Below are 54,434 nucleotides of genomic sequence, written 5' to 3'. Positions count from 1 at the left end.
AATTTCAAAGATATTTGTGTGGGGTTAGTAACCGAATTAATGAGAATTAATCGTAATAAACGTAAATATTATCAACAGGGTTTAAGGGCTATGAAGCTTATCGAGTCTATGTTTTAGCTTATTTCGTCGCCCCCTCAGTTCTATATGACCTTTGGGTAAGTCATAACGGTTAGGTTTTAACAGGAGTAAAAAACTCATTTGTGGTTGCGATCGCATGACAAGCACACCACAAGATTTGATTTCACGCATTATCTAATTTAAACAAATAAATGAGTAAATTCATACATCAAATCTACCCTACCTCGACGCAACATCGCAGGATCTAGTCTTTCTGTGGTGTTACAAGTCATCAGTACTACCAACCTTTGCTGCATCTGAATTCCAGAGTCATCAGCAACACTTTGGTACAAAGTACCATCTAGCAAGCTTAAAATATGCTCAGTTTTGTTACTTTGTTGTGCAATTTCACTAGCACGGTCTTGAGCCAAATTGTCTGCCTCATTAATAATAATACAAATTCGCTCTAAGTATGTAGGTGGTACAAAATTTGCGATCGCATCATGATCCAAAATAAAAATTACAAAGCCAAGTGACACCAAAATTTCTTTTGCAAATGCTTGTGTCCATGCAGTTTTACCTGTTCCTGGTTTACCATGTACTAAAACTGCTAATTGATTTTGATTCAAAACCGTCTGCTGAACTATGTCAGTAAAGTTTTGAATATCTTTTGGAAAACTGCGAATCTGAAATTGGCTTTGTACCTTACCTACACGACTTTGATATCCACTCAACATGATTGCTAAATCATAAGTCGCTTTGTTGATTAATGGAGATAAGTTTTTTGACATTAAACTATAGTGTCGTCGTCCCCGATCATAGGGATCAATTTGTAACCAGACATCATCTTTTGACCAGTATGCATAAACAGTATTAATGATATCTAGTCGTTCCCAACTCACAAATTTATTTACAGGAAAATAAAAATTTCTTTCTAAATAATATTGGGTGATAATATCAGGAGTTCCTAATAATTTTAAAACCCGCATCACTGTAATTTCTTGCAGCCGATTGAGAACATAATCAATGGGAATACTGTTACGATTGACAAACTGAGTAATCGGTGTATCTGTATTTAAAACATCCTGGTAACGATAATCAGGTGTTAGTGGATCTGGTGTGATATAGTTCCAGTATTTTTCAACTTCGTAGCGTGTATTTTCGGAAACAATATTTAATAAATTTGCCCACCAAGCATAATTATTGCGTCCCAATGTCTCCGCAATGCTACTCGCCAAATTCAGACTTTTTTGAGTTAACTCCTGTGTATCATGAAACATCAGTTGACCTAAAAACTCCCAATCAAATTCCCGTTGCAAAGGTCGCCAACCACTGGAGAGTAAACTTTGACGGTTGTTATTAACAGGAGAACCTTCATTGTGTCTGAAGTAATCAAATTCCATATTTTCTAAAATGCAATTTTAATGAATTTATATTCAACAGATGCACGTCTTCAAATTATACTTTTTAATAAAATAAACTACTTGCGTGTAAGTCGCCAGAGCAAAGCGTCTATCGCATGGAAAAACTCCACTGGTGAGTTATTACACACTCTTTCAAGGATAGCTACTTTTAAGCCAACCTCCCAGATTCTCAGTAAATTCCTTGCGTCTACGCACCCGCCGCTTATGAGTAACGGTACATTTCCTCTCGTACTATGTATGTAAGCTCTGAACTGTTGGGACACGCAAGCAGTCAATTTGAGATAATTTTTCTACATTACTAAAATAAATATTTGGATTACTGATATTTTGCACCTGTCCAATATCTCGCAGAGAATAAATTCTCTGGCTCATAGTTCAAGCTCTCTGAAACGGACTGAAAGACTTACTCAATCAGCTAATCACATACTTGATAATAAGTTAACTTGTGCTATTTAGACTCGCATCGAAGTTAAGAAAGGATTAATTTAATTAACTTACTTATGTAATATATAATATTACATTAACAATAATCGTGTCAATCCAAAATCCAAAATCGTTTGATGGGCTTTGTCTAAAATCGAAACTTTAGAGTCTGCGATCGCTTTGGCTAAAGCCTGATGTAGAATAACTGAGAAGTCAAATTTAACTTTTAATCATTAATAAACTCGAAATGTCGTCATTTTTACATAAAATCAGGTGTAATAATGAATTTTTCTTGATTTAACACAAGCTCATAAGTAATTACACGTCAGCAATACTTCCTTACAAAGTTTTACAAGTAACATATTTTGCTCCGGTTAGTCTTTAAGTTCTTGGTAGAGATTATAAACAGGGTGCTAGCCCTATGTCCTAAATAGAGCTTTTCTATCATGACTCGCATTATTGTCATTACATCCGGAAAAGGCGGTGTGGGTAAAACCACCATAACAGCCAACTTGGGCATAGCTTTAGCCAAGATGGGTTATCAGGTTGCATTGGTTGATGCTGATTTTGAATTGAGAAATTTGGATTTGCTGCTGGGGCTAGAAAAACGAATAATATACACATTGTTTGATGTTCTGGCTGGTGAATGTCGCTTAGAGCAAGCTTTGGTAAAAGACAAACGCCAACCAGGTTTAACACTTTTACCAGCAGCCAAAAAACGTACCAAAGAATTAGTAACTCCAGAACAGATAAAACCATTATTGAATGAATTAGCACAGAAATATGAATATGTACTAATAGATTGTCCAGCAGGTATTGATGGAGGGTTTCAAACTGCGATCGCAGCTGCAACTGAAGCGTTAGTTATCGCTACACCAGAAATTTCCTCAGTACGTGATGCTAACCGTGTAATTAGCTTACTACAAGCGCAAAAAATTAAACCCATTCAATTAATTGTGAATCGTGTTAGACCTGGAATGGTACGCGATTTAAATATGATGTCTCCAGAAGATGTCCAAGAACTGCTGGGAATTTCGCTTATAGGATCAATTTGTGAAGATGATCGTGTGATCGTTTCTACTAATCATGGTCAGCCTTTAGTATTAGGAAAAAACAAATCGCCTGCTGCAATTGCTATTGATAAGATTGCTCAGAATCTAGGAGGTAAAAAAAATAACAAATCTCTTGATTTTGACTTATCGAATGACAGAATCTTGAATCAAGGTTCTACCATTGATCCAACTACTGAATTTCTAAGTTTATATCCCTATTTTTAGGATCGGGAATTGGGGAAAGGAGAATGGGGAAGGGAGACAAGGGCGAAAAGCTTGTGAGGTTCTGTATTTGCATAAGGAACAAGATTATTGATTTTAACGACTTCAACTTTCAGAATACTGATGTTTATTCTCTGTTGAAAACAATGAAGTCTGCAAATCTTCGCCAAGTTACAGAACCAGACAAGGCGATGGGAAAGCTATCAAAACGCCAAAAACATGCTTTAGCCATAGCTTTGTGGATGGAAAAAAAACCGATCGCACAAATCATATTTTTGCTCGCCGGATAAAGCAGTTGCTATTGCGTGCATTTGTGATTTATAAGCGTCGTCACCAGTTATCGCCAGAGCAATTAAACAAATATCACCTTGATTATAAGAACCGATTAAAGCGGTGTTTAGCTATCATGCCAGAAAGCAAGATTTGTTGGCAAGGAGATAGATTCAATATCAAAATCCCGTTTTACTTGTTTTTATTTTCCGAATTAGTATTTACTGTTTATACTAATCTGGAAAGCGAAAAAACTTTAGAACACCACAAAAGTTTTCAATTAGTTCAGCCGATTGTTAGCAAATCAAATCATCCAATAACTTGGTTTAATTATTATAGCATTTGGGGTAAATTTGTAGAGTGGTTTATTGATATTTCTGGAAAAAACTCCGCGATTGTAGAATTAAAGAAGAGTCTTGGTTATATTAGCTTAATTCCGATTATTATTGATGGTGAAAATATCAAAGTGCGTGGTATTGGTATTGATTACCATGATTTATATCACCTAGAAGTTGCCCAACTAGATAGAATTCAGATGGGTAAAGATTGGGTAAGTGGGATACATGGAATTAATACAGGAGCTTTCCATGATTTCCCAATTGTGGAAGAGTATAATGCTTATTTAGATGAGGCTAGGATTGCAATTCATGAGGGTTTAACTAGACCTACAGCCTTTAGTGTTTTGAAGACATTTTGCTGGTTGATTTTGTTAAGTCTGCATGGTATTAATTCTTTAGCAGTCTTGATCCGTCATTTCAAAAGTTTGAAAAAAAAGCAGGACGATTTGATCAACGCGATCGCACTTTGATGAGATGGTCAAAGAAACCCCGCTTACCCAACCGAGCGATCGCAGCCGCAACTGGTAATCTTGGCATATCTAAAATTTCAGCAGTTTTACTGCGATCTAAATGTCCTATTTGCTGCACAGTTTCCAAGACTTTTTGGTCAAATTCCAAATTAGAGAATTCATTTTGCAATACACCCAGAATTTTCTCAATGACATCTTTGGCATTGCTAACTGCTACACATTGACCACCTGTAATTTGAGCTATTGCCCTAAATGCTTGTTGTGCCAGCATATCACCACTCATACATAATCCATGAATCATAACTTGGTGGTTTTCTGCCGTTGCAGTTACTGACTGGACATCCAACCCGCTAGGACAAGCATCAGGCCAAGCATCACCATTATGATACTTGCGCCTATCAAACATTTTTTCTTGTAGCCATTTGCCAAAACCATGAGGTGGTGCATCACCTACGAGTAAAATGAAACGACAACTGTGCTGACGCCATTTCATTTTTGTACAAGCGTCGTAGACACCGCTATACACTGCTTCTGGCCCATCACCACCACCATCAGCCCTGAGTTGATTGATCACTTTCTGCATTGGCTGCAATTTAGCCGTCAGCGGATAAACACGGGTAACAAAAGAGTTATCTTGTGGCGGATGGTCGCGGTACTCTACCAAACCAATCTGCAAATCAATATTACTATTAGCTGACAGCACCTTGATAGCATTTAGTAATTGTTGCTGTGCTGACTGAATAAAACTACCCATACTGCCAGTTGTATCTACAACAAAGCACAAGTCAACGTAATTAAGAGGTTTCATCGAATTTTAAATATTAATTAATTTGCTTGAATCTTACAAATTTGTGATAAACTATGAACGGAAGTTTAAATTCGGTTGTGCGGTTTGTTTTTATTTGTACTTATATTACAGACTTCTCCGGATCTAAAACTCTACGCCATGTGATTCTGGAGATGTTTTATGTCGATTTACGTTGGTAACCTTTCCTATGAGGTTGAACAAGATGACCTCAAGCAGGTGTTTTCAGAGTATGGAACGGTTAAAAGCGTTCAATTACCTGTAGACCGTGAAACTGGTCGTGTGCGGGGATTCGCCTTTGTAGAAATGGGATCAGAGGCCGAAGAAGCTGCGGCAATTGAAGCGCTTGATACTGCTGAATGGATGGGTCGTAGTCTGAAAGTTAATAAGGCAAGACCAAAATCAGAGGGAGGCTCCTTTGGTGGTGGTGGTGGTAGACGTGGCGGAAACAATGGCGGAGGATACTCCCGTCGTTACTAAGCTTTGAAAACAAAGTTTAACTTTTAAGTCTCTTGGGCAGGCTAGGAGTCTGCCCATTTTTGTTCTCGGTTGACTGGATTGACGAAGCGAAAGTGCATTTGAGTGGCACATTTTCGGTTTTGAGGTAAACAGGAAAACATTGTTGAGTATTCCCTTACTTTTCCCCTCACCAAAAAAGCAAATTAAATGTTTATGGACTGACCGCTATCCAGTACTAATATTTAAGTAGGAGATAGAATGACCCAAATAGTAGTGGGCGAAAACGAAGCACTTGAGTCAGCTTTACGTAGATTTAAACGCCAAGTTTCCAAGGCGGGAATTATGCCTGACTTAAAGAAACATCGTCACTTTGAAACTCCTCTTGAGAAAAACAAGCGGAAAGCTAAAGCGGTTGCTAATTCCCGACGGTATAAGAAACGTTTCCGCTCTTAAATTTAGTATAAACAATACCCAATTAATATCTAGCGGCAATGCCGCTAGACATAAGTTTACTTGTCATCCCGCACAGGTAGTACTGTATCTAAAATCTCCATCAGCAATTCTAGTCGGGATGGACGAGACAACAACGGTACCAAATTTGGCAAAGAGTAGTAGTCTCCCGCGAAAGTGAAGGTGTCCACAGGTATTTGCTTTTCCTTCAAATTGCGTTCAATGTAATCACACCAGCCTCCAACTCTGACAATAATCACATTCGGCATCACTCCCAAATCGCGCTGATAAGCTTGATAAGTAGCAGCAAAGTATGGTTGGGTATTTTCGCCTTCGTCGGTGACGATGATAATTTGTTCTACCACCTGCTTTTTCAGGCGCATGGTTTCTAACCCCGCACCAATACTAGTTCCACCGTTGGGGAAAATATGCTGAAATGCCTTTTCCCAGTCTGATAGTTGACTACCAATAGCTTTAACTGGATAAGCAATGGTGTCGAAAGCATAAACAAACAAGTTTGCTTCAGTAATACCAGAAATCAACGCAGCTATTTGCTTACCGACTTCTAGTGCTACATCCATACTTCCAGACTTATCAACCAACAAAGCTGTCGGTTTGGCAATTTTACCGCGCTTTTTAACTTGTTCGTTGGCGACTTTTTCCAGTCGTGCAGCAGTTTCTGTATCCAGTTGGGTAACATCAGCAGCGACAGTAGCTTTGAACGCAGATATCCTGTCACTCTTAGTCGCTTGTTCTAACTTCCCATCAATCAACGCCTTGACTTCAGAGTGATCCATCGCACCGCGTTGCTTCAGAGATTTGAGGTTGTTAATTACCTCCTGCGGTGACATGGAGTTAATCAACGCCACCAAAACGGTTGGGGTAAGTTGCTTAACTGCACCAATCGCAATAGTGTAAGGAATGTTATGCTCAACAATCAAAGCTGCTTGTGCAGATGTTGTTTCTGCTTTTGCCAACTGTTTGAGAATATAAGCCAAGCTATCTTCTGGCGGTGCATCTTTGAACAGCACCGCATCTGCACGCGTACTTGGTTTAATATGCAAAGTTGCATATAGGTGCTTCATCGCCTTACGTCCCCGTAAAGCAGCGCGATCAAAAAACTGGTGATTGAGTTCTCGCGCGCGTAAATAGCGTTGCACAGCAGTACGTGCAGAACGGGGAACTTTACCACGTTGCTGCTTCATAAAGTCCACTATCCGCGCCACTTGATAAGGTGGAAACTCTTGCAGTAATATAAAACCAGCATCACGATGTGCAGTCACATTGCTTGTCAGCAGATGTCCCAAAAAGACTTCCTTGTGATCGCGGACATCACCGTTGCGTTGATACCATACAGCCAGATGTCCATAAAAAATGGGGTCAAGTTCTATGACTAATTTGTGGAATTCTGCTACCTTCTCCAACTCGCGGTGAGGCGTAGTTAGCAAGCTGTTGAGAAGTTCTAAACGCAAGTCGCGTTCTGCTGTATTCATGGGTACTACCTCCATTAGAAATTTTGGATTTTAGATTTGGGATTTTTTAATTGCAACCAAAATCTAAAACCGTGGAGTGTAGTTGTCACACACTACGAGGTGAATAAAATCACCGCGCAAGTTGAGAAAGCTGTTGGTTTATACACAGGAATTGAACCTGTTACCCATCGGTTAAGATCCGACTGCTCTACCAATTGAGCTAGTATGTAAGCTTTTTCTGTGAGGGCGCGGTGACAACTACTGTTATAATTGCAAGAAATCTAGATGTCAAATTATACATTTAGATTTAGTATTGAAATTGCCGCACAAGTAGAGGAAGCATAAGCCAAATGTGCAATATGATTCCACTGACATCGTGGGAAGGTGCTATTTTGGAATGCAATTACAAGATTTTCGATTTCATGAATTGTCTGATATTTGCCGTTTTCATGACTCATTATTGATGATTTAATTGTTAAATTTATAAGTCACTCCACGCAAGTTGAAAAAGCTGTTTGTTCATACGTAGGATTTGAACCTACATTATCCTGAGCTTCAATCAAGCGCCTGTACCTATTTGGCTAGTATGTAAGCTTTTCCTGTTAGGGCGCAGAGTGAATTATTTGGTTTTCCACACAAGTTAGCAAAGCCATTCACATGTTTTTGCCTATACCTATTCGGCTACACCTCCACTCAATGGAGGTAGTAGGGATCGTAGACGCCTGTAAGGGCGGCTTCCCGTAGGGTACCTACAAACTTCTTGCGAAGTTGATTGTATGTAAGCTTCACTTGTTAGGATGCGGAACAAAAATTTATTTTTTATCCGTAAACTGCTTCTGGTCTTACTATTAAATCTCCACTTGGTCTACGATCAATTACGTAAGATTCAAAGCGGTTTAGTTGTACATCAAAATGTTGGGCCAGTCGCTGCTTAATAGCTGTGTCATTCATGTTAGTTATTAAGCCTAGTTGCGACTCACTCACATCATAGGAACGACCTTCAAAGCGAATATGAACCATATTACAACCTCCTTTGTATATATCTTTGGGAGGTAAACTCTTTAGTGTTTGTTTAACTTGTTTGTTGTTATCTATATACTACTTGTATACTACAAAAACTGTCAAGGGGTAAAAGAAATTTTTTTTACTTTGCAATTTGATGTCCTGTAGTCAGCCCAAAAATCAGTAGAGACGCTATGGTTATCAAGTCTCGACAAAATTTTCTGATATGTTGCGCTAGTTTAATTTTGCATCTGAGCGATCGCCACACAAATAGACATACAAAGTATTTATACTTATAAAATTAGTATTTTTTATATAAGAAAAAGTGTCCTAAATATATTGACAATTCTTATTTTGTAAATCTAATAGGTGAGATATAACTAAGATTTGCCCAATCCATAGTTTTTATATTGGTTCAACCGCAACATTAGAGAAGTTTTATGAAAAAAAACTTAAATATATTAAGTACTTATAATTTATTTGCTAAATATTTTCTTTATTTTGTTTATAATCATAAGGTATAGCTACATTCTTTCAGCTTGATATACTTTTTCCTCTATATAGTTTGTTGCGTAGGGCAAAAAGCATCGACTTGATAAGGTTGATAAACGAGCCAGTCTTGAATGAGCGTTGTTCAACCGCTCTGGGAATGCCTCGTCAGTTCGTTCAGGAGGAACGACGAATGCACATGAGATTGCCTGGAGAAGGAATGAAACTGGCACAAGTGTTTATGGCTGACGAAAATAAACAAATCTTCCAACCCCCATTGATATTGGTGGTGGAAGACAATGATGACAACCTGCTGTTGATGAGCTATGCTTTGGAGTCATTTGGCTGTAGGCTGATTTGTCAAACTGATAGTTCGACAACAGTATTGGTAGCTAAAGAGTATCAACCAGATTTGATACTACTAGATGTTCTGTTACCTACAATTAATGGTATCGATGTAGTACAGAGCTTAAAACAAGAACCGTTAACACATGATATAAATGTTGTTGCGGTGACAGCTTTAGCTAGTCTAGAGGATAGAGAGCGTATTCTCAGGGCTGGCTTTGATGATTACATCAGTAAGCCTTACATGATTGAAGACCTAGAAAATATAGTTTCCCGTCATCTTAGAGGCAAATTAAAACAGAGTTCAGTTATGGACTTGTGTTAATACCAGAATAAGTACAGCTTTGCATTAATTCGTAGCTTTTTTTAACACAGAGGGACGCGAAGTCAACGCAGAGGGGCGCAGAGTCTTTCCAAATTTTATTCGCTACGAATTTGTGAAATTGTGTACTAAGTTGGTTAATTTGTTTCTTAAGAGGCCTTCTTCTTCATTTTGGAGCTAGAAACAGAATTACGAAAATCAGGTACTTCGGATAAAATAACAATAATTCCTGAACGTCCAGTTTCTAGAGTAGCATCACTCAGGATCTCTACTACAGAGACATGCAAAATTTCCTCAATTAATTCTTTTAATTGGGGTTGAATAGCTTCATCTAAATCTGAACGAACTTGTTCAGCTAGTTCTTGTCTACCAGTTTGAGCCAACAACTGTTCTGGTGGTGTAATAGAATCTTCAATTACAACCACTAGATTTTGCTCTGAAAGGCGAGAGGTTACTTTGCTAGGCTGATGTCCGAGTTGTTCACGATATACAGCCTGTATACGTTGTGCTAAAGTGCGTTCTACTTGACCACGAGTTGGAATTGATTCTGTCATATATTTTTGATCAGTAAAGATATAGACCACTAGTAATAAGTCAACAAGTACAGCAATTAATCAAGTGTCAAGAGTCATCAGTCATTTGTTATTTGTGAGTAGTTAAAAACCGAAGAATAACAAGCAACTAACGAGTAAAAATAGACTCTTAGTGATGAATTAATACCTCACTTTTTGAGTTATCACCAGCAGTGTAACCTAAAAAAATCATTGATGTAGATTGACTTATAGATAATTCATGAGCTTGCTGTATTAAAGAATAAGGGCAAAGTTTTTTTAGATCACCATCCTAATGAAGTATTTTCGCTAAAAAAAAGTTAGCAGTAAATTGTCTGAAAGGAATATATATTAGGACTCCGGTTTGATTTGTGAAAATCTAAATATCCAGAACCTCAACTTCTTGTAGAAGTCGGGGTTCTTGTTGTTTACGAATGATTTAGGAATGCTATGTCTATTTATTTTCTTGGTAAATGTACTGTAAAAACACTACCTTTACCCAATTTGGAAGCGGCTTCGATTGTTCCTCCGTGAAACTCAACAATGCGACGTGATAGATGTAATCCCAAACCACTACCAGCGCGTTTGTTTTTACCTTGGCGAAATCGTTCAAATAGTGTGGGTAAATCATCGGCAGAAATTCCATATCCGGTGTCTTCTACTTCGATGTTGATTTGTCCTTTGTCCATAGAAGATGGAGGAGTGGTGGAAATCCGAACGTTTATACTCCCTGTATCTGTAAATTTAATCGCATTTCCCACTAAATTACTGATTACTCGTCGTAGTTCTAGCCGATCGCCTAAAACAATACAATCATTTTGACTTTGTTGATCTAATTGGCTCACATCTACTTTGAGGAGTATTTCTTTTTCATCTGCGAGTGGATTTAATTCTTGAACCACTTCTGCTGCAATTTCACAAACATCACAGCTTTCAAATTGCATTGTCTTTTTACCTGCTTCCAGGCGATGGACTTCTAGCAATGTGTTAACCATGTCCAACAAGTTTTGGTTACTGCGAATCATTGCTGTAATTGCTTGTTTCATGTCTGGCGAAATTTTGCAGAATCTTTCCTGCTCAAACAAATTCAGCATTCTGTCAGCAGCAACTAAAGGAGTCCGTAAGTCATGAGTTAAACGTGAAACAAAGTCTTCCTGCTGGCTAAATAATTTTTTTTGTTCATCAAGACTATGCTTAAGTCGTAGTAGCGATCGCACTCTCGCCAATAGTTCATCTTGATCAAATGGTTTGCGGATAAAGTCGTCTGCACCTGCATCCAAACCTTCCACAACACTGACATCATGAAAGGCTGTTAGTAACAGGATTGGTATATAATCTAGAAAAGGGTGATTACGGATACGTCGTGTGACTTCATAGCCATCTAATCCTGGCATCATCACATCTAGTAAAATCAAATCTGGCGGAGATTCTTCAACTTGCTTTAAGGCAGTTACACCATCTGACACTAAATCAACTTCATACCCCTCAATTTCTAAGATTGTCTGTAGTAAAAATAGATTGTCAGGAGTATCATCAACAGCAAGAATTTTTTCTACTTTCTTATCTATATTTGAATACATATTATATTTATAAATAATATATTCTTGTAGTCATTTGTCATTTGTTGTTTGTTGTTTGAAGCAACCAAATATATACCAACTACTGACTACTAACTACTAACTACTAATCTATGACCAATGACCAATAATCAAGACTAAAATTACATTCCTCTTTCTCTTGGTACTGGTTGCCCTTGCTCCTGTGGCAAATGGAATATATCTGAGTGTTTACTTAAAGTCTTTTTTGACGGTAATACCTGAGAAATTTTTGATGCTCCATCTTGATTTTGTTGCTTAGATAATGAAACTTGACGTGGTATTGTGACCCGAAACACGGAACCTTGATTCAATTGGCTTTCGATACTGATTTTGCCCCCCATCATTTGGACTAGTGCATCTACAATTGGCAAACCGAGACCTGTACCAGGATATTTACGAGTTAGACTCTGGTCAAGTTGTCGGAAAGCTTCAAAAATATATTTTAAATCTGAGGGAGCAATACCAATACCTGTATCCCAAACTGCAATTTCTATTTGATGATCTGGCAGTTCTTTTACATCTACGCCGATACTACCTGATTCTGTAAATTTAATCGCATTCGAGAGCAGATTCATTAAAATTTGTCGCAAACGAACAGGGTCATTAAATACCATACTATTTTGTAAGTTATTTTGAACCTGTACAGCAAGTTTTTTTGCCTCTGCTAAAGAAAATGTTTCAGCGACAGTTGCTTTAACTACCTGTGATAAATCGAATATTTCTGCTTTGAGGCTTAATCGACCAGTTTCCAGTTTGGAAAAATCAAGAACTTCATTTAATAACATTAACAAATGCTTGCCATTATTGAGGATGCGTTCCACCATATCTCTTTGTTGAGGTGACAAGTCGCCGCATTTGGGGCGTAGTAATAGTTGTGAGAAGCCAATAATAGCATTCATCGGTGTCCGCAGTTCATGAGACATGGTCGCTAAAAACTGGGATTTGAGCAGTGATGCTTCTCTTAACTTGATGTTTTGTAGTTCTATTTGTTGTTGTTGGACTTTCAATTCTTGATTTTTACGAATTAGCAATTCATTACTTTCTCGAAGTTGCTGGTTAACCAAAGCTACTTGCATTTCTGCTCGGTAGACTCGAATAGCATTGCGTAAAACTTGCGTTAATGTTACTGGTGAGACTCTTGACTTGGAGAGATAGTCTACAGCACCAGCTTTCATCAACTCGACGGCTATTTGTTCGTCCCCTTGGGCGGTAAGGACTACCAAAGGCACTTTTATGTTACGAGAACGTATATCGTTGATCAAGGTCAAACCATCTTGATCTGGCAAGCGATAATCGAGAAAAACGCAGTCAAAAGAATTATCCTGCAAATGAGCGATCGCACTTTTAGCATCATCGGCTTCAAGTAGTTGTATACTTATCCCAGCTGCTTTCAAAGCCCGCCGGACTGCCATGCGGTCTACTTCATCATCATCTACAACTAATACTTTCAGCGTTTCTTCCATCGCTTTTCATTATTGCTCTTATATACAGCTTCTCGTATAACATTGAAGTTTTCTAGCCATGCCATTTAGATACTTTTTTTAGTTAATGGTTAGTGGTTAGTGGTTAGTTATGAGGTACTAACTATTTTCAATTGACATTTGACACTTGACACTTGACTAAATTAAGGCATTTCACATATAGTCCAATACCTATTGAGTGTTGTCATGAGTTCAATAAAATTATTAAATGTCACAGGCTTAACCAGATAACCAGCAACATTCAAATTATATGCCTCTACTCTGTCCTTATCTTGATTAGAAGTTGTCATTACCACCACGGGAGTGAGTCTGAGTTGTGGATCAGAGCGTAATTCTTGGAGAAATTCGATCCCTCCCATTTTAGGCATATTCAAATCTAGCAATATCAAACGTCGATCATTAGGAACTTTAGGAGGTTCGCCATTACTACTACGTAGCATTGCTAGGGCTTCTATACCATTAGTGGCAATGTGTAATGGATTAGTAATATTGACTTTTTTGAATGCCCGTTTGACATTCATGACATCAACCTCATCATCCTCCACTAGCAGTATGTTAATCACTCTTGGCGCCATCACTTGGTAAAATTGAATTATTTGTATCCTAAATTCACTCTTGTGACTAGAGTAACAGAGTAGGACTGATGGCTAATTATTAAAAATGTTAATACTTCTTAAAATTTAGCAATCAGCAAAAATTTAAATTCCCAAATACATCTCTACCCATAGAAAAGTAAGCTGTTACGCTTTAATTTTTCACACCATTACTAGCCATAATGCTTACTGTAATTAGATTTATGAATTTTGAATTGCTTACCTGCCTTTCCCTCCAGTTATCACTTAGAAGTAGAACAAATCTAAATCAAAACTATTAGTAAAAAAATACTCCGCAGACCATTTCAACCCAATTGTAGATTGACTGGTTGAATAACGTCTTCAGCCATTGGTCAGAGTTGCAATAAAGTTTTGCTATGAAACGAAAAGCTTAACATCGTTATTCTTTCGCTTGCTTGGGCTAAGTAAAGTAGAAGGTAGTAGCTGCACCAAGCTGATAGTCTAAGGCAAAGCGGTGTTTCTTGTGTTTGAAATATCACATAAACACAGCTTCGGTTGCTGCCAAAGCGTGGCTGGGGTGTTCAGAATCGCCATCCGCATCCTTGGGACATAGGCAAAAATCGTTCTTTCCAATGCCCAATTCCCGTAAAACTCCCAGACTTTAGTCGGGGATGAGCTTAAAAGTTGTGCGATCGCATTCTGTTACAACTATCGACTTGGGTTAATACTATAAATTTATTTAGAATAATTTCTCATCACTACAGCACATATTAAGTGCTTGTAAATTTATAATAAATTTATTGCTTAACATTCTTGTCTAACATAATTCTTGCTTGCTACTTTTACACCGACAAATTGATTAGTTAGCAATCCACAGTAGCGCTCAAATATAGCTTAGGTCAATATTCCACAGTCATTTCTGATTTAGCCATATATCTTTGGCTATATTTTAATCTAGCACGTGAGTAACAAACGTGGAAATGACTATCTCTATTGGTGGATGCAAATTTCTTAAAAAATCATCTATCTTAGGTTTTGGAAAATACAAAAAACAAATCACTAAATGTCGGCCTACGACAGATGGAATTAGTAGAGAGTATAAGTAGCAATGAGCGAAATTAGTATTGTTTTAATTGAAGACCATGACCTGACAAGAATGGGACTAAAAGCAGCATTACAGAGCGACAGTACAGTTAGAGTAATCGGTGAAGCTGCAAATGCTACTAAGGGTCTGAAACTTTTGGAAAGTGCCAAGCCGGATGTCGCTGTGGTAGATATAGGCTTGCCAGATATGGATGGTGTTGAACTCACTCGCAGATTTAGACAGTGGCAAACTGAGACAGGAGATTTGACAACTAAAATCCTCATCCTGACAATGGAACACTCAGAGGATACAGTACTTGCTGCTTTTGCTGCTGGTGCTGATTCTTACTATATGAAAGATACAAGCATCGAGAGATTAACAGAAGCAATCCAAGCAACATACGAAGGTAATTCCTGGATTGATCCGGCGATCGCCAACGTCGTATTACAACAAATGCGACAAGTTTTTCCTGAAAATCAGTCCGTTGATAAGCCTAAGACTGTAAAAATAGATGCTCTAGCACCAGAATACGAACAAGTATTAGAAACTTATCCTTTAACTCAGCGAGAATTAGAAATTCTTGAGTTAATTGTCGCCGGATGTAGTAATGGGCAAATCGCTGAAAAACTTTATATTACAGTTGGGACTGTTAAAACCCACGTTCGCAATATCTTAAACAAACTCTGTGCTGATGACCGTACCCAAGCTGCTGTTCGCGCCCTGCGTTCAGGGTTAGTAGTGTGAATGAAACCGCGCTATACCTTCAAGGTTTAGCGCAGTCCTCCTATTATATCTGTTCATCTTTTTTTTGAAGCAAATAAATTTGCTAAGTGATCTCTTTATTGAATTATTTAGTCAAATTTATTTTTATTTATAAAAATTCAAAATATAACGAGTTTAAAACAAAAGTTACAATACATGACACTACTCAATGTGATGCATGACCTTTAACATTTTGAAATTATTACATTGAACTCAAGAGTAGCTCAAAATTTTATATCACTGTTACTTAGGCTAAATTTAACGCTTTTACTCAATTTTAAGACTATGTAGACACACTTTTGCTCGCATTTATACCGATAAGCTCTTAGCAAAAAATACTAATATTTTATTCGTAGGTTTATCTTACTAATTGATTTATATGAATTATTATGTATAGTTTATCTCTTGCGATAGAGTTTCAACTGAACTTGAGATAGAAAAGTTGAGAGTTAATAATCGTTATACTAGAAATAAATACTTGAGGAATAGTGGTTATGATCAATCTTATTGCTTGGATAATTTTAGGTCTTATAGCGGGAGCCATTGCCAAAGCAATCTACCCTGGACGTCAAGGTGGTGGAATAATTGCAACAATGCTGTTAGGTATCATAGGTTCATTAATTGGAGGAAGCTTATTTAATTTATTAAATACGGGTAATTTGGCACTTACAACAGCAACTTTCAGTATTCCAGGTTTAATTGTTGCCATCATTGGTGCAATAGTTGCTATTTTTATCTGGAGTTTGATTACACGGAGAAGTGCTGTTTAGGATAGTCTTGCGTATGTGTATATTAACTATGGTTAGAGCCAACTTAATTAGGTGCTAACCTTTTTTCATAACTGAATTTATTTAAACTTTATCGAAAAATTTAAATGCTATCAGAACCCCGACTTATTAAAGAAGTTGGGGTTCTTGTTGCTATAGAGCATTCAGAGATTTAATCTCTTACGAATCTAAAGACTTTTTTACATCATCTTTGATATTTTCAACAGTATGGCGCAGATTTGCTTCTGCTTGCTTTGCTTGACCTTCAGCTTTATCCTGGGGGTTTCCAGTTACTTCACCTACTAATTCTTGAACTTTTCCTTCAATGTTTTTAGCAGTTGCTTCTACTCTGTTTTCGATACTCATAATTTATTTTGAATTTGATGATTTATTTACATAAAAATGGTATTATTAATTTTCTTGGCAAACATCGATCTGGAGATATATATTTGTATATACAAATAACCAAAAGATAGATTTTTGATAATAAAATTAAGACTAAATTATAAACCTGAAAGCTAATATATTACCTAATACCAATTTAATATGAAGACGCATACAAAGACCCCTCCCCGCAAGCGGGGAGGGGTTAGGGGAGGGGTAAAATTCTATGCAGCTTCACGAAGAATTGATATAAGACAGATGAGCAGACACAAAAGACTATGAACAAGCCTTACAGATAAAAAATAATGGGTGTAAGAAATAAACATAAAAAAAATATATGGACACATGAAATCAACGATATTGTTAGAGGAATGTGTGGTGGCTTTTTATTTGGCACTCCGTTACTTTATACGATGGAAGTTTGGTGGATTGGATCTATTGCTAAACCGTCGATGGTGATGTTAGCGATCGCACTGACTTTTATAGTGGTTTTCTTACTCAACCGTACAGAAGGCTTTCGCAAACGTAGACATGGTACTCGACCTTACGAAGCACTCACAGATACTGTAGAAGCAATAGCGATTGGAATTGCCTGTTCTGCATTGATACTGCTGTTATTACAAGAACTGACATCAGAAACTTCCCTCAGAGAAATTCTCGGCAAAATTGTATTTGAAAGCGTACCATTTACTCTTGGCGTGGCACTAGCCAATCAATTTTTAGGAGACACTCGCGGCGAAATTAATTCAGACAGACAAACAAAATCTCAGGAAAACAAACTTACTGGGAATTATATATCTGATGAATTATATGCCACCTTTGCAGATATTGGTGCCACTATAATTGGTGCGATCGTCATCGCATTTAACATCGCCCCTACAGATGAAATTCCCATGTTAGCGGCGGCGGTTTCACCACCGCGACTGATAGCAATTATTGCTGTATCCTTGCTAATTTCCTATGCAATTGTATTTGAAGCTGGCTTTTCGGATCAGCGAAAACGCAAACAGCAACGAGGTCTTTTCCAAAGACCAATCAGTGAAACAATCATGTCTTATTTAGTATCACTAATAGCAGCAGCTTTTATGCTGTGGTTTTTTCAAAAATTGACTATTAATGATCCGTGGAGAATGTGGTTGGAATACACATTACTATTAGGATTACCTGGAACAATTGGTGGCGCTGCTGGTAGATTGGCTATATGAACACAGAACAAGAACAACCAAAGCGTTCTGCTGCGGAATGGGTTACTTTAAGTATTTCTTTATTAATCCTGGCTGTGATTGTAAGCTTAGTCGCTTACATATGGATAAACGAAAAAGATCAACCCCCCGTTCTTTCTGTCAGTAACAAACAGAAAATTTGGGAAGCTGATGGACAATTTTATGTTCCGTTTGAAATTGTCAATACAGGTGGAGAGACAGCCGAGTCAGTACAACTGATAGCTGAGTTAGAAATCCAAGGGAAAGTCACCCAAAGCGGAGAACAACAAATAGACTTTTTATCTCGTGGTGAAAAAGAAGAAGGAGCATTTGTCTTTAACGAAGACCCCCGCAAAGGTCAGTTAACTATTCGAGTTGGTAGTTATAAATCACCTTAACAACTCGTTGTGCTTTATATTTTTTTAGTCATTGGTCATTTGTCATTTGTCATTAGTCATTAGTTGTTAATTCTATCTACCTTGAGTTACACACCTACGGGTGTTTTTCGTGTTTCCGGTTGAGAACCATCAGGTTGCAATTCTTCTCCCTCAATAAAGGAACGTAGCATCCAAGCTGCTTCTTCGTGACCTTCCATCAATCCTGTGAGGAAATCAGCTGTTCCTTGATCGTGAAATTCTTCAGCACAACGATCAATATGTTCACGAAGATTGCGAATAATTTGCTCATGGTTATCTACCAGCAAAGCTACCATATCGGTTGCTGTAGGAATATTACCAGCTTGCTCCTTGATAGAACCTGCCTTCAAAAATCCCTCCATTGTACCAATGGGATAACCACCTAAAGCACGAATTCGTTCAGCAATAGCATCAATATTTTCAGTCAGTTGTTCGTACTGTTCTTCCCAAATTTGATGCAGACTGCGGAACTGAGGCCCAACCACATCCCAGTGGAATTTTTTGGTTTTCACTACCAGTAGATAGGAATCTGACAAATCTTGATTTAGTAGTTCAATCACACCTTGGCGTTGTTCATCTGTCAAACCAATATTTAATGGACGCATTGTTTCAAATCCTTAAGCTAACTCCTCTTATAACTTCAGCAATTCATTAACTACACAACATCAACCCAAAGAATGATTGTGATTTATTTGGTAAACAGAGCATGATTTAATCTCAAAAATATTTTGATCTTCAAATATATAAAATATATGTCTATATATAGATTTAATTTAAAAATAAATCCCCAGTTGAATATACTGGGGTGAAAGAAATTTGATGCTTATTATTTATTGCCAGTGACTTTTTTCAGGAAGTTGCTTACTTCTTCTTCTACTGAAACTGCATCTTGAGAATTTTCAGGACGATTCATGTTTTCAATGTCAGCAGTACCTTGAACTTCGTTCAGTCCTCCGCCACTGGTACGCTTTTGAGTTTCTTTCAATCCCAGGGGAGCAGATTTAGCTACCTTGTCAGTTTCACGCTGAGTATCAAGCAATTGATCGGTAGCTTCTGTTGGGTTGCTTTGATAGCTTTCAATTGCAGCAGCAGGAAAAGCATTAGAGAATAGCAGCAAAGCACATGTAAAAGCTACAACTAGAAAACGTACGGGACGCAAAATAGAACCTAAAAAAGAAATAGTTTTTTGCATTTTAATTTCTCCACGACTCAGAAAATAATATAAAATCAAGAGAGTATTGTGCAGTCATAAATCCTAAATGCCGCTATTTAATGAGCATCTATTTTTATTAGCCTGCCTCAATAAAATTTTCTTGATTGCATTTCGCATTGATGTTTTTCAATGCGTGCATAGTAACTTTATAATCGGAAATCTAGGAATCTCGAATCGACCTGTAGGCTGAAAATCTGAATATAAATTTTTACAAAATACTCTCTCTAGAGATAGATATTTATATATATTTTGTCAGGCTAGATAATTTATTTATGAGTTATTAATAAAACTAATAATTGTTCTTTTGAATTACCAAATAAAATAATGAAGAGGACAAGAATAGTAGACACCTACATAGCAGCTTCCCATCTCCATTTGTAATTATTATTTTTGGTTTAGATGACGTCTAAAAAATAAACCAGATCGCGATCGCACATCCAATGAAAGAGAACTCTTAACAGAATCGTATTGCTTTTACCTCCCGCGATCGCGTTCCAAATCATCAATCACTTTTTCTATATACCATTCTTCTGACATCCCAGGATAGTATCTTTTTGTTTGATCAATTAACCGTTGGGCTATTTCCCAGTATCCCCCGACCAGTCTCAACAAACGTTGTCGTAGCAGGTTATACTTACCTTGCTTTGATTCAATGCTTGGAGACTGGATTTTTTTGAGGTTTTCCAGGACTTGTTCGTAATTTCTCCAGTCTTCTTTTTCACAAAATATACTTGCTGCTTGCTGATAATCTGCTATGGCGCGTTGCATTTCTTCCATGTGAGCATAGGCAAGACCTCGATTGTAGTAAGCTTGAGGGTCATCAGGATGAATACTTAGGGCTTTAGTATAGTCAGTTACCGCACCGAGATAATTACCCATTGCCCGATAGACATTACCTCTGGCAATATAAAGCAGTGCATCCTCTGGTTGTAGTTGCAGTGCTTGGTTAAAATCTGCGATCGCTCCTTGATGATCTCCTAACTGCGAACGCGCCCTTCCCCGGTTGCGATACACTATCGCATCTTGAAAATTGAGTTGTAGCGCTTGGTTAAAATCTGCGATCGCCTCACGATAGTTTCCCTGTTTATAACGCACCACTCCCCGACAGCAATAAGCTTGGGCGTCTTGCGGATCTACTTGTAACGCCCAGTTTAAATCTTCCAAGGCTTGACGAGTATCTCCTTTTTCAGCCTTTTCCAACAATTGGGTGAAATATTCCTCTGGCGATATAATCCGTGTAGTGGGGGTAGTTGATTCGTGAACCACAGCAGAAGTTCGTTTTGGTTGCAGTTGTTGAATTTTTTCTAAACACAGACGACAATTTTCTTTATCTTTTTGTTGTAAATATAAATCTGCGGCTAATTTAAAATTGGCGATCGCATCTTGAATCTGACCCAATTTCCGGTATACCATTCCTCGTAAATGATAAGCCGCAGCATAATTGCGATTCAGACGAATCGCTTGATCTGCATCTGCGATCGCTCCCGGTAAATTTTTCAGCGCCACCCTAGCCAAAGCGCGACAATAATAAGCTTCTACACTTTCAGGATTTAGTTGCAGAGCTGCCGTATAATCAGAAACAGCTAAGAGAATTTCACCACAATCATAGTACGCTAAACCCCGTTGACAGAAAGCATCAGCAAAGTAGGGGTTAATCTCAATAGCACGAGTAAATTCTGCGATCGCTCCAGCATAATCTTTTTGGTTTGCTCTCGCTAATCCCTGATTGTAAAAATCATTATTCATAGGGCTTTTTAATTTTCCATTTAAGCACTGATGTACAAAAATGGTTAGTGATTGATGGTTATTTTTTGATTGCTGGTTAGTTTTTCTCCCTTTACGAAGCAGTTCTCAAAAAGGGCAAAATCATCTCTGTTACTGCTTCTGGATATTCTTCATGCATTCCCAAAGAACCAGGAAGAATTGCTGTTTGAACTCCGCTTAATCCAGCCAAAGCATCCATGTCAGCACGGGATTTGCTGGGAGAGGATTCTCCAATTACCACCAGTAAAGGCACAGATAAATCTTGAACCAATGCCAAAAAATCAGCTTGGTTGTGTACAGCGTCGAGATTTCCAGTTACGAAAGCAGCAGGTGCAAATCTAGCTCCTGGTTGTTGGGTATTTTGCCACTTATGCTTAATAAAGCTAGGAGTAAGTTTAGCAGCATCTACGTAGACATGGCGACGGTACATAAAACTTAAAAAAGATGGCACAGTGTTGAGCTTGTAGAGTACTTGTCCTACGATAGGCGATCGCACTATTTCTCTAAATACCCCTGCTAGCTGTCGATCTACACCCATTGTTGGTAGGGGACCACGCCAAGTAGGTGCTACGATAACCAATCGTGAAAATACTGAGGAATTCTTACGAGCTAATTTCAGAACATAAGCTGCACTATGACCAGCAGCAACTACTGCTACAGGACTATTAAATACAGAGGTAACAAAATATTCGAGAAAATCCTCATAGATTGCAGGTTCGTAATTTACAGGTAAACGGGAAGAATCTCCAAATCCTGGCCAATCTACAGCGACAATTTGAAAATAGGGAGCAAGTAACCTAGCTATCCCGCTCATTTCTTCTCGTGTAGAGACAGTACTAAAAGCAGGAAGTAGCAATAGCGGTGATCCATTACCAATCGTTTCATAAACAATCCGCAATTGCTGATTTTCCCAGTTCCAGCTGAGTTCTTTGACTACTCCACCGATCCCAAAATTAGTAGGAGATGATAATAAATGAGTTGACATTAGACAAATTTGTATTGTGATTGATTATTAATAGCTTTTATAATTAATTAAATTGTAAACAAAAGATTTCCCCTTTCCCTTTTCCCCTAACTTTGATATTCCAAAGCCTTCTTTTGCATGGTTTTGAAGATATTATAGAAACCATTAGCACGAGAAGGTGTCAGGCTAACATTTAAGCCAGTTTCTTGAATAAAATCGGGAGTGAGTTGAACAATTTCAGCAGCTGTAAGTCCATTCAAACCTTCAATTAAAAGACCGACTAACCCTTTAGTTAATTGAGAATCTGAATCGCCTTGAAATATGACTTTATCGTCTGCCAAAGCAGCCGTAATATAAACTTGGGAAACACACCCAGGTACTTTGTTTTCTGAGATTTTATCAGCTTCTGGAAACTCCTTCAGCTTCTGACCATACCAAATTAGCTGTTCGTAGCGTCGTTTCGGATCTGTAGCACGTTGAAAGCGCTGGACAATTTTGGCAAGGTTTGGTGGTAAAGAGTTTATGATAGAGGACATAACACAGTTGAGCAAACGAGCATACACCTTGAGTTTAGATGATTTTGCAGGTAATTGTGCAGTTCGTAGTAAGCAGACAAAACCAAGCTAAAGTTATAAAAATTAGATTATGTATTAATTTTGCAAACTATTGCGTAAATTAGTTTTAGGACTGAATTCGGTCTAGTATATATTTAGTAGCTCTTGACATAGGAGAATTACTATGTTCTTGATGCATAAACCCTCAGGAACTCTAGTCGAGATTTTGACTCTAGACCGACTCTTCAACCCCTGTATTCAAGAAGTAATGGGGGTGACACACGCAGGGGAAGAATTACAAGAACCTGATTCATACACAAAATTGGAGATGAGTTTTCCCTCTGGTGAGTCTTTACCGCGTTGTTGGCTAGATTCACACTATCGTGATCCAGAACACTCAATTAATCATCAGGAGTTTAGTCTCACCACTAGTTAAAATTTAAGCGATCGCTATTTTTTATATCCGATGCGATCGCTTTTTTAGCACTAATCGTATTATCTATAATCCAATACGGTTCAGTTAAGGCTAAAAACTAAAACTAGCGTAGTACTCTGTCAAGGTGATTTTGATAGATAAACCAATTTTTTATTTTCTTCTTTTTCTCTTTACTTCGCGTTCTTTGCGCCCTACCCTGCGGGAAGCCGCTGACGCGTCTATGTGGTTCGTTTCTTTATCCCTCAATTCAAACTTGACAGAGTAGTAGGTTGGGTTGAGGAACGAAACCCAACATTATCAAGGCTTTGTTGGGTTTCGCTTGCGCTCAACCCAACCTACATTTCTTCTTAACTGAACCGTATTATCTATAATCGACTTTGACTTGGCACCAAAATCATCGAAAAATAAGGTACTTGAACGGGATCTACTTCATCAAGAGAGATAATTTTTTGATTTACCATCGTACCTCTTTCAATGTAACGCGCCCGTGATCCCATTCCTAAGTGATCCAACACATCGCGCACTTTCGCAAAATGTCGCCGCAGTTTAATAATTGCTGCTGCATCAGCGTTTAACAATTGTGCTTTCAAGGTTTCGGCTGGTAAGGTGGCTGGTAAGACGCTAAAAACATCGTTGCGATAACTCAGGGGTACTGTCAATGCAGAAGCACACCCCATTGGTGAGGAAACTCCTGGTACAACTTCTGTTTCAAACTGATCAGATAATCGTGTAAATACATACATAAATGAGCCGTAAAATAACGGATCACCTTCACACAAAACTACAACATCCCGTCCAGCCGCGAGATGTTCGGCAATAGGAATAACAACTTGGTCGTAAATTGGTTGTGCTTCGTAGGGATCGAGGGCGCGGGGAAGATGATACTCCACCTCAATTTGGTTCCCTGGGAGATATTCAGCCACAATACCCCTAGCAATACTTTCTCTATCTTCTGCTGATTGATAGGCAACCACTGGACAAGATTTTAGTAGGCGCAATGCCTTGAGAGTCAATAGTTCTGGATCTCCAGGCCCAACACCGACACCATAAAGACGACCTTTCATTATTCCTTCTCCGTTGCTAAGGCATTAACTGCGGCAGCTGCGATCGCACTTCCTCCCCGGCGTCCATTTAATGTCATAAATGGCACACCACGGCTATCGGCTGCAAGTGCTGCTTTTGACTCTGCGGCCCCCACAAATCCAACCGGAAAACCCAAAATCAACGCGGGTTTGGGTGCGCCTTCATCCAGCATTTCCAGTAGTCGAAATAAAACAGTAGGTGCATTACCAATCGTTACCACAGATCCTTCTAAGTGCGATCGCCACAACTCTAAAGCCGCAGCAGAACGAGTATTTTCCAGTTTTTGGGCAAGTTCTGGTACATCGGGATGATTCAGAGTGCAAATCACCGGATTATCTGCTGGTAGGCGCTTACGGGTAATTCCTTCAGCCACCATGCGACAATCACACAAAATCGGTGCGCCTGCTGCTATTGCTGTACGTCCAGATAAGACAGCAGTAGGCGAAGCTACTAAATCATCTACAATATCAGTCATCCCGCAAGCATGAATCAGACGCACTGCTACCTTCGCTACATCCGGCGCCAGCATAGATAAATTTGCCTCCGACCGAATCATGGCAAAGGATTTGCGATATATTTCATTCCCATCTCGAATATAGTCAATAGTCATTCGATTTTAGATTTTGGATTTTAGATTGTTTTGTCCCCTTGTCCTCCTTGTCCACGCCACGTGCTACAACGCTCTTAACCCGTAAGGGCGCAGTGGCTCCCCGTGTCCCCCTTGTCTCCCGTGTCCCCCCTCTCCTCCTCAACCATATCTTGCAACTCTGTAATACTATATCGGTTGGCGAATTCTCCCAATGATTCGTGGCGAGTTAGACGTTTTGCAGTGTAAACTTGAAGAATTTTTTCTAATAATGAGGGTAATTCTGCAAAAGCTACAGACTGATAAAGTTCTTGCCCAAATTTGCTTTCATTGTCACTATCTCCAGCATATACGTGATACTTTTCTTCACTGATACCCAAGAGAGTGATATCGGCGTTGTTGTGTTGGGCGCAAGACTTTGGACATCCTGTAAAGTGAATATTGACAGGTTGATTTAGGGTGATGCGTTGATCTAAATACTCAGCTACCTTTAAGGCATGATTTTTGGTATCTGTTGCTGAGGATGCACATCCTGTACTACCAGCACACGCAACAAAAGCACTGTGTATTTTGGTTGGCGACCAATGCAAATCTAAGTGTTCTATTTTGCTCTTGACTTCGTGAATATATTGATCAGGAATATCTGTTAACAGAAGATTCTGCCAGGGTGTGAGCCTAAGTGTACCAATACCGTAACCTTGGGCGATGTCTGCTAAACCGTGCATTTGCCATGTTTCTAATTTACCGAGTGGTAGTACAACACCAATGTAGGAAAGTTCTTGTTGTCTTTGGGGGTGAACACCAAGATGGAGATAGCGAGTTAGGTATGGTTGTATGACTTGAGAAGTGCGGATATTGGGAAGTTGTTGCAAGGAGTGGGGAAGATGACTTTCTACTTCTTGGAGAAATCTTTCTCTACCCAAGTTGTGTAGAACTTCAAATAAACGAAGTTTACGGGATTTACGATAGCCCGTAACCTTTTCTGGCTCTAGTGCAGAATACTGCAAATAGACTTTGGCGATCGCACCTACTACGTCTACACATGCTTGGGGTTGCAGTAATATACCTGTATTTAGAAATGATTCACCTAAATTCAGTTTGAGATGAAAGTATATCTGTGTACTGATTTCAACAGCACTGAAGACAATATCATTGGGGCGATCGCACACTTTTAGCGCACTTCCACCGTCAACTGCAATGCTGAATTTTGGTGACAAAGGCGCAAGTTCAGCATGGGTGGTGATGTAATTATCTAATGCGCGAATGAGCGATCGCGTATCAATCAATTCTTCTGCATCAATCCCGGCTGTTGGGCTACCCATAATATTACGTAGATGATCAACACCCGGAATCGGCGAAGCTAAACCAGCTTCTCGCAGTTGGTGCAAAACTTCAGGATTTATTTGTGTGTGAACTTCACGAATTTGGAAGTTAGCACGATTAGTAATATTGACATAACTCGCAGCAAATTTCTCAGCTAAATCAGCGACAATCCGAAATTGTCCAATAGTAACAATCCCTCCAGGGATACGGATGCGTGATAGAGTACCGTCTCGCGCGGACGTGCTGTAAAAAATACCAGGACAAGGGACAGAAATTGACGATAAATACACCTCTAAGGCTCCTTCCCTGTGCAGCGCAGGGAGCAGAGAAACAATGCGTCTTGGCGACACCCTTAGAAATTGGCGTTCTGACTAACCGAATTAGTTGTTGTTTGCTGGTTATTTGACTAACTACTAACAATTTCCAATCGGATTACAGCTGCGGCACAGTACCGGGATCTCACCGAACTTTCCCAACTCTAAGTTTGAGTAGTCTAGCATGAGTTTGTACCTCAAAAAATAAAATCAAAACTTAGATTAATATTCTTTAAATTCCTTCCTGACTTGAAAGAATGCAGATTTTAATGCCTAGTGGTGAAATTTTTATAGTTTTTTAAGCTTTTCTCCGTTTTGGGAAGGGATTTGGAGAGGGATTAAAGTAAATTCATCAAACTTACGTTAAATTAAATCACAATCTCTATGCCTAAATCCACGTCACCAAATTTAGATATGACAAATTTGGAGGACTTGAATCAAGTTCTCTATCATCCACCATTATTGACTAGCCAAAAAGCAAACTGGAACAACATTTTTCTCGCTCATTATCAACATCCTGGTTCAGAAACTTGTGAACATACGATGCAACAGTTGACGCTAGAAATTATGGATGTCAATTCGTGGACGCATCATGAACGTCGTATGGGTGGGAATCATTTGTCATATCGAATGGGTGCTGGTGAAATTACTTTGTGTCCTGCTCACACCAGTCATTGGACATCTTGGAAAGAAACAATATCTTTTACTATTCTGACATTTAAATCTCCGTTTTTTGAAAAAATTGCTGATGAAATATTAGATAGCCGACAAATTGAATTTGTACCTAAATGGAATATTTTTGATCCACTAATTCAAAATGTCGTGAATGCTCTGAAAGCTGATTTAAAATCTGGATGTCCAGCAGGAAGATTATATGGTGAGTCTTTTGGTACAGCTTTAGCAGTACATTTAATTAAAAACTTCTCGGTATCAAAATATTGTTTTCCTGAATATTCTGATGGATTACCAAAATATAAACTCAAGCAAGTTATAGATTACATCGAAGCAAATTTAAGTGAAGATATTAAATTAGCAGACTTGGCAAATACAGTCGGAATTAGTTGTTATTATTTTTGTCGCCTGTTCAAACAGTCGTTACAAATGACGCCGCATCAGTATGTAATTTATAGGCGAGTAGAACTTGCAAAGCAGTTGCTTCAACAATCGGATTTTAGTATTGCAGATGTAGCAATTATCTGTGGTTTTGCTCATCAAAGTCATCTCAGTCGTCATTTTCAGCGTTTAGTTGGAATGTCTCCTAAAAAATTTCGGAACTATTAGCAAAAATATGCTCCCAATAGCAAGAATGTGAACGACTATAGACTCTGATTCTAGGTAATGTTGAGGGTGTTTGACGTGGAATATTCAACATCAAAACTCATGTACGAGACTCTGAGAACAAAAACTATAGAAATAAAAGGCGATCGCTACTCTTTACAAGATTTAGGTTCGGGTCAAGAATGTGTATTATTACTGCACGGTTGGCCTGATGACAGTAATTTATGGCGAAATCAAGTTTCTGCTTTGGTGAATGCTGGTTATCGCGTTATCTGTCCAGACTTGCTTGGTTATGGACTCAGTGATCAACCCCAACATCTTCAACGGTATACGATTTCTGCTCTAGCCAATGATATTATTTCCCTACTCGATAATCTTAATTTAAACAAAGTTCATTTAGTTGCCCATGATTATGGTGCTGTGATCGGCTGGGAGATTGCAACAGTCTACTCAACTCGTTTAAAGACTTTTGTAACTATGTCCGTTGGTCACTTGGCTTGTTTAGTAGATTTATCTTTTGATATTCTGCGCTATGAATGGATTTACTTTTTGAATATTCATAAGATTGCACCTCAGCTTTATCGTGCTAGCAATGGTCGTTTGTTGCGTGAAGTCCTGCGTACTCACCCAGACAGGGAAAAAATTGTAGAATTTGCTTTAAAACCTGGCGTACTCGAAGCCATGCAAAAATTAGAACAAGCAAATCCACTTCCAGAAATTTTGCTTGCTTTTCTACAGGATAAATTACCAGAACCACAACAGGTGTCTGTTCCGACTTTTGCTATCTGGAGTGATCAAGATGATTTTCTCTGGGAAGCGCAAATCAAAGAATCAAGCAAATATGTAGCAGGAGAATGGCGATATGAAAGAGTCGAAGAAGCAGGACACTGGTTTATGCTTGAACAACCTGAAAAGACGAATCACCTTTTACTAGATTGGCTACATAAACATTAATTTACGGTAATTACTCAACCCTGCACCAGTGAAAAAATAGTCCTGACTGTGGAGAAGATTGTCCTTGCTGTCAGTAAAGACTAGATTTTACCCGAATCATTCGGGATATACGCAAATAATACCCGAAATTTTAATTTTCACGTGTAGTTTTGCGTAATATTATTCCTAATAATTTTGAGAAAATTCCATCAAGCTTTCTTAATCTATTTAGCATAAAACTCAGTAAAATTACTGTGTTTTTTTTATGTGTATGCGTATACAAATAAAGAGAGATATACAGTAAGAGCGTTAGCCTGAAAACCAAGGAGAGTTTATATAACAAAGTCTTTAAACTTAGTTTATGCCTCTCCTTGTTTCTATTTTGTATGTAAAAAATAATGTAACACATATTTGAAAGGGTGCATAGCTATGCGCCCTTTAACTTTATTTCACCCGTCCCCGAAAGCGAATGAAACCATAGGAATCAGTGGGTGTACCGATAGCGGTAGCATTAGGTAAATCCCCTAAGTTCACAACTATTGCACCATTGGTATTAGCACCACCACAGTCAACAGTAGGATAAACATCTGTTGGATCTTCGCCAGGAGGGAAGTATTGCGCGACATCTCCATCTTTGATATTGCTAAGAGATTCGGTATTACCGTTATACTGCCAGAGAATCCCCCGATCAGCCTTTTCTAAGCCAGTGCTGTTTTTGGTAGGGAAACTATTAAAGGTGGTGGGGATGAAGCTGACATTATTAGGGACGCGATCGCACATCAAAACTTTGGGTGCAGTTGCATCACCTGCGGAGAGGAAGTAAATAGTGTATTCTATTTCATCGTTAGGACGAACTGTGCCACCGTTAATTCGACCTTGTAAGTAATTATTCTGCCAATTGGAGTTGTTATCATCGGTATCACGAGGTGTTGGTACATAGTTAGGAGAATTGCTGTTATTTACACCGTCGATGAAATCGGTAAAAGATAACTCGTTAATGGCGGTGATGCGTTTCACCAACAGTACATTCGGGTTACTAGCAGCAGATGAAATAATCGTAGTTGTATCACTACCCGTATTATTACCATTATTGGCAACAGGTTCACCACCACCAGATACGGATGCAGTATTGGTAACAGAACTTGGTGCATTACTCGCAACATTGACGTTGAAGTTGAAGCTACTACTACCACTTGCTGCAATAACTGTGTTGCTGGTACAAGTAATCGTGTTATTAGAAGCACTACAAGTCCAGTTGGCTGCATTTGTACCAGTTAAACTTACAGCACCGTTGGGTACACTCAATCCTGTGGGTAAGGTGTCGGTGAAGGTTATCGTTCCAGAGGTCGCTGCTGTACCTGTGTTGTTAACTGTAATGTTGTAACTTCCTGTGCTTCCTTGAACAAAATTATTATTGTTGTCAGATTTAATAATCGTCAGGTCAGGGAAAGATGGAACAGTAATCGTAGTTGTATCACTACCCGTATTATTACCATTATTGGCAACAGGTTCACCACCACCAGATACGGATGCAGTATTGGTAACAGAACTTGGTGCATTACTCGCAACATTGACGTTAAAGTTGAAGCTACTACTACCACTTGCTGCAATAACTGTGTTGCTGGTACAAGTAATCGTGTTATTAGAAGCACTACAAGTCCAGTTGGCTGCATTTGTACCAGTTAAACTTACAGCACCGTTGGATACACTCAATCCTGTGGGTAAGGTGTCGGTGAAGGTTATCGTTCCAGAGGTCGCTGCTGTACCTGTGTTGTTGACCGTGATGCTGTAATTTCCTGTGCTTCCTGCGGTGAAGTTGTTACCGCCATCTGATTTAATAATCGTCAGGTCAGGAAATGATGCTACGGTGACATCTTCGCCTGTGCTGGAAGCGGAGTTATAATTTGCAGTGCCACTACTACCAGAGGGATCAGTATAGGTTGCAGTAGCAGGGTTTTGATAAGTTCCTGCGCTTACACTTGAGCCGATGTTAACAGTGAAGGGAATTGTCACGCTTCCCCCAGCAGGGATAGAGAATGTCCCCCAACTGGGGTTTGTAGCTCCAGGCGTAGGATTAGTGACTGTAGTTTGGGTTGCACCTCCATTGAGGGTTACTGAACCCGTAGACGCATAAGTAAATCCACTAGGGAGTGCATCAGAGATATTGACATTGGTGGCTGTACCTGCGCCAGCGGCGTTAGTGATAGTGATGGTATAATTTCCAGTTCCTCCAGCAGTGACATTGGGGGTGTTGGTGGTTTTAGTAACAGTAAGGTTAGCAGCTAAAACACCCACACTAACCGTTGCTTGTGCTGCTGGGGTTGTTGATTGTCCTGTAGTAGTAGTTACCGAGTTTTTATAATTTCCCTGAATATTGGGTACATTGGCAGTATAAATCAGCTTGATGGAACTATTTGCAGGAATAGTATAGTAATTCGGTGGTTGTCCTACCCATTGAATAGAACCTGTTGCTCCAGTTGCAGGTATAATGCTGGAGTTCGCTGCTGTGATATTACTGCCTCCTGCAATGCCACCAAAGGTAACGCCCCCTGGTAGAATGTCAGTGATTTTATCAACTCGTGCATCAAAGTTGCTCGTGTTGGAAATCGTAACGGTGTAGGTGACATTACCGCCATTGGGCAGATTTGTCGATGAAGCTGTTTTAGTAACGCTAAAGGCGCTAGTACCTGCTGGGAAAGAAGTTGCTAATTGGCTCTCGTAGTTTCCAGTGTACTTTTTGTTATTAGCACCACTAGTTTGAGCAGCGTATGGTCTTGCTGTTGTGCTAACTCCACCACACAGATAACGTATTTGGTAGCGGACTTTCACTAAGTACCCAGAACCCGGTTGTCTCGCACTGGCTGTAAAAAAGAGCTGATCGACTGCTCCCACAGGAACAGCTGTAGCAGTAGAAGATAATATTTCCGAACGTTCCAGTTGAAAACAGGAAGCATCATAGGTTAAATTCCCGGTAGGTTGGAGATTATAACGATCGCCTGCGTTTGCACCTCCGAATTCGTACTCTACATCATAGGGAATTAGCTGACCAGCAACATACCCAGGCCCCAAAACCGAAGACATTACCTGACCACCAGCATTAGCACTAATGTAAGATTCTGTTTTGATTGTTCCTGTACCAGTGACCGTCCCAGGATTAGCATCCTTAACCGTTACAGTTAAAACGCTGGTTTGGGGAGAAAACGAACAAGGAATTGCATATTGCGTATACCAATATACAGTCCTGCTAGCACCAGGGGCTAAGGTACCAATATATTGACCTACTGTTTGTCCACCTGCCAAGCTGAAACCATTGGTTAAACCTGAAAGGTCTGTCTGAAGGGCATTAAGTGTACTCCCGGAATTATTGGTAATCTTAAAGCCGACATACCCAGCTCGTGGACCTTGATTTGTAGAGCAATAGTTACTGTCAACTACCAACTGGTCATCTGTTACCATTTGGATGGAAACCGACCCCGAATTCAGAGCATGAGCAGCGTCGGGAATTAAAACACCCACTGGAATTGTGCCGAGAGCAATCAGAAGGTTGCGTAGCCAATGACGTTGATTTCGCTTCAGATTGAAAATAGATAGCTTGGGCATATTATTAACAGTTTGAATAGTTGATGATTTTGTGTAGAGTCGTTAAATAATCTTAGTGATATGTATAAAATTATTGATTTTGTAGTTTTTGTGTAAAGTGAATTTACTGCATAGCATAGATATAATTCCCATCCATAGGGGTTTTATTTATACGTAAAATTACGGTTTTATATCACATTGATGTAGAGACGCGAAATTTCGCGTCTCTACATTTGGGGGTTTGGGTATTACATCCATAAATTTGCAGGGTTATTTTTGTCTTCTTCCCATTTGGTGGGGTTGTTGATGATGTATTCCCGAATGCGGTCTAAAGAACCATCAGCGCGAATGATGTGGTCGTAGAATCGTGATTGCCAAGCAAAATGGTTATGACCGTTTTCCCGACACCTACGGGTGACAGCAGATTTGTACGAGCGCGCGATCGCACCTAACGAACCTGGTTTAGGGGATATGTCAGACATGAATTGACGTTGGATAATGTCGCATGGTGCATCATTTTGTGTAGAGACGTTGCAGTGCAACGTCTCTACATTTTTGGGATGGTCGATAACAACAATGCCGTGTACGTGATTGGGCATAATGACGTAGGTATCAATGTAGGTGTCATCAAAATGCTTGGGAATGTCTATCCAAAAACGTTGTGCAATTTCGCCAATTGGAGAAAATTGCACCTCACCTGCAATAACATCGCCAAAGAAATGGATGCGATCGCGTGTACAAATGGTAATGAAATACGAGCCGTTGGCGGCATAATTGCGATTTGATAAACGGGTCGATTCGATTCTGTATTTACCCTGAAATTTTGGTTGCGTCATGGTTCAAATTCCAAATCCGTTACCCCGATGTGTAGAGACGTAGCATTGCTACGTCTCTACATTTGATGGGAAATTTCATATCTCGGTTTTTTGTACCCCCGTTGTCGCCCTCTTCAATTTCTGCACCAAGGTCTTAGTAGATTCTTGCTGCTGGCGTGGCGGGACTTTTTGCAATCCAAAACCATCAAATAATTCGTTCAACTTCACCGTCAAACCCAGATACAGCCCACCTGCGGAACGGGTTCCTGAAAAATCACGGTCATCAACTTTACCAAAAGAATAACCAGCAGACAGGCGTAAATTAGGTGTGAAATAGTAACCTGCTTCAACAACAAAGCCTGTTTCCGTGTAATCACTTTGACTAATTAACCGCGCTTCACCCACCAAATCCATGCTGTATCCCAAGCGATAGGTAGCCCGTAATTGCCCTAAGTTAACTGTGCTAGTTCCAACTAAATCATCTGCTAAATAAGAAGTACTATTACGTAGAGCATACTTACCATAAAATTCCCATTGCCAATTCGGAGCGTAGATAGCTTCCACAGCAAAGGTATGGTCTTCGGAACCTGTACCACTTCCCAACAGAACAGTGTCAGGAATCACGGCGGGATTTTTGCGATATTCATAACGCAGCAAGGCGTTAAACTTATCGTTTTTAGGGTCACGATAGGCTAAACCTAATTTCAGGCTGGCTGTATCCCCCAATCCTGTTAGTTTTTGATTGCTAGAGTTGGCTTGTTGATAACGCACCAAGGCAGTAAGTTCAGGTGATATTTTCCCTGTTGCACCTGCGGTAATTACGGTATTGGAACCACTCGAAGAACTGCGATGCTCAAAACGGGCGCTGGCTTGGAAATTTGGGTTATTGGTGTATTCCAGTCCAATGCTGTAACTATCACCGCTACCTAATCCCACCGAGTAACCGCTTTGACCGACAGCGAAGGGTTGGGAAAATTGTTGTCCTGTTCCAGTGCGTCCGAAAAAGTTGCCAAATATGTGTTCGTAAGCAAGATTGAGTTTTAAGCCAGGGGCGATCGTCCAACGGTTATTTAATCCAATTGCTCCTTGGGTAGTCAGTTCATTAGCTCCACCCAAAATTGTGTAGCGACCGGTGAGAGTCGTATCTGTACCAAGTTTATGTTGACCGTTAACGCTCAAACTAGTAATAGAGTTATCGTCATATTGACCACGAGTAAAAAACTGTTGCGCCAAGTTGACATTCACACCAGGTAAGACAGCCCAATTTAAGCCAAAACCTGTCCGGTCTGGATAAACAGTATCGGTTTCTGAAGATAAAGTCAGTTCATTGAGTGCTTGGAAAGTAAGCTTATTGGTAATCGGGATTTGCAGTTGCGATCGCAATTGATCGGATGTTGTAGAGACGTTGCATTGCAACGTCTCTACACACAAGCGGTCTTCTCTGTCGCGATGTATCCAGTCTACATCCACAGTTGCTTTACCAAATCGCTGTTGAATACCCGCAGAAATTGTTGTCAGAGAATTATCAACTTTGCTCCCAGGAACAGCTTGTGTGCGCGGTGCAAATAACTCCTCAAAAGTATCTAGTGGTTGGGGTGCAGTCCCAAAATTATCTTCGTGGTCGTATTGGAACCGTAAATTAGTTGTAGGCGAAATTTTTCCTGTAAATTGCGCCCCGTAGCGAGTTTGACCAGGAACAAAGCTAGTTGTAGCATCGTTAGCAAAACCTGCATCTGTGGAACGGTAGTAGCTGCGCCCTCGTAAACCGGGGAAAATTTCTCCTTCGGCTTCAATCCGGTAAGCCGAACCGCTCACCTTTCCTGAAAGATCAGAACTATTTGTGGAACGCGCGTATTCTGCAATCAATTTTCCTCTTGAACCCAAAGCAATCTGTGCATCTGCACCGTAGAGTTCAAAGTCACGCATCCCCTGATCTTGTTGGAAGTAAGTCGTTCCGATCCAACTTTCTTTGTTGAGGGTGTGGTCAAAGTTGTATTGCAGGCGACCAGCGTAAATATTACTATCGGAACCACTACCTTTATATTGGTAAGTAACGACAATACGCCGGACTAAAACCTGTCCATTCTCATCTAAGTCAGTACGTTGAATCGGTTCCCGGAATAAGATAGTACCGCGATCATAGTCAATTTCGTAATCAAGACCGCGATTGAGTTGTTTACGTTCTAACACAGTACCAGGACGGTTCAGTTCTTCCGACTCAATCGCAATATTTTCACTACCTGGAACTAATAATCTGCGCGAGAGGAAATAGTAACCACTCGTACCATCAGGAGCAATAGTATCGCGTTGAAAGGCTTCAACGTTATTGGCATATAAACCAGTGAATTGTAGATTTCCCAGACTATAGTTAGCTTTGAAGCCATGCAATTGACGTGTGACTGAGGTAAATTGCTGAGATGAACGGGCAAATTCCTGAGTAGTGTAGTCGCCCCACATGAAATAATCGGGTTCAGCACCAGGTATTTTGGGCGATCGCTCTAACCGTGCATAGACGCTATCAGTAGAAGGAGTGATTACTTCTGTCTTAGAACTGTCACCGTAGACGGGATAGTTTTGGTCGTTGAATTGAAAACTACGAAACACTCTGTTATCACAGTTGCAATCTTCATTCAAGTTACGGAAACTGTTGTAAGCACCAGTGAATAACCATTCTCCAATCGCCCCAGTCGCAAAGACTGACGAACGCACATTTAATTGAGTACTATTGTCTTTATTCGGTGGGAGAAAATCACGAAAACTGCTGTAGTAATCTGTACCCCTCGCACCCAAACGTACATCTACTACCCCAGTTACCAAGCTCGGACGTAAAGCTGTTTCAAATTGCAGTTGCGTATAGGCTTCTAAATCATTGGCGATCGCTCGAATTCTGACAGTTTGAGCATTCAAACTTGATTTGAGAGTAGCGCTAAATTGTCCTTTCTTTGCCTCTACTTGGAATCCGGGTTCATCAGGTTTAAAATCTTTACCAACAAACTCACCAGCAGTGGGTATCAGAGTCACAACTCCATCGCGGTTGGAGCGATTCCCATTTTCATCCCGGAGTTCCCCTTTCACTGTCGCTGTGGAACGTCCATCCGCCGGAATCCTAGCCTCGACGGTTTCCAACTTCAATTCTATGGGTGCGCCTCTTACCACTACCTGCACACTAACAGGCGCTTCACTAGAACCTACCACTTGGGTAGTGATAGTATTAGCTCCATCTTTTAAGGAAACACCATACCATGTCTGCGTTACCAAGTTAGTATTGGCGTCACTTTCTGTCCGTCCCACCAAGGATGGATCTACCAAATCCCCATTCACACGTAATTCCACTTTTGCATCCACGGGAAATTGCAATATGACCGTGGTTGCTGGTATATCGACTACAGTATCAGGGCTGGGGGTGAGGACTTTTACAGAGGTAAAGGGAGTCGGTGAAGAAGATGTGTTTTGTGCTACTTTTTGCAGACTTTTGGGTAACTTGATATTGGCTGCTGGTTGGAATGGCTGTATTGCTGATGATGTTGTAGTTGGGTTATCTGGTAGGACGGATAACTTGTCCTCCAAAGATAAATCAATAGCATCCTCAGATAAAGTTGGTTTGAGTTCAAAAAACTTCCCCGTGTCACCGCGTCTTCCCTTCTCCGCGTCTTCTTGCTGAGGTGCATCTTGGATGACGTTGGTGTGTTCTGCCTTGGCTACGATGGGATACAATGCTAGACTTACAGCCCCTGCGATCGCCCCCAATAGTCTCAAAGTATTTGCGTTCAAATGTTGAGACTGAAGTAACTCCCTTCTACCTAGATTCATTTCTTGACCTCCTCACCAGATGTGGGGGTGACTGCGAAGTTCATACGTGCCATACCACTGGGTTCTAAACGTACTAGGCGGGATTGGCTGTTACGTTCTTTAAATTTGAGATTGGGTGCTAAGGTGTAACCAGAGAGGCTGCTGAGGTCGAGAACACCTGTATGGTTGCCTGGTAAAACATTTACTACAGAGAATACCCCGTTAGGGTCAGTAGTAATACGGTTGCCATCTTCCATGAAAATCACTGCATTGGGAACTCCGGGTTCACCTGGCTGCTGTTCGCCATCAAAGTTTTTATCTACAAACACTCGACCAATAATTGTGCCGCAGTCTGATACAATTCCTGGTCTAATTTGTAACTGGTGGCTGGCTGGCCCGTCTTTAGTAATGAAACGGTTATCTGCTCTTTGAGCCGTGACACTGGCTAAATTGCGTCCCGAACCCCGTACTGAATCTGGAGTGAGTTGGGCAGCATAGGCAATATTTAATACTTTATCCGATGGAACTACAGTATTTGTCCGGAAAATCACGTTGGAGCCATTGCGGTCTGCTGTGACGGTGACAGATTGACCATCGATTTCACCCCGAACGGATTTAGGTAAAAATTTGAAACCCAAGGGTAAAGTATCAGTGACAACCACACTATCCAAAGCAGCATCAGCGGAATTTCTGACTGAGAGGCGATAGATAACTGTATCTCCTGGTTCAGCCGTAGCGCGATCGCCTGTTTTGACAATCTGCACCTGTTGTGGCTGACACATATTCGTAGTAAATTCAAAAGCTAATAAATCTAGTCCTTGGAGTTCCGCATTAGCAACTAAGGCAACCGTTGATTCAGTTTGGGTTTGACCTGTAAGTGTAATCGGTTGACCATCCAGGGATGTAGCAACATACCGAACAACATCATTGTTCTCTGTACCAGTGCTTTGGAGGATTTGAATCTTGATCCGGCGCTGTTTATAAATCGAATTAGGTGGTGGATTGATTACAAAAATATAGGTTCTACCAGGATCTGTTTGACCCAAATTCGGATCGAGCAGGAAGTTATAAGCACCTAATGGTTCTGTATTAGTTAGGAAATAGGGGTTATTATTCTCAATATTTGGTTTTAATCCACCAGGAATATTATTGTTAGGAGCATCAGGTAACTCTGTGCGAGTTAGGGGTAACAATCTTCCTAATTCTGTTCCTGTGGGGTCACTAGGGTCAGATTCATAAACAGCAACAGAAAAGCCCGTGTAATCAGGTAAAATATTGCCACCACATCCTAAAATTCGTCCCAGTGGGTCAACTAATGGAGTGGGAGCAGCCTGAATCTGACGGGAAGTTCCTTGATATTTAAGATTATTACTAGAATCTGTATAAGTATAAGTAGCTTGATTTATAAAGTTGGTCAACGGCTTGCTATTCTCAACTTGAGCGATCGCAGACATCGAACTCTGCAATACACTTGTCACCACAAACGTTGCCGCTATCCGCCTAAACCAGCTACTCGTGGCATAATTCTGGCATCGCGAACTTTGACGGCGCACTAAATTTTCTCCTGTGAAACTTTTAGAAACTAGAGAGACAAGGGAAAAGGACAAGGGGGACAAGGAAGCTCTTAGCAGGGAGACGCACTAGACGCGGAGAAAAAAACCAATGTCCGATCCCCGATCCCCAATCCCCAATCCCCGTTGCCCCTTATCCCCAGAGGGGGCCCCACCTGCCCCTTATCCCCAAAGGGGACCCCTACCTTCCCCAATCCCCGATCCCCAACTCACCGCACCTGCACTTGATAAGTTCCTTTGATTTGGGCCTTGGCTGCAACGGATGTGCCAAAATTCCAACGAATGTGGGTGTAAGCTATTGCAGGTGCAGGACGAGTTTCGACTTTGCCATTGGGAAGCTTGACTTGTACCGTTGGCTTTTCTACAAAGCTGCGTCCGTTGTCAATGCTGTAAGTAATCTTGGCACCAGTGTTAGCATTCACAGTGGCAGAATTCAGCACATAGATCATTCCTTTAGGAATCGGCTGATTGATCACGAGATTTTTTAATGCTTTATTGGCATTATTGACACCAGTGACTGTGTAGCGCAGTACATCTCCTGGTTGCACTACCGCTTTACCTTGCAATGCTTGCCAGCTTTCTTTTTGCTTACCCTGCACTTGCTGTCCTAATATCTTCTTTTCTGCTTCTAGGCGCAACTGTACTTGGCTTTTAGCTTGGGTATTTTGAGCAAAAGCAGCATCAGAATGCCAGATATTTGTGAGTACGGGAATTTGATTAACAAATGGAAGTGTAACAATCAGTGCTACTGCTCCCATACTCGCCATTGCAAAACGCTTCATATTGATAAACCTGTTCAAAAATTTGCTTTCTTGTTTGTAGTGAGCGCTTTAGCGCTTAATTGAGCGCTGAAGCGCTCACTACGAACGGACTAATTCACCTTGCGTCGGAATGTGAATGTTCTAGACTCACCCGGTGCAACATTACCTGTGACGGTATTCACGTACTTGGTAACGTCGGTGTCTACTGTTGTGCCAGTTTGATCAATACCAGAGTTGGTTGCTGGATTACCGTTGTAGAAATTGATGGTTGCAGCGCCAGAATCTTTAGCTGATCCGACAATGTTACTAGTATCGATTTGACCGCTAATATCATTGTCTAACGCCCAGTTGTTACCACCAGCTGTGCCATCTTCAGTAATTACAACTTTGTCAGCTCTCAAGAGTATGTTACCTGTGCCAGCTTGAGCTTCCGAAATATTTCTGTAGGTAATTTGGTACTCAATTATGTTTCCTGGTGCAGGTTTTTTCGGGTCGCTGCTGAAAGTACCATCGTTACCTTGAACAGCTGGACCAGTTCCTGGTAGTACACGTGATTCTTTGACTAGTTTCAAGAAACCAGTGTAGACGCGATCGATAGTGGTATTCTGTGGTTCAGAACCTAAACCAGCAGTAGCATCATCAACGAAGGCGGTGACAGGAACAGGGAAACCTTTATTAATATCGGTAGAAAGAGCAGTTCCTGGAGGTAGATTAACCTCAACACCGTAGTTCACATTTGTACCTGGTGCAACGTTAGGAATAGTGATGTACTTAGAGGTTGCATCGATTGATGATTGGTCGCCGGTTGTGGTGGGGTTGCGGTCTGTATCAAACAAAAATTGCGTACCATCCCACACATAGGATTTTGACTCAGATCCGTAAGTAATCGTTACTAGCGTATTGGCAGGTAAATCACCAGGATTAGTTGGCGATGTGGGAACTAGAGAGATACTATTTGGATTAGTACCACTATTTTGAACTGTGTTAGTAAAGGCTACAGCTGATGGATCAAGGGTTGAACCTGGAGCTTGAGTTGGAGGTACAAAGGAAGATTTGTTGCTGAAGTCATCGTTATTGCTAGTCGGACCAATAGCATCTGGAACACGTTCTGGCCCATTGAGTACATCAGAAGCAAGAGGCGTTTGTACTGTGAAGGTGTTTGCTTCACCACCAAGGCCACTACCACTGTTGTTATTACCAGGATCAGTACCAGTGTTGTTCTGATCAGTGAGGTCATTAATATAACCGTCAGCCACTGTCGGATTTGTATCAGGAACACCATCATTATTGGTATCTGTTGAACCTGGAGGAATTGTCCGACCGTCGTAGTTGCTGGGATTTTGGTCCCCGGATTCGTCGTAAACTAGGGTTGTACCGCCAGAGGTTTGACCAAACAACTGAGCAATGTTGTTGACTGTTAATGGTGAAGTTGCAGTTGATTTAACTTTTACGTCTATCGAGAATCCGCTAACTGTTTGACCGGGAGCAATAGAAGTAACTACAGCAGGGTTGTTGACAAAACCGACGCGGGTAACTGTAGAAAGGTTAGTACCGACTGTCAAGGGTTGCCAAGTCGCGTCGTTAGCATTAATACTGACTGGAGCTATTGTATAAACTACTTGCCAACCAGGTGGTGGAGTCGGTATAGCTGCTAGTTCTGTACCATTAGGAATTGCATCGGAAACTAAAATGCGCGGGCCAGTCAAACCATTAATTGCTGTACCAACAAGTGGTGCAGGAGTAATATTATTACCGGTTGGGTCGTTTAACTCTACCCTCAAACTCATGTCGTAGCTAAGTGTGTCATCGGTAATGACTGGAGTACCAGCATTGTCATAGTCGCTACGGGTTTTGAGAATTGTAGCCAAGGCGTAGTTCTTCAGAGAAGAGTTTACGGTTGCTTTTTGAGTAACACTGGCTTCACGTACACCGTTCACAGGTGCGCCAGCAACTTCCCCTGTAACTGATCCGTCGGCGTTATCTATGGTGTAAACGTCACCACCATTGGGATCTCGCAGTTGGTTCTGAGCATCACCAGGGGTATCACCAAGGGTCACGTTAATCACATCATTGGTTTGAGCGCCAGGTTGTACAGTGACCGGCACACGTACCAAGATTGAACCGCCGACAGGGATGGAATCTGTAACGTATTCACCACCACTAATTGATGTCCAGTCTGTACCGCCATCAATGCTGTATTCCAAGTTACCCGCAGTTGCAGGGCCTGTGACACGTGCCAAGTTGGGAACACGGAATTTGGTGGGGTCGTTACCAACGTTAGTTACTGTGTAGTTGTAGTACAGAATATCATTGACTGATACAGGCGTTGCTGATGTACTATCTGTAATACCAGAGGCTGTAACAGTTATACCAGCGACCTCTGCTACGGTGACAACAACCGTATTAGAAGTACTGTTGATGGTCGTACCTGGATTATTAGGATCTTCGTAGGTTGCAGTTGCCGTGTTGCTAATTGATTGACCCGCTGTTGTGCCTTCTGCTAATACAGGGGCAATAAATTGGAAAATGCCATTGGCAAGCAATGCGGTTACTACCAAGGAACGATAGACTCTTGGTGCTTTCTTGACAAAATGATTAATCTGTGACATATTTTATGCTGCTTAATTTACATTCAAAATTAATCCTGTGTAAAAACACAGGATTTTTTCCAAATTTTCCTATCGTTGGTAAGATACCCGCAGATTAACTTGGTAATTCAGCTTCAACCCGACAAAAAAGTCTATTAACTACCTAGCTTTTAAGTGTTAAGTTGTATAAATAAATACAAAATAGATTGTGTCGGAACTCAGAAACCAAACGTCGGTTGCTAAAAAAAAATACCAACACATTCCTGCTTTTGAGTGTTCATACTTTGTCTTATATACACCTCATAATTTAGCTTTTGCTTGAGTAGAGACTTTTTATGACCAAATTCTTATCCAGCTAATCTATCTCAAGATAGATTGTTGGCAGGTTGAAGTCATGTTAACTACAGTAACTTTTGACACAAAATTACATCATCAGTAAAAACAATGAATTTTATTGGGAAGAATATGTAAACGGTTTGAAAATATACAAAATAAACCGCGATTTTGAAAAGATAGACAACATTAAAGGTATGCAATTTTTGCAATATTTTTAGATTTATTAATCCCGACAAAAAATATCGGGTATGTTTGACTGGTATTTTTACTCGTGATAGCATCAAACGACAGTTGAGGGACATCCAGGGAGAAGCTAGTTTATGACTCAGGCAATTGACACCCAAAAATCAGCCACCGCTTTCAAAGCTTTGAAATGTAAAGAATGTGGTGCGGAATATGAACTCAAAGCCAATCATGTGTGTGAGTTCTGTTTTGGGCCTTTAGAAGTCGGTTACGACTACAGCACCCTTCGTCAAACTGTCACCCGTGAATCAATTCAAGCGGGGCCAAATTCGATGTGGCGCTATCGCAAGTTTTTGCCTGTGGCTAGTGAGAATCCGATTGATGTCGGTACTGGTATGACTCCCTTGGTGCGTTCCCAACGCTTGGCACGTCGCTTGGGTTTGAATAAGCTTTACATTAAAAATGATGCTGTGAATATGCCTACCCTCAGTTTCAAAGATAGGGTAGTATCAGTTGCCTTGACACGGGCGCGAGAGTTGGGTTTTACGACGGTTTCTTGTGCTAGCACTGGTAATTTAGCAAATTCTACAGCTGCGATCGCAGCTCATGCTGGTTTAGATTGTTGTGTCTTCATCCCCTCTGACTTAGAAGCCGGTAAGGTTTTGGGTAGCCTCATCTACAGCCCTACCTTAATGGCTGTTAAAGGTAATTATGATCAGGTCAACCGTCTCTGCTCGGAAGTTGCTAATACACACGGTTGGGGTTTTGTCAATATTAATTTGCGTCCTTACTACTCCGAAGGCTCCAAAACTCTGGGCTTTGAAGTTGCAGAACAACTAGGATGGGAACTACCTGATCACATCGTTGCACCTTTGGCTTCAGGTTCGCTATTTACAAAAATCTATAAAGGCTTCAACGAATTTGTAGAAGTTGGTTTAGTAGAAGGTAAGCCAGTTAAATTCAGTGGCGCTCAAGCCGAAGGTTGTTCACCGATTGCTCAAGCCTTTAGAGAAGACCGCGATTTTATTCAGCCAGTGAAACCAAATACAATTGCTAAATCGATCGCGATCGGCAATCCAGCAGATGGTATTTACGCTGTCGAAATTGCTAAGAAAACAGGTGGTAGCATTGAATCTGTAACTGATGCTGAAATTATCGAAGGCATCAAGTTACTAGCGGAAACTGAAGGTATTTTTACCGAAACCGCCGGTGGTACAACCGTTGCTGTACTCAAAAAATTAGTAGAAGCTGGCAAAATTGATCCAGATGAAACCACCGTGGTCTACATCACTGGAAATGGCTTAAAAACCCAAGAAGCAGTGCAGGGCTACATTGGTGAACCTCTGACAATAGAAGCGAAGCTCGATAGTTTTGAACAAGCTCTTGAGCGTTCTCGTACACTTGAACGCCTAGAATGGCAACAAGTTCTAGTTTAAGAAAAAGTTAGTGGTTAGTGGGTAGTGAATAGTGCTTAAGAACTAACAACTAACAACTAACAACTAACAACTAACAACTAACAATCAACAATTCAAGATGTCTGTAAAAGTATTAGTTCCTACTGCTCTACAAAAATTTACCGAAAATCAAGCTACTTTAGATTGCAACGCTAATACAGTAGCGGAACTTTTTGAATCTCTAGAGCAAGCTTTTCCTGGTATTAAATCACGCTTATGTGATGAGGGAGGAGAACCGCGACGGTTTTTGAATTTATACGTCAACAGCGAAGATATTCGCTTTTTAGAAGGAACAAAAACATCTTTAAAAGATGGCGATGAAGTGAGTATTGTTCCGGCTGTAGCTGGTGGCTGAGAGTCGAAACTTTATCGCTATTTGGTAGGTAGTAATGGTGAAATAAATGGCTGATATAGTTGATATTGCTGTTGGTGCAGGTTCTTTTACAACTTTGGTAACTGCTGTGCAAGCCGCAGGTTTAGTCGATGTATTGAAAAGTCCTGGCCCATTTACTGTTTTTGCGCCTAATGATGATGCTTTTGCTAAATTACCGCCAGGAACTATACAAACCCTCGTGCAGAATATCCCCCAGCTAACACGGATCTTAAAGTATCATGTTGTACCGGGAAAGCTCAAGCAAGCAGATTTAGCTCAAGTTGGGACTGTGACTTCTGTAGAAGGTTCAACAATTAAAATTGATTGTTCTGAAGCGTTTGAAGTCAAAAATGCTACTGTTTTAGCCGCAGATATTGAAGCTGATAATGGTGTCATTCACGTTATTGATACAGTCATTTTGATGGGTTAAGTAGGTCGGTAGAGACGCGATAAATCGCGTCTGTACAATAGTCCGATAAATCGCGTCTGTACAATAGTCATTGGTCATTTGTCATTGGTGCGACCTCTTGATTATCCGCATTGAGGGAAGTAAGTTATAGGTCATTCAAAAAATGATATCTATGCGCCTAACTTCTCTTGATGTTTTTCGTGGGATAACGATCGCTGGTATGATCCTTGTGAACATGGCCAGTATTGCTGAACCCAATGTCTACTCACCGTTACTCCACGCTGAATGGAATGGTTGTACACCAACTGATTTAGTATTTCCCTTTTTTCTGTTTATTGTCGGTGTAGCAATGAGTTTTTCTTTTGCGAAGTACACCGATAGCAAATTAGATTCACAGAGTACTTCTGCAACTCTATCTTCGCTTTACTGGCGTATCATTCGCCGTGCATTTATCCTCTTTGCTTTAGGATTATTTCTCAATGGTTTTTGGAATCAGGGTGTTTGGACTTTTGACTTCAATAACATCCGCATCATGGGGGTATTGCAACGCATCAGCTTAACTTACTTATTAGCTAGTCTGGTAATTCTCAATCTACCGCGTAAAGCTCAATGGATCTTAGCGGGAGTATTACTTGTTAGTTACTGGTTAGGAATGATGTATGTACCTGTACCTGGTTATGGTGCTGGTGTGTTGACGCGAGACGGTAATTTAGGCGCTTACATTGATCGCTTGATTATTCCCCAAGTGCATCTTTATAAAGGCGATAATTACAACTTTTTGGGAGATCCAGAAGGACTTTTCAGCACTATTCCCGCCATTGTCAGTGTTCTGGCTGGTTATTTTGCTGGACAGTGGATACGTAGAAAAAAAGAGATTGATTCGCAAACCAGCATGGATTTAGTTCTGTTTGGTTTGAGTTGCTTGGTTATCGGTGGGATTTGGGATTTAGCATTTCCGATTAATAAAAAATTGTGGACAAGTTCTTACGTAGTTTTCTCTACAGGCTGGGCATTATTGTTACTTAGCTTTTGTTATGAATTAATCGATGTCAGGCGGATGCGACGTTGGGGAAAACCTTTGGCAATGATGGGACTGAACCCCATATCTATTTTCGTGGCTTCCGTGTTGTTAATTAAGATATTAGTAAAAACTACTGTTGGTACAGGAAAAAATCCTCCTAGCACCTACGATTGGATTTATCAAAATTTGTTTGGATCTTGGGCTGGTGCATACAATGGTTCACTATTTTTTGCGATCGCAACTGTTTTATTCTGGTTGGCAGTTGCCTATGTCATGTATCGACAACGGTGGTTTATTAAAGTTTAATGGTGGTTACTGTAATAAATCTTGAAAGCGGCTATTGCTACGCACCTTGTTAAAATCAGAGTCGGTTTTTGCTAATTTTTCATACTTACCAGGAACAAGCTTCATAGCTTTTTGTAAGTTTTCAGCTGCTAGTTCCACATTGTTCTGTAAAGCATAAGCACATGCCTTATTGTAGTAAGCTAAATCTTTGTCAGGTTTGATGATGATCGCTCGATCATAAGATGCTATTGCTTCTTGGTAGCGATGCAATTTTGTGAGGGCGATTCCTCTATTTATCCAAGCTTCATATTTATTCGATTTAATTGCGATCGCTCGATCATAGGATATTACTGCTTCTTGATAGCGTTGCAGTATATTTAGGGTGTTACCTTTGTTGTACCATGCCTCATCTCTATCAGGTTGGATGGCGATCGCTTGATTATAAGATTCTAATGCTTCTTCATGACGCTGTAATTTTGTTAAGGCATTTCCTCGATTAATCCAAGCTTCAGCAAATCGAGGTTTTATGGTAATGGCTTGATCAAAAACTGCGATCGCATCCTTGTAGCGCCGGGAGTTTAAGAAAGTATTACCTTGCTGAAAAAAAACTTCTGCTTTTTGATTTGTTTTTGCTTCAGAAAGCAACTGAGCTACATTAGTTTCTTGGACAATTTGTTTACTATTTTTTCCTGCTGAATTTGCCAAATCGCCACAGCCTAATATGGATAAAGTTATGAAACCAGAGGCTACAAAGCAACGCCAACAAACCATCTTTTACAAATCTCACTACTTAATAGATCAACAGTTTTTTGTTTACAAGATCGCAAAGGCATGTCTACACCCTATTACTTGAGTTTGATAAAAATAGCCAAAAGTTGGTTTTTATGGCCTATATTTACCGATTTTAAAACGACTATATACCATAACATACCATAAATTTTTTCTGATTTTTCGAGACATAATTAAATACAAAATATGATTTTTGGATTGACGCGATGTCAATAAATCGTAACGTTTTAAGGCCTTTCCAATTAATAAAATATCCAGCCCTCGCGTTCCGCCTGAAGGGCGGAACGCTCACCAATTCTTGGGTTGAGCCAAAATATATTTGATAGGGCTGGATATTTTATTTTTTGGAGATCCCTAAACGCAGAGGGGCGCGGAGGAAAGCGCGGAGGAACACAGAGGTTTGCTCAATTTATTCGCTACAAACTTATGCAAAGATGTACTTAGTTTTCAAGGCTTCTAGTTAGACCTACACTTGTAGGCTACTTTTTTACACCGACTTACGTTGATACACAAGATAGTTAATCTGTACAGTATGTAAGTCCTAATTTTATACAATCTTGTCTATTTTTTAATGATAGAGAAAGCAAAGATTTAAGTATGGCATTAGTTGAATAAATAATTTAGTTACCTAAGTTTTTATTTAAAATAACTTCAAATTAATTTGAAGTTATTTTAAAAAGCAACAAGTTTATTTATTTTTTTTCAGGTAAAACTACTGATTTTTCAGTTGAATGTATTTCATTTATTAACTCTGAACAACTCAGTAATTTTTCTAATGTTTTTAGTTAAAAAAATGGCACATAATCGGCTGAATACTACACATGAATTGAAGTTAAATTTATGCTGTTTTCCAAAAAGAGTTTTTTGATTGCTGCTTTGTCTACTCTTGCTACAGTTGGTTATGCAGGTTCAGCACACGCGATCAATTTCAAAGTCACAACGGGTACAACAGGTTTGAATGGAGAAACTAATCAAGGAGCATTTTCTGAATTCTCTTCACTTCCAGATACAGTGACGGTTGACTTCAACTCTGGTCAAATTCCAATCAATGGCTTTGCTGAGTACTCATTTGTTGGTGATGGGGGTAGCAGTGTTCGAGCAGATATGTGGGCGCCAGTTGGTTCCAATGGAGAGAAAAATGACTCCAATTATCTAGCTGTTTTTGATGGTAAAGATGTGGTCATTCAACTGGATGATTATCTAAACTATTTTGGGATTAACTGGGGTGCTGCTCATACAGGTAACATTTACTCTTTCTATAATGGCGACTCCCTTGTGTCTTCCTTCTCAACTGCTGATATTGATGCGGGTGGTGGATTTGCTCTCTACTCTTCTTTACATCCTGGTGGTAATGAATACGGTGCAAAACTTGTTAACGGTAATTATTATCAAGGTAACGGCTACGTCCACTTTTACTCAACAAATAGCAATGATATCTTCAACAAAATTGTAATATCTCAAGAAGGAGGTGGTGGATTTGAAACTGATAACCACTCTTTCCATAAAGGAACTACTGCATTTACAGGCTTTGATTCCAAATCTGTACCTGAGCCTAGTGCTGCTTTAGGTATGCTAGCCATTGGTGGTGTGTTCTTACGCAAGCGCAAACATCAGAAGTCTGTACAGATAGGATGATCGCAACTTAGGGAATTTATTTCTACTTATTAGGGTGTAATCACAACTTGAATTGGAAACGAATCAAATGGCAATATAAGGGACAGTGTTGTTGATCTGTCCCTTACTCATTTATGCTTCTGAGACAGCTGTTGAACTGAGAATGCTGGTGCCAAAATATAATCATGTCGATTGATTCCAACTCATCCCAACCCCCAAATCCAGAACAAAACTTACAACCAGATGATTTTGACAACTCATCTAATACTGATTTAATTCCAAATGATCTGGCCACCCAGCAGGCCTTAGCTGCTATTTCCTCACTACAGTCTCCTCAAAATACAGCAGTCTTACTAAAAGCACGTTCCACAGTCAAACCACTTGCTAGTCAGACTATTAGCGTTAAACCAAGAGCTTTACTGTTAATTGTAGTGGCGATCGCTACTACTGTTGTCGGAATTGCCATCAATCACTGGATTGTTGGTATTTTGGGAACCGTCATCACTTTATTATTATCTTTAGCTGTAATTTGGCCTTGGTTGCAAGAACTACAAAAAGAGTGGTTTTCAGCCCAAGAACAAGCTTTAGTAGTTGGCTTATTGGGAATAATAGTTGCGATCGCTGGACTGGTCAAATATAGTGGTTTGAGCAATTACCTAGTTACTGTCGGACGTAAAATCAACTGGGAAGCATCCGGAACACTGGCGGAATGGTTTGGTGCATTGGGACAAATTCTGATTGCGATCATCGCTGTTTACATTGCTTGGCGACAGTACATTATTTCTAAAGACCTAACTATTCAGCAAAACTTGCTTACCGTCCAACAAAATATCATTACTCAGCAGCAGACCATAGATTCCTATTTTCAGGGTATTTCCGATTTAGTATTAGATGAAGAAGGATTATTAGAAGATTGGCCTCAAGAAAGATTGCTAGCAGAAGGACGCACTGCGGCTATTCTTAGTAGTGTGGACGGCAGTGGTAAAGCGAAAATTCTGCGATTTTTGTCTCGTTCTAAGTTACTCACACCTCTAAAACGCGATCGCTTGCTTGGTCGAGCTATTCTTGATGGTACAGGCGGTTACTGTGAAGATCGGCTTCACGGTGTACGTGTGATTGATTTAGGAGTAATGCTAGCAGGTGCAGATTTGTCTGGTACTGATCTGCGCTGGACTGACTTAAGCGAAGCGAATCTAGTCCGTGCTAATCTCCGTGAGTGTGATTTGGTTAAAGCTAACCTCTCTCGCTGCATTTTATATGAAGCCGACCTCAGTAAAGCAGACCTCAACAGTACTTGTTTATTTTATGGTTCCGTAGAAACCGCATCACCTCGTAGCCGTAACAACCCACCAAACTACAAAACTGGTGAATACACAGGTGCTGTAGTGGAAAATACAGACTTGAGTGGAGTCCAGCGCCTATCTGAAGCTAACCGATACTACTGCTGTGCTTGGGGTGGCGAAAACACCAGAAGTACAATTCCTGGTGGTTGCGAAGGGATTCCTAATAAATTAGGGAGGTAGCAACTATCCCTTATGAGCTTTCTGCTTTTATGGCTGTAAACACAGCACGATATACAGGTTCGCCCTTTTTCTGGGTTGCTATTTCTCTTTCTGTAGAGACTGGGAGGGGATTTTCTGTTAACCACTCTCCTAAACCTTGTCTTTGAAAACTAGGATGAGCAGCAAAGCGATCGCACATTTCTATGGCGACAAATTCTACATCTGATTGTAAAAATACCATTCCCCCTGGGATCAGATAATCTGATAGTTCTGCAACTAGTTCCGGTTGTACTACCCGCCGTTTCGCATGACGATTTTTAAACCAAGGATCAGGAAATTGAATACTGACACGCTGCAAGCTTCCTGTGGGAAGAGTCGATAAAAGCGATCGCAAAGAATTATTGACGTTACAAAATAAATAGTACAAATTTTGTAATTCTAACTCATCCCGCATCCTATTTGCTTGATTTACTAAAGGTTCACGAATTTCTAAACCCAAAAAATTCCAACTTGGTTCTATCTGCGCTAATTGTAATAAAAATTGTCCCCTGGCACAGCCAATATCTAAATGCAGTGGTTGATTTGGCTGGAAATAGACTTTTCCCCAGTCTAAAGGATTAGCTGGTGCTTGATACTTGTTTGCTAGGGGATTGACATGCTGACGGACTCGAACGCGTACCAAAAAAATCTCCTTAATTATTTATTGCTTGTTGGTATTTGTTAGTTTTTAATAAGATTTTTTGTTCTTTTTCTTGGTTTTTGGTTTGTATCAAGATCATGTATTTTAACCATAATCAATTCTTATTTTGACATAAATTCTCTTTTTGAATGATGTATGAGCTTGAAATTATCCTAATAATGCAGGCTTTTATAAATAATTTGCTTTCTTAAGTTAATCTTCATTATCTTTTCCAAACAACAAATTTTAAATATGTACAAATATTAAGTGGGATCATTGCTACGCAAGTCTAGGAGGCAGAGGTTATACTTTATTTTAAAAGGATTTTTAAACGTTGTTTTTAAAATAGTCTTTACTTCAATGATTCCCAATTTTCGCTTTGCTATAGTCAGCGACTTACATATTGCTCTTCCTCACACAATCTGGAATCATCCCAGTCGTTTTCATTTGGTGGAAGTCAGTGTTTCAGGGTTTGAAAGTGTATTAGAACATCTAACCCAGTTAGATTTAGACTTTATTTTACTACCTGGAGATTTAACTCAGCACGGTGAACCAGAGAACCATGCTTGGTTAGCACAACGCTTGGCAAAGTTACCTTTTCCTGCCTACGTTGTTCCTGGTAATCACGATGTTCCTGTTTTGAAGGCTAATGAGCAATCAATTGCATTTGCGGATTTCCCTGCTTACTATCGTAAATTTGGTTACACAGATTCTAAACAACCTTACTATACCTGTGAGGTCTTGCCAGGAGTCAGACTCATTGGCCTAAATTCTAACTTGTTCAATGACCAGGAAAAACAAATAGGACGTTTGGATATTGAACAACTGCGATGGTTAGAAGAAGTGCTAGCTGCAAGTGGTGATGAATTAGTGCTGGTGATGATACACCACAATGTTGTGGAACACTTACCTAATCAATCACGCCACCCCATGGCAAATCGCTATATGTTAGAGAATGCTGGGGACTTATTATCCCTGTTGCGACGCTACGGAGTTAGGTTAGTATTTACAGGACATTTGCATGTTCAGGACGTAGCGTACTCTCAGGGTATATATGACATTACCACTGGTTCTTTAGTCAGCTATCCTCATCCTTACAGGGTATTAGAGTTTCGTCATGATCGCTACGGTAGGCAATGGTTGCAGATGTTGTCGTATCGGGTCGAGTCAGTCCCCGATTTCCCAAATTTGCAACACAGTTCACGCAAATGGATGGGCGATCGCAGTTTTCCCTTTTTAATGAAATTTTTGACCTTGCCTCCTTTGAGCCTACCATTAGAGCAAGCTCAAGAACTAGCTCCCACCCTGCGAGACTTTTGGGCTAATGTTGCCAATGGAGACGCATTATTTGACGGTTCCCACTTTCCACCAGAGGTAGGCCATTATTTTGAAAAATACGGCGCGATCGCCACTTGTGGTACACCTACACTCATTGATAATCACAGTACTTTGTTAGTTAGGAGTTAGTCATTGGGCATTGGGCATGAATCAGTTAACAGTTAACAGTTAACAGTGAGCAGTTTAATTTGATAACTGATAACTGATAACTGATAAGTATCCCTTGTCTCCCTTCCCAATTTTTAATTTTTAATTTTTAATTTTTAATTGATAAGTCCCCGATCACCCATTCTCTAAAGATCGACAAATCCCAAAGACAGAAGTATAACCATGTAAAAACGTTGTATCACCAACAGGGCCGATTTCGCCAGCGCAGAAAAAGCCCCCCAAGGGAATATTATTCAGGTAACGCTGAAATAGCTGGGAATCAAAATTGGGTTTGCCATATAACCCTTCGCCTCGCCCTAGACAGGAAAACATTAATGCACCAGCAGCAGGCTGAGATTGTTGTTCTTTTTGATAACGTTCGAGGAGAAATTCCAAGTCCTCCGCCGAAGCTTCGGCGTCTCGGAGGTGGAATTGTAGACGCTGGCCAGGACGAACGTAATCACCAATGGCGATCGCTCCTCCTGAAGGGTCTACCCCCAAAATCTCGCGAATTAAAAAGTCTCCTTGTTGCAAACAAGGCTTAAATTCATCCATTGCTAGACCGACAAATAAAGAATTTTGCGCCAGTGTTCGGTCTTCTTCGCTTAAACTCGCAATTAAATCTCGCAGTATCGAAAGTGGTGCTTGTTCGTCTAATTCTAAAATGATGTTGCGATCGCCTTTGGTAACTTGGTATGGCTGGCCAATAGGCCGACATCCTTGAGCTACTATTGTTTCTAAAACAATATTGCCACTTAACGCTACCCCAACCGTTCCTTCTTGATACAAACGACCATTACAAAAAAGCGCAATTCGACCACCCATTACGCCACTACTTGCTTGACCTCCAACTTTCCTAGAGCCTGGATACGCATAATCCAATCCCTGTAATAAATCGTTGATCCCAGACGAGAAGGAAGCAGACAGCAAAATAAAATGAGATGTTGGTGAAGATGGTACACCAATCAAATCGATCCAAGAGTTTGGTGGTCCATCCAAGTCGGGCAATTGTTCGGCAACAATATGAAAAGCTTTGACATCCACTCCAGGCAGATGAGCTAAACTCAGGCTTAAGGCTGGTTCTGCTTCCAATTCTTGGGTGTGTCCAGCCAAACTAGTACCAATGACACCACCACCACTACAGCCAATCAACACAGGGACTGAAAGTTGTTCTGCTAAAAGAGGTAACAGTCGGGAATACTCACTTGTAAAAGCAGACGAAATGAATACCAGCCCTAAATCCGCAGGTGCTGATAAGGAAGAAGTTGCGCGTTGTACCACATCTGCAACAGCTGCTTCTAAAGAGGGACGGGTTGACAGGGCGTTTGCCCACTGCATTTGGTCTGCCATGAATTTTACGCTTTTCTACAATCCGGCTAGTAGTTTTTTATTTTTTATCTTGGAAAACATGAAATTGCATCCCAAAATCAGGTGAAATTAGCTCTTTATTAAATTCTATAAACTTAGAATTGCTATTACCATTACATCTATCTAAAGATAATTGTATGATCTTCTAGGTGTATGCTTGGTAAAATATTAAGAGAAATAGATTATAAGACAATATGTCCTGTTAATTGCTGTACTTTGTTATAAAGTAACAATCAAGAGTACTAAAAGTGGTAGCTATATGGCTAGAATAGTGTGGAATAGTGCAAAAAAAGCCCTTTCCGTACTTTTTCTATACTGGTATTAATAACACACAGCAAATTAGAACTATGACAGACATCCACAACAGAATCGAAGAAGAAGTTAAAGAAGCTCGCGCTGTCTGTGATCTTTCAGGTAGCGATTCCGCAGAATGTGCTGCTGCTTGGGATGCAGTCGAAGAATTACAAGCAGAAGCTTCTCACCAAAAGCAATCCAAGCCAAAAACTCCTTTTGAGAAGTACTGTGATGATAACCCCGAAGCTGATGAGTGTCGTATTTATGAGGAATAATAATCAATTCGGTGACTTGATCTAAAAATATTGACCAACAAGTAACAAAGATCTATTTGCTAATATTTTCCACTTTCAGTTTGTTGCTCGCACAATCTTATACTTTCGTTGTGTCCCACCTTCAGGAATAGGTAGGTACACATTAAGTGTAAGTTATATTTTCTTCTTGTCAGGAGAAAATATTAAATATTTATGTATTTGTTGCGAAAAAACTGAAATTATCAAGCATATAGTCAACCAAGGTGGGTTTACCACTTTATTTCTGGCTATTAATGTTTGTTGGCAAATATTTAGTTTTGGATCTTCTGGTTACTTGTTTTTTATTATGGATGAGGATATTTTTCTCTAAATTTACTTTTTATGGATAATTCTTAAAGTAAGACAAAATGACAGAATTACACAACTAACACCTGTAAA

General features: G+C 40.1%; 48 protein-coding genes, 1 tRNA gene, 1 pseudogene and 1 riboswitch. Of the genes and pseudogenes, 21 read left to right on the top strand and 29 right to left on the bottom strand.

Annotation, left to right across the window (positions count from 1 at the left end):
• Positions 1-138: 138 nt before the first annotated feature.
• The 3 genes and pseudogenes from ACE1AT_RS29905 to ACE1AT_RS29895 form a co-directional block, all read right to left on the bottom strand.
• A pseudogene (locus tag ACE1AT_RS29905) lies at positions 139-249 on the bottom strand (DNA mismatch repair protein MutT); the annotation flags it as partial.
• A gap of 8 nt (positions 250-257) precedes the next feature.
• The gene (locus ACE1AT_RS29900; protein ID WP_374874767.1) at positions 258-1,460 is read right to left on the bottom strand and encodes an AAA family ATPase; all 1,203 of its coding nucleotides are present in this window, start codon (positions 1,458-1,460) and stop codon (positions 258-260) included.
• Positions 1,461-1,712: 252 nt separating this feature from the next.
• Positions 1,713-1,853 carry a hypothetical protein gene (locus ACE1AT_RS29895; RefSeq protein WP_374874766.1) on the bottom strand — a complete coding sequence of 47 codons (141 nt, stop codon included), beginning with the start codon at positions 1,851-1,853 and terminating at the stop codon, positions 1,713-1,715.
• Positions 1,854-2,350: 497 nt separating this feature from the next.
• On the opposite strand from ACE1AT_RS29895, the gene minD reads away from it, so the two are divergent.
• From minD to ACE1AT_RS29880, 3 genes are all read left to right on the top strand, one after another.
• A complete protein-coding gene (gene minD / locus ACE1AT_RS29890) occupies positions 2,351-3,181 on the top strand; it encodes a septum site-determining protein MinD (RefSeq protein WP_374874765.1) in 831 nt (276 codons plus the stop codon).
• 143 nt (positions 3,182-3,324) lie between these two features.
• Positions 3,325-3,468, top strand: coding sequence for a hypothetical protein (locus ACE1AT_RS29885; RefSeq protein WP_374874764.1), 144 nt, complete (start codon positions 3,325-3,327; stop codon positions 3,466-3,468).
• Positions 3,417-4,256: a hypothetical protein gene (locus ACE1AT_RS29880; protein WP_374874763.1), complete on the top strand. Its 840-nt coding sequence runs from the start codon at positions 3,417-3,419 to the stop codon at positions 4,254-4,256. The genes ACE1AT_RS29885 and ACE1AT_RS29880 overlap by 52 nt, the downstream gene beginning before the upstream one ends.
• Here ACE1AT_RS29880 and ACE1AT_RS29875 read toward each other — a convergent pair.
• Complete coding sequence (locus ACE1AT_RS29875) at positions 4,237-5,064, bottom strand: VWA domain-containing protein (RefSeq protein ID WP_374874762.1); 828 nt, start codon at positions 5,062-5,064, stop codon at positions 4,237-4,239. The genes ACE1AT_RS29880 and ACE1AT_RS29875 overlap by 20 nt on opposite strands.
• 159 nt (positions 5,065-5,223) lie before the next feature.
• Here ACE1AT_RS29875 and ACE1AT_RS29870 point away from each other — a divergent pair, with 159 nt between their 5' ends.
• Both ACE1AT_RS29870 and rpsU read left to right on the top strand, forming a co-directional pair.
• A complete protein-coding gene (locus tag ACE1AT_RS29870) occupies positions 5,224-5,541 on the top strand; it encodes an RNA-binding protein (protein ID WP_016859921.1) in 318 nt (105 codons plus the stop codon).
• A 237-nt stretch (positions 5,542-5,778) separates the two neighbouring features.
• Entirely contained in the window at positions 5,779-5,973 is a 195-nt protein-coding gene (rpsU, locus tag ACE1AT_RS29865) for a 30S ribosomal protein S21 (protein WP_016859922.1), read from the top strand.
• A gap of 56 nt (positions 5,974-6,029) precedes the next feature.
• Here rpsU and ACE1AT_RS29860 read toward each other — a convergent pair whose 3' ends face one another.
• The 3 genes from ACE1AT_RS29860 to ACE1AT_RS29850 form a co-directional block, all read right to left on the bottom strand.
• A complete protein-coding gene (locus ACE1AT_RS29860) occupies positions 6,030-7,463 on the bottom strand; it encodes a hypothetical protein (protein WP_374874761.1) in 1,434 nt (477 codons plus the stop codon).
• Positions 7,464-7,601: 138 nt separating this feature from the next.
• A tRNA-Lys gene (locus ACE1AT_RS29855) sits at positions 7,602-7,670 on the bottom strand.
• A gap of 591 nt (positions 7,671-8,261) precedes the next feature.
• Positions 8,262-8,462: a hypothetical protein gene (locus ACE1AT_RS29850; RefSeq protein WP_374874760.1), complete on the bottom strand. Its 201-nt coding sequence runs from the start codon at positions 8,460-8,462 to the stop codon at positions 8,262-8,264.
• A 664-nt stretch (positions 8,463-9,126) separates the two neighbouring features.
• On the opposite strand from ACE1AT_RS29850, the gene ACE1AT_RS29845 reads away from it, so the two are divergent.
• Positions 9,127-9,603, top strand: a complete 477-nt coding sequence (locus ACE1AT_RS29845; RefSeq protein WP_374874771.1) for a response regulator — start codon at positions 9,127-9,129, stop codon at positions 9,601-9,603.
• A gap of 146 nt (positions 9,604-9,749) precedes the next feature.
• Here ACE1AT_RS29845 and ACE1AT_RS29840 read toward each other — a convergent pair whose 3' ends face one another.
• The 4 genes from ACE1AT_RS29840 to ACE1AT_RS29825 form a co-directional block, all read right to left on the bottom strand.
• Entirely contained in the window at positions 9,750-10,154 is a 405-nt protein-coding gene (locus ACE1AT_RS29840; RefSeq protein WP_374874759.1) for a DUF2294 domain-containing protein, read from the bottom strand.
• 455 nt (positions 10,155-10,609) lie between these two features.
• The gene (locus ACE1AT_RS29835) at positions 10,610-11,731 is read right to left on the bottom strand and encodes a hybrid sensor histidine kinase/response regulator (RefSeq protein WP_374874758.1); all 1,122 of its coding nucleotides are present in this window, start codon (positions 11,729-11,731) and stop codon (positions 10,610-10,612) included.
• A 140-nt stretch (positions 11,732-11,871) separates the two neighbouring features.
• Positions 11,872-13,212 (bottom strand): hybrid sensor histidine kinase/response regulator, encoded by a 1,341-nt coding sequence (locus tag ACE1AT_RS29830; protein WP_374874757.1) that lies wholly within the window; start codon positions 13,210-13,212, stop codon positions 11,872-11,874.
• Between the two features lie 161 nt (positions 13,213-13,373).
• Positions 13,374-13,805 carry a response regulator gene (locus ACE1AT_RS29825; RefSeq protein ID WP_374874770.1) on the bottom strand — a complete coding sequence of 144 codons (432 nt, stop codon included), beginning with the start codon at positions 13,803-13,805 and terminating at the stop codon, positions 13,374-13,376.
• 1,087 nt (positions 13,806-14,892) lie between these two features.
• Here ACE1AT_RS29825 and ACE1AT_RS29820 point away from each other — a divergent pair.
• Positions 14,893-15,612: a response regulator gene (locus ACE1AT_RS29820; RefSeq protein ID WP_374874756.1), complete on the top strand. Its 720-nt coding sequence runs from the start codon at positions 14,893-14,895 to the stop codon at positions 15,610-15,612.
• A 512-nt stretch (positions 15,613-16,124) separates the two neighbouring features.
• Entirely contained in the window at positions 16,125-16,400 is a 276-nt protein-coding gene (locus tag ACE1AT_RS29815; protein WP_374874755.1) for a GlsB/YeaQ/YmgE family stress response membrane protein, read from the top strand.
• Positions 16,401-16,577: 177 nt separating this feature from the next.
• Here ACE1AT_RS29815 and ACE1AT_RS29810 read toward each other — a convergent pair whose 3' ends face one another.
• Complete coding sequence (locus ACE1AT_RS29810) at positions 16,578-16,763, bottom strand: CsbD family protein (RefSeq protein ID WP_374874754.1); 186 nt, start codon at positions 16,761-16,763, stop codon at positions 16,578-16,580.
• 323 nt (positions 16,764-17,086) lie between these two features.
• On the opposite strand from ACE1AT_RS29810, the gene ACE1AT_RS29805 reads away from it, so the two are divergent.
• Positions 17,087-17,986: a TIGR02587 family membrane protein gene (locus tag ACE1AT_RS29805; protein WP_374874753.1), complete on the top strand. Its 900-nt coding sequence runs from the start codon at positions 17,087-17,089 to the stop codon at positions 17,984-17,986.
• Positions 17,983-18,381 (top strand): TIGR02588 family protein, encoded by a 399-nt coding sequence (locus ACE1AT_RS29800; protein WP_374874752.1) that lies wholly within the window; start codon positions 17,983-17,985, stop codon positions 18,379-18,381. Before ACE1AT_RS29805 ends, ACE1AT_RS29800 begins: the two co-directional genes overlap by 4 nt.
• Positions 18,382-18,467: 86 nt before the next feature.
• On the opposite strand, the gene ACE1AT_RS29795 is transcribed toward ACE1AT_RS29800, so the two are convergent.
• The 5 genes from ACE1AT_RS29795 to ACE1AT_RS29775 form a co-directional block, all read right to left on the bottom strand.
• Positions 18,468-19,004, bottom strand: a complete 537-nt coding sequence (locus tag ACE1AT_RS29795; protein ID WP_374874751.1) for a Dps family protein — start codon at positions 19,002-19,004, stop codon at positions 18,468-18,470.
• Between the two features lie 221 nt (positions 19,005-19,225).
• Positions 19,226-19,591, bottom strand: coding sequence for a hypothetical protein (locus ACE1AT_RS29790; protein ID WP_374874750.1), 366 nt, complete (start codon positions 19,589-19,591; stop codon positions 19,226-19,228).
• 495 nt (positions 19,592-20,086) lie between these two features.
• On the bottom strand, positions 20,087-21,358 hold the full coding sequence (locus ACE1AT_RS29785; RefSeq protein WP_374874749.1) for a tetratricopeptide repeat protein: 1,272 nt from the start codon (positions 21,356-21,358) through the stop codon (positions 20,087-20,089).
• Positions 21,359-21,449: 91 nt separating this feature from the next.
• Positions 21,450-22,361 (bottom strand): alpha/beta fold hydrolase, encoded by a 912-nt coding sequence (locus ACE1AT_RS29780; protein ID WP_374874748.1) that lies wholly within the window; start codon positions 22,359-22,361, stop codon positions 21,450-21,452.
• 86 nt (positions 22,362-22,447) lie between these two features.
• Positions 22,448-22,876 (bottom strand): SufE family protein, encoded by a 429-nt coding sequence (locus tag ACE1AT_RS29775; RefSeq protein ID WP_374874747.1) that lies wholly within the window; start codon positions 22,874-22,876, stop codon positions 22,448-22,450.
• Positions 22,877-23,078: 202 nt separating this feature from the next.
• On the opposite strand from ACE1AT_RS29775, the gene ACE1AT_RS29770 reads away from it, so the two are divergent.
• Positions 23,079-23,330: an acetyltransferase gene (locus ACE1AT_RS29770; RefSeq protein ID WP_374874746.1), complete on the top strand. Its 252-nt coding sequence runs from the start codon at positions 23,079-23,081 to the stop codon at positions 23,328-23,330.
• Positions 23,331-23,695: 365 nt separating this feature from the next.
• Here the strand turns inward: ACE1AT_RS29770 and ACE1AT_RS29765 are convergent, their stop codons facing one another.
• From ACE1AT_RS29765 to cobG, 3 genes are all read right to left on the bottom strand, one after another.
• The gene (locus tag ACE1AT_RS29765; protein WP_374874745.1) at positions 23,696-24,394 is read right to left on the bottom strand and encodes a precorrin-2 C(20)-methyltransferase; all 699 of its coding nucleotides are present in this window, start codon (positions 24,392-24,394) and stop codon (positions 23,696-23,698) included.
• On the bottom strand, positions 24,394-25,023 hold the full coding sequence (locus ACE1AT_RS29760; RefSeq protein WP_374874744.1) for a precorrin-8X methylmutase: 630 nt from the start codon (positions 25,021-25,023) through the stop codon (positions 24,394-24,396). Before ACE1AT_RS29760 ends, ACE1AT_RS29765 begins: the two co-directional genes overlap by 1 nt.
• 74 nt (positions 25,024-25,097) lie before the next feature.
• Entirely contained in the window at positions 25,098-26,612 is a 1,515-nt protein-coding gene (gene cobG / locus ACE1AT_RS29755; protein WP_374874769.1) for a precorrin-3B synthase, read from the bottom strand.
• A 49-nt stretch (positions 26,613-26,661) separates the two neighbouring features.
• A riboswitch (cobalamin riboswitch) is annotated at positions 26,662-26,851 on the bottom strand.
• 169 nt (positions 26,852-27,020) lie between these two features.
• Between cobG and ACE1AT_RS29750 the strand changes: the two genes are divergently transcribed.
• Both ACE1AT_RS29750 and ACE1AT_RS29745 read left to right on the top strand, forming a co-directional pair.
• The gene (locus ACE1AT_RS29750) at positions 27,021-27,917 is read left to right on the top strand and encodes a helix-turn-helix transcriptional regulator (RefSeq protein ID WP_374874743.1); all 897 of its coding nucleotides are present in this window, start codon (positions 27,021-27,023) and stop codon (positions 27,915-27,917) included.
• A 99-nt stretch (positions 27,918-28,016) separates the two neighbouring features.
• Positions 28,017-28,868 (top strand): alpha/beta fold hydrolase, encoded by an 852-nt coding sequence (locus ACE1AT_RS29745; protein ID WP_374874742.1) that lies wholly within the window; start codon positions 28,017-28,019, stop codon positions 28,866-28,868.
• A gap of 423 nt (positions 28,869-29,291) precedes the next feature.
• Here the strand turns inward: ACE1AT_RS29745 and ACE1AT_RS29740 are convergent, their stop codons facing one another.
• The 6 genes from ACE1AT_RS29740 to ACE1AT_RS29715 all read right to left on the bottom strand — a co-directional run bounded on the left by ACE1AT_RS29740 (position 29,292) and on the right by ACE1AT_RS29715 (position 41,971).
• Positions 29,292-32,447 carry a hypothetical protein gene (locus ACE1AT_RS29740; RefSeq protein ID WP_374874741.1) on the bottom strand — a complete coding sequence of 1,052 codons (3,156 nt, stop codon included), beginning with the start codon at positions 32,445-32,447 and terminating at the stop codon, positions 29,292-29,294.
• Between the two features lie 227 nt (positions 32,448-32,674).
• Complete coding sequence (locus ACE1AT_RS29735) at positions 32,675-33,262, bottom strand: transposase (protein WP_374874740.1); 588 nt, start codon at positions 33,260-33,262, stop codon at positions 32,675-32,677.
• Between the two features lie 75 nt (positions 33,263-33,337).
• Positions 33,338-37,051 carry a TonB-dependent receptor gene (locus tag ACE1AT_RS29730; RefSeq protein WP_374874739.1) on the bottom strand — a complete coding sequence of 1,238 codons (3,714 nt, stop codon included), beginning with the start codon at positions 37,049-37,051 and terminating at the stop codon, positions 33,338-33,340.
• A complete protein-coding gene (locus ACE1AT_RS29725) occupies positions 37,048-38,583 on the bottom strand; it encodes a hypothetical protein (protein ID WP_374874738.1) in 1,536 nt (511 codons plus the stop codon). Before ACE1AT_RS29725 ends, ACE1AT_RS29730 begins: the two co-directional genes overlap by 4 nt.
• A gap of 227 nt (positions 38,584-38,810) precedes the next feature.
• Positions 38,811-39,383, bottom strand: coding sequence for a hypothetical protein (locus tag ACE1AT_RS29720; protein WP_374874737.1), 573 nt, complete (start codon positions 39,381-39,383; stop codon positions 38,811-38,813).
• An 89-nt stretch (positions 39,384-39,472) separates the two neighbouring features.
• On the bottom strand, positions 39,473-41,971 hold the full coding sequence (locus tag ACE1AT_RS29715) for a hypothetical protein (RefSeq protein ID WP_374874736.1): 2,499 nt from the start codon (positions 41,969-41,971) through the stop codon (positions 39,473-39,475).
• A 635-nt stretch (positions 41,972-42,606) separates the two neighbouring features.
• On the opposite strand from ACE1AT_RS29715, the gene thrC reads away from it, so the two are divergent.
• The 4 genes from thrC (at position 42,607) to ACE1AT_RS29695 (ending at position 46,032) form a co-directional block, all read left to right on the top strand.
• A complete protein-coding gene (gene thrC / locus ACE1AT_RS29710; RefSeq protein WP_374874735.1) occupies positions 42,607-43,905 on the top strand; it encodes a threonine synthase in 1,299 nt (432 codons plus the stop codon).
• Between the two features lie 97 nt (positions 43,906-44,002).
• On the top strand, positions 44,003-44,278 hold the full coding sequence (locus ACE1AT_RS29705; RefSeq protein ID WP_374874734.1) for a MoaD/ThiS family protein: 276 nt from the start codon (positions 44,003-44,005) through the stop codon (positions 44,276-44,278).
• A gap of 46 nt (positions 44,279-44,324) precedes the next feature.
• Positions 44,325-44,726 carry a fasciclin domain-containing protein gene (locus ACE1AT_RS29700; RefSeq protein ID WP_374874733.1) on the top strand — a complete coding sequence of 134 codons (402 nt, stop codon included), beginning with the start codon at positions 44,325-44,327 and terminating at the stop codon, positions 44,724-44,726.
• A 151-nt stretch (positions 44,727-44,877) separates the two neighbouring features.
• On the top strand, positions 44,878-46,032 hold the full coding sequence (locus ACE1AT_RS29695; RefSeq protein WP_374874732.1) for an acyltransferase family protein: 1,155 nt from the start codon (positions 44,878-44,880) through the stop codon (positions 46,030-46,032).
• 6 nt (positions 46,033-46,038) lie between these two features.
• On the opposite strand, the gene ACE1AT_RS29690 is transcribed toward ACE1AT_RS29695, so the two are convergent.
• Positions 46,039-46,782: a tetratricopeptide repeat protein gene (locus ACE1AT_RS29690; RefSeq protein ID WP_374874731.1), complete on the bottom strand. Its 744-nt coding sequence runs from the start codon at positions 46,780-46,782 to the stop codon at positions 46,039-46,041.
• 858 nt (positions 46,783-47,640) lie between these two features.
• On the opposite strand from ACE1AT_RS29690, the gene ACE1AT_RS29685 reads away from it, so the two are divergent.
• Both ACE1AT_RS29685 and ACE1AT_RS29680 read left to right on the top strand, forming a co-directional pair.
• Positions 47,641-48,435, top strand: coding sequence for a PEP-CTERM sorting domain-containing protein (locus tag ACE1AT_RS29685; protein ID WP_374874730.1), 795 nt, complete (start codon positions 47,641-47,643; stop codon positions 48,433-48,435).
• Positions 48,436-48,599: 164 nt separating this feature from the next.
• Positions 48,600-49,937, top strand: coding sequence for a pentapeptide repeat-containing protein (locus ACE1AT_RS29680; protein WP_374874729.1), 1,338 nt, complete (start codon positions 48,600-48,602; stop codon positions 49,935-49,937).
• Between the two features lie 10 nt (positions 49,938-49,947).
• On the opposite strand, the gene trmB is transcribed toward ACE1AT_RS29680, so the two are convergent.
• Positions 49,948-50,598, bottom strand: a complete 651-nt coding sequence (gene trmB, locus ACE1AT_RS29675) for a tRNA (guanosine(46)-N7)-methyltransferase TrmB (RefSeq protein WP_374874728.1) — start codon at positions 50,596-50,598, stop codon at positions 49,948-49,950.
• 357 nt (positions 50,599-50,955) lie between these two features.
• Between trmB and ACE1AT_RS29670 the strand changes: the two genes are divergently transcribed.
• Positions 50,956-52,062: a metallophosphoesterase family protein gene (locus ACE1AT_RS29670; protein WP_374874727.1), complete on the top strand. Its 1,107-nt coding sequence runs from the start codon at positions 50,956-50,958 to the stop codon at positions 52,060-52,062.
• A gap of 153 nt (positions 52,063-52,215) precedes the next feature.
• On the opposite strand, the gene ACE1AT_RS29665 is transcribed toward ACE1AT_RS29670, so the two are convergent.
• Positions 52,216-53,430, bottom strand: a complete 1,215-nt coding sequence (locus ACE1AT_RS29665) for an FIST N-terminal domain-containing protein (protein ID WP_374874726.1) — start codon at positions 53,428-53,430, stop codon at positions 52,216-52,218.
• Between the two features lie 365 nt (positions 53,431-53,795).
• Here ACE1AT_RS29665 and ACE1AT_RS29660 point away from each other — a divergent pair, with 365 nt between their 5' ends.
• The gene (locus ACE1AT_RS29660; RefSeq protein WP_374874725.1) at positions 53,796-54,017 is read left to right on the top strand and encodes a Calvin cycle protein CP12; all 222 of its coding nucleotides are present in this window, start codon (positions 53,796-53,798) and stop codon (positions 54,015-54,017) included.
• Positions 54,018-54,434 lie beyond the last annotated feature (417 nt).

Source organism: Pelatocladus sp. BLCC-F211 (assembly GCF_041928655.1).
GTDB lineage: Bacteria > Cyanobacteriota > Cyanobacteriia > Cyanobacteriales > Nostocaceae > Pelatocladus.
Note: the sequence above shows the minus strand (reverse complement) of the source record. Positions and strands in the feature narration are given on the sequence as shown.

Excerpts from the sequence above, each read along its gene's own strand:
- ACE1AT_RS29900 (WP_374874767.1), bottom strand. The coding sequence starts at position 1,460 with ATGGAATTTGATTACTTCAGACACAATGAAGGTTCTCCTGTTAATAAC.
- ACE1AT_RS29895 (WP_374874766.1), bottom strand. The coding sequence starts at position 1,853 with ATGAGCCAGAGAATTTATTCTCTGCGAGATATTGGACAGGTGCAAAAT.
- minD (WP_374874765.1), top strand. The coding sequence starts at position 2,351 with ATGACTCGCATTATTGTCATTACATCCGGAAAAGGCGGTGTGGGTAAA.
- ACE1AT_RS29885 (WP_374874764.1), top strand. The coding sequence starts at position 3,325 with ATGAAGTCTGCAAATCTTCGCCAAGTTACAGAACCAGACAAGGCGATG.
- ACE1AT_RS29875 (WP_374874762.1), bottom strand. The coding sequence starts at position 5,064 with ATGAAACCTCTTAATTACGTTGACTTGTGCTTTGTTGTAGATACAACT.
- ACE1AT_RS29870 (WP_016859921.1), top strand. The coding sequence starts at position 5,224 with ATGTCGATTTACGTTGGTAACCTTTCCTATGAGGTTGAACAAGATGAC.
- rpsU (WP_016859922.1), top strand. The coding sequence starts at position 5,779 with ATGACCCAAATAGTAGTGGGCGAAAACGAAGCACTTGAGTCAGCTTTA.
- ACE1AT_RS29860 (WP_374874761.1), bottom strand. The coding sequence starts at position 7,463 with ATGAATACAGCAGAACGCGACTTGCGTTTAGAACTTCTCAACAGCTTG.
- ACE1AT_RS29850 (WP_374874760.1), bottom strand. The coding sequence starts at position 8,462 with ATGGTTCATATTCGCTTTGAAGGTCGTTCCTATGATGTGAGTGAGTCG.
- ACE1AT_RS29845 (WP_374874771.1), top strand. The coding sequence starts at position 9,127 with ATGCACATGAGATTGCCTGGAGAAGGAATGAAACTGGCACAAGTGTTT.
- ACE1AT_RS29840 (WP_374874759.1), bottom strand. The coding sequence starts at position 10,154 with ATGACAGAATCAATTCCAACTCGTGGTCAAGTAGAACGCACTTTAGCA.
- ACE1AT_RS29835 (WP_374874758.1), bottom strand. The coding sequence starts at position 11,731 with ATGTATTCAAATATAGATAAGAAAGTAGAAAAAATTCTTGCTGTTGAT.
- ACE1AT_RS29830 (WP_374874757.1), bottom strand. The coding sequence starts at position 13,212 with ATGGAAGAAACGCTGAAAGTATTAGTTGTAGATGATGATGAAGTAGAC.
- ACE1AT_RS29825 (WP_374874770.1), bottom strand. The coding sequence starts at position 13,805 with ATGGCGCCAAGAGTGATTAACATACTGCTAGTGGAGGATGATGAGGTT.
- ACE1AT_RS29820 (WP_374874756.1), top strand. The coding sequence starts at position 14,893 with ATGAGCGAAATTAGTATTGTTTTAATTGAAGACCATGACCTGACAAGA.
- ACE1AT_RS29815 (WP_374874755.1), top strand. The coding sequence starts at position 16,125 with ATGATCAATCTTATTGCTTGGATAATTTTAGGTCTTATAGCGGGAGCC.
- ACE1AT_RS29810 (WP_374874754.1), bottom strand. The coding sequence starts at position 16,763 with ATGAGTATCGAAAACAGAGTAGAAGCAACTGCTAAAAACATTGAAGGA.
- ACE1AT_RS29805 (WP_374874753.1), top strand. The coding sequence starts at position 17,087 with ATGGGTGTAAGAAATAAACATAAAAAAAATATATGGACACATGAAATC.
- ACE1AT_RS29800 (WP_374874752.1), top strand. The coding sequence starts at position 17,983 with ATGAACACAGAACAAGAACAACCAAAGCGTTCTGCTGCGGAATGGGTT.
- ACE1AT_RS29795 (WP_374874751.1), bottom strand. The coding sequence starts at position 19,004 with ATGCGTCCATTAAATATTGGTTTGACAGATGAACAACGCCAAGGTGTG.
- ACE1AT_RS29790 (WP_374874750.1), bottom strand. The coding sequence starts at position 19,591 with ATGCAAAAAACTATTTCTTTTTTAGGTTCTATTTTGCGTCCCGTACGT.
- ACE1AT_RS29785 (WP_374874749.1), bottom strand. The coding sequence starts at position 21,358 with ATGAATAATGATTTTTACAATCAGGGATTAGCGAGAGCAAACCAAAAA.
- ACE1AT_RS29780 (WP_374874748.1), bottom strand. The coding sequence starts at position 22,361 with ATGTCAACTCATTTATTATCATCTCCTACTAATTTTGGGATCGGTGGA.
- ACE1AT_RS29775 (WP_374874747.1), bottom strand. The coding sequence starts at position 22,876 with ATGTCCTCTATCATAAACTCTTTACCACCAAACCTTGCCAAAATTGTC.
- ACE1AT_RS29770 (WP_374874746.1), top strand. The coding sequence starts at position 23,079 with ATGTTCTTGATGCATAAACCCTCAGGAACTCTAGTCGAGATTTTGACT.
- ACE1AT_RS29765 (WP_374874745.1), bottom strand. The coding sequence starts at position 24,394 with ATGAAAGGTCGTCTTTATGGTGTCGGTGTTGGGCCTGGAGATCCAGAA.
- ACE1AT_RS29760 (WP_374874744.1), bottom strand. The coding sequence starts at position 25,023 with ATGACTATTGACTATATTCGAGATGGGAATGAAATATATCGCAAATCC.
- ACE1AT_RS29750 (WP_374874743.1), top strand. The coding sequence starts at position 27,021 with ATGCCTAAATCCACGTCACCAAATTTAGATATGACAAATTTGGAGGAC.
- ACE1AT_RS29745 (WP_374874742.1), top strand. The coding sequence starts at position 28,017 with ATGTACGAGACTCTGAGAACAAAAACTATAGAAATAAAAGGCGATCGC.
- ACE1AT_RS29740 (WP_374874741.1), bottom strand. The coding sequence starts at position 32,447 with ATGCCCAAGCTATCTATTTTCAATCTGAAGCGAAATCAACGTCATTGG.
- ACE1AT_RS29735 (WP_374874740.1), bottom strand. The coding sequence starts at position 33,262 with ATGACGCAACCAAAATTTCAGGGTAAATACAGAATCGAATCGACCCGT.
- ACE1AT_RS29730 (WP_374874739.1), bottom strand. The coding sequence starts at position 37,051 with ATGAATCTAGGTAGAAGGGAGTTACTTCAGTCTCAACATTTGAACGCA.
- ACE1AT_RS29720 (WP_374874737.1), bottom strand. The coding sequence starts at position 39,383 with ATGAAGCGTTTTGCAATGGCGAGTATGGGAGCAGTAGCACTGATTGTT.
- ACE1AT_RS29715 (WP_374874736.1), bottom strand. The coding sequence starts at position 41,971 with ATGTCACAGATTAATCATTTTGTCAAGAAAGCACCAAGAGTCTATCGT.
- thrC (WP_374874735.1), top strand. The coding sequence starts at position 42,607 with ATGACTCAGGCAATTGACACCCAAAAATCAGCCACCGCTTTCAAAGCT.
- ACE1AT_RS29705 (WP_374874734.1), top strand. The coding sequence starts at position 44,003 with ATGTCTGTAAAAGTATTAGTTCCTACTGCTCTACAAAAATTTACCGAA.
- ACE1AT_RS29700 (WP_374874733.1), top strand. The coding sequence starts at position 44,325 with ATGGCTGATATAGTTGATATTGCTGTTGGTGCAGGTTCTTTTACAACT.
- ACE1AT_RS29695 (WP_374874732.1), top strand. The coding sequence starts at position 44,878 with ATGCGCCTAACTTCTCTTGATGTTTTTCGTGGGATAACGATCGCTGGT.
- ACE1AT_RS29690 (WP_374874731.1), bottom strand. The coding sequence starts at position 46,782 with ATGGTTTGTTGGCGTTGCTTTGTAGCCTCTGGTTTCATAACTTTATCC.
- ACE1AT_RS29685 (WP_374874730.1), top strand. The coding sequence starts at position 47,641 with ATGCTGTTTTCCAAAAAGAGTTTTTTGATTGCTGCTTTGTCTACTCTT.
- ACE1AT_RS29680 (WP_374874729.1), top strand. The coding sequence starts at position 48,600 with ATGTCGATTGATTCCAACTCATCCCAACCCCCAAATCCAGAACAAAAC.
- ACE1AT_RS29670 (WP_374874727.1), top strand. The coding sequence starts at position 50,956 with ATGATTCCCAATTTTCGCTTTGCTATAGTCAGCGACTTACATATTGCT.
- ACE1AT_RS29665 (WP_374874726.1), bottom strand. The coding sequence starts at position 53,430 with ATGGCAGACCAAATGCAGTGGGCAAACGCCCTGTCAACCCGTCCCTCT.
- ACE1AT_RS29660 (WP_374874725.1), top strand. The coding sequence starts at position 53,796 with ATGACAGACATCCACAACAGAATCGAAGAAGAAGTTAAAGAAGCTCGC.